Source organism: Finegoldia sp. P2-F-LR (assembly GCF_052932265.1).
Genome location: NZ_JBRFJF010000011.1, coordinates 1 through 56458 on the forward strand (window position 1 = coordinate 1; position 56458 = coordinate 56458).

Below are 56458 nucleotides of genomic sequence, written 5' to 3' on the forward strand. Positions count from 1 at the left end.
CACTCTCATTAGTAATCTTCCACCGAGGCTTCTGTTTACTAAATCCCGTTCGACTTGCATGTGTTAAGCACGCCGCCAGCGTTCGTCCTGAGCCAGGATCAAACTCTCAATTTAATGTTTGTTTGAATCTAGCTTTTCAGCTGACTTTTGCTTTTTTTATTCTCACCGAATTATTGTTTGGTTTGTACTTCTCTCAAAGTATTTACTTTATTTAATTTATTAAGGTTCTATACTCACGAAATATATTTTAAAACGTGATTTTCAAAGTTTATTTGAAGTTCGCGTTTTGTGAGCTAACTATTACATTATACTCTTGTATTTCTTTCTTGTCAAGTGTTTTTTTAATTTTTATTTAATTAAAAAATTCACCGAACAATTGAGTGCTTATATATATTATCAAGTTTGCACTATAATGTCAAGTGAATTTTAAAAATTTTTTACTTTTATTTTACTTTAATAAACTATTACTGCTATGTTTTCTCCTACATCATAATATATGCTTTCTAATAGGTTGGGATTTACTTGTATGTCAGAGTTTTGTTCTGTAGATATTGTGTGTCTGTAAAATCCCAGCGTGTAGTTTTTGGAGTAGCCTTTTATTTTGTTATCTATGTTGTAGATTCCTTTTGGGATTGGTTGTGTGATTTTTATTGGTATACTTTTGTTGATTTTGTAGTTGTTGATGTAGTAGAGTGTTTTGTTTTGTTGGTCGATTTCAATGTATTCGTCTTGAATGTCGTTTTTGAGTCTTGACTTCGCTTTTTTTGAATACACTGGTTCTATTGTTTTATCTTCTGCATCATCTAGTGTGAATTTTATGAGTTCGACTGTTTTGTGTTTGTCGATTTCCCAGCCGTAGTCTGTTGCGTTGAGTGTGAGTGTTTTGTTTTCTGCTGTTTTTATTGTGTGTGGTTTGTTGTAAGTGTCTGTTTCTTTTTTCAAATCGTCTACGTAGCGTTCGATTTCACTGTCTTTATATACGAATCCTTGCTTTTCATCAAAGTCCATCATGTCGCGAAGTTGTGCGCCTTTTAGTTTATGGATTGTGTCGTTGAAATCAAAGCTTATTTCGATGTCTTTGAGTTTGTTGAGTTTGTTTTTGGCACGTATGATGTTCCAGTCGTTTGCGTAGACTTTTGGTTTGATGTATTCGTTTTTGAGTGTGATGTCTTCTTTTTGTTCTAGTAATGATTTTTTTATCGTGTCTTTGAGTTTGTCGGTGTTTATTTCGTTTCCGATTTCTTCTGGTATTATTGTGTATTCATCATCCAAGTAACTGATGTATGCGTTATACGATTTTTTGGCGTTCTTATTGAGTTCGGCTTGGTAGATTTTTTTATTTAGTTTGTCTTCGTCAATTGTATAGTCGAAATTGATGTTGTATTTTTTGGTGTCGAAGAACGACAACGGCCATGAGAATGGATTTTGTTCGAATTTGAAATCTTCTGGTATTTTTAGGTTGAAATCCACTTCTTTTGCATCTATTACGAGTTTGCGGTTGTTTGATGCGTTGATTATGAGTGTCCTTATCTCTGCATTTCTGTCCACTATTTTGGATTTTTCAACAAAGCTCATGTTGTAGCCGTTGACGTATGTGTTGGGTAGTGCGTAGAATGTAAAGAATGTCGTCCCACTAAAATACACGAAAAACAAGAATAGTATTGTGGTTATGAGTATTCGTTTTTTCATCTGATTTTCCTTTTTTGTTTATTATTAATATTATTGTACTTTTAATTTGAGTATATATCAATGATTGCAATAAAAAAAGCGAGTGTAATCACTCGCCTTTTGATTATCTTGAGTACAACTCAACTATTAATGAGTCTGTAATTTCGATTGGAATTTCTTGTCTTTCAGGAAGTCTTGTCAATGTTACTTTGAAGTTTTCTTCCTTGTCAATGTAAGGTAATGATTGTGCAAAGTTTGTTTCGTAGTTTTCTTTGAACAATTCATTTGATCTTGATTTTTCTTTCAATTCGATTACAGATCCTTCAGCTACTTGGTAAGAAGGGATATCTACTTTTTTACCGTTTACTCTGATTAAACCGTGAGATACCATTTGTCTTGCTTGTCTGATTGATGATGCAAATGAAGCTCTTAGAACTAGGTTGTCTAATCTAGTTTCTAATTGTCTTACCATTACATCCCCAGTTGTAAGACCTTCTTTGTTGTTAAGGGCTTTTTCGAAGTATTTGTGCATTTGTTTTTCGTTTACTCCGTAATATGCTCTTAATCTTTGTTTTTCAAGAAGTTGCATACCATATTCAGTTAACTTCTTGTCGTTTCTTCCAAGTCCTTTACCCATTCTTTTGTTAGCTTTTGGGTGACCGCATACGTTTAGACCTAATCTTCTAGATTGTTTAAATCTAGGTCCCATCATTCTTGCCATTAATATTCATCTCCATTAAAAAATTATTTGCCGCGATAATTTTTTAAGCCAACGCTATTATATCACCTACTGGTTTGTTTTTCAACAATTTTTGCTTATTTTTGTTGTAAATTTTCGATGAATTTAATGTATTGTTTTGCAAGGTCGTTGTCTTTGTTAAGTGTAGCACCTTTTTCAAGGATTGCATCGTCTATTACGACCTTATCTTTTTCGATATTTACCGATACTGCTACCTTTGTTCTTCCATTAGCTCCTACTAATGTGAAGTAGTTGTCAAATATGCTCTTTAATCTTTGATCTTTTACATATTTTTCGTGTTCGTTCATTAATTTTGCCAATTCGTTAGCTTCTGCATTAGTAAGTTCTCTTGTAACTTTCTTTCCGTCTTTTTTGTATGTGAATGTTACAGTTGTTGCAACGTTTGGGTTGGTTTTGGCTAATTCTTGTTGAATTTGTTTGGATACTGTCTTTTCTCCACCTATTATAGCTACTTGAATGATTTTTGATTTTCCAAGGTATTCTAATGTTTTTTGTGGTAGTTTATCTTTTGGTGTAAGAATCAATGGTACATCAAATCTTGCAGCGATTGGGTTTATTGCCAAGCTATCTGCGAATACTTCTCCACTTGCGAGGTATGCTCCTTGTGCGTTTTTGTAGAATTTGTCAGCTATTTTAAGTGATGTTTCGTATCTGTCATTGCCAGCTATTCTTTCGATTACTTTTGGTAGTTCTTTTTCTAATGATTTGGATACAGAGTTTTCTCCACCGACGATGTAGCATTTTTTGATTTTGGAATCTTTTAGTGCTTGTTTTGTTACGTCGTTGATTTTATCTTTTTGTACTAATACGATTGGATATCCGTTTTTTGTTGCAAATGCGCCAATACTTAACGAGTCTGCAAAATTTTCACCGCTTGCTATGATACAAGTGTCTGCGTCTTTGAATTCTTTGATGATTTCGGCATTTGTAGCGTATCTGTCAGCACCTTTGAATGATCTTACTTTGCTTTTTTCTGGTAATAATTGTTTTGCTACTTCGTTGCTGATGGATTTTTCGCCGCCAATTTTTACAAAGTATTTTGTTTGTAATCTTTTGATTTCTTGGATTAAACTTTTGTCGGCTTTTATCGCATCAGTCAATAAGATTGGCGCGTTGTATTTCTTGGATAGAACTGTTGCACTTAGTGAATCTGGGAAGTTGTTTTGATTTGCAAGGATAGCAAATTCTGATGTTTTGATGTAGCTTTTAGCTATTTGGATTGATGTGTCAATTCTGTCTTTTCCATAAATTCTGGATACTACGTAAGGTTTTGTACTCTGTGTGCTGTCGTCTGTTTTAAGCTTATCCGCTCCTAACAATTCTTTTGTATTGGCATCTACGTATACTTTTGTTCCTTCGTATTCGAATACGTAAGAAACTGCCAAACCTTTGTTTTGTGTGAATTTAGTTGCCAACTTATCGATATCCACAACAGTAGTTTCTGATTTTACTTTTGTTTCATCAAAATCTTTGATACCTTTTAATTTTTCTATCGCAACTTTCTTTGCATCTTCAATCTTTATTGTAGGTTTTTTTGTAACTTCAAAGTCTTCGATTCTGTTGAATGTTTTAAGTTCATTTGTTTTCTTGTCAAATGATACTGTTATTATGTTGTACGGATTTTTTACATTAAAAGAATTTTCTTTTTCAAATACAACTTTGTATCCGTTATCAAGTATATCTTGTTTGTCTACTAATTTGTATTCTTTAGGAATGTATCCGTCTTTTTGAAGCTTAGATATTGTACTGTTTAAGTAATCTTCGAATTTGTCGTCTGATTTTCCTGAGAATAGCTTTTCTGTACTAGAAAGTGCATCAATTCCAATAAGTTTTCCTTCTTTGTCAAATTTCAAAGTGATTCCATTTTGTAATTTGATTTCATCTTTTAAATTTGATTTGTCGATTGATTGATCAATTTTTAGACCAAGTTTTTTGATTGCATCTAACTTTTGGGTTTCATTTGCAGCAAATGAGTTTGTCGATAACAACAATGCTGATAAAGTCAGTGCAGCTACTATTTTTTTATTCATAGGTTCCTCCCAATAAATTTTTAGAATATTTTATTATTTGTTAACAAATTATTCTTAATTTTATTATATACCTATGGTTTTGTTTTCGCAATTGGGCACAAAAAAATAACTAAGCAAATGCTTAGTTATTTTCTATTTGTCAGCTTTCACTGTTTCTTTTTCGTTTGAGGATTCTTTTTTAGTGTAGTCTACTAATTCAAGTATACACATTTCAGAACCGTCTCCTCTACGAGGTCCTAATTTTAAGATTCTAGTGTATCCACCTTGTCTGTCAGCGTAAACTGGTGCGATTTCTTCAAACAATGTGTATACAACGTCTTTTTTGTATATATATTTAAGAGCTTCTCTTCTAGAGCTCAAATCACCTTTTTTACCAAGTGTAATCATCTTTTCAGCTTCTCTTCTAACTTCTTTAGCACGAGTAACTGTTGTTTCGATTTTTCCATTTTCGAACAATGATTGAACTAGGTTTCTTAACATTGCTGTTCTGTGATCAGTTCTTCTACCTAATTTTCTTAAGTTAGCCAATGTCTATCCTCCTTTATTCGTCTTTTATTTCTTGTTTAAATGCAAGGCCCATTTCTTGAAGTTTTTCTTCAACTTCGTCTAAGGATTTTTTACCAAAGTTCTTTATTTTCATCATATCTGCTTTTGTATGAGATACAATATCTCCTACAGTATTGATATTCGCTCTTTTCAAACAGTTGAATGATCTTAATGAGAAATCTAGTTCTTCGATATTGATGCCCATTTGAGTTTCTTTATCTTTTTGATTGTCTTCGTCGTCACTGTTTGTATTACACTCGTAGTTAGGTAATTCACTGAATAATTCCAGGCAATTGATTAGGATGTTACTTCCTTCGCTTAAGGCATCTTGTGGTCTAATTGTTCCATTAGTCCACACTTCTATAGTAAGCTTATCGTAATCAATTACTTGGCCAACTCTGGCATTATCTACTGTGAAATTAACCTTTTTCACAGGGCTAAACAGTGAGTCAATGGCGATATCTCCTATAATATCTTCATCTGTTTTGTTAAATTCAGATATTTTGTAGCCTTTTCCGTTGATAACTGTGATTTGCATTTCTAATGAAGCGTCTTCATTTAGTGTTGCAATGTAGTGATCTGGGTTTTTAACTTCCAAATCAGTATCAACTAAAATATCCTTAGCTGTTAGAACACATGGACCTTTTATGTCTACATTTAATGATATAGGTTCTTCATTGTATTTCTTTACAGCGATACCTTTTAAATTCAAAATTATTTCAGGTACGTCTTCTTTGACACCTTTAATCGTAGACATTTCATGAGCTACACCTTGGATATTTATCTTTGATATAGCAGCTCCTGGTAATGATGATAATAAAACTCTTCTGAGAGAGTTTCCTAGAGTAGTTCCATATCCTCTTTCCAGTGGCATTATGACAAATTTACCGTAATTATTTTGTTCATCTAATTCAACGATTTTTATTTTAGTATCTAATTGTTCAGTCATAAATACAGCCTCCTTCGACAAGTCCCATCAGGAAATCCTGAATTAAGCCTATGTGTTATACTCTTCTCTTCTTTGGTGGTCTACAACCGTTGTGAGGGATTGGAGTTACATCTTTAATAGAGCTAACTTCAAGTCCAGAAGCTTGCAAACTTCTAATTGCAGATTCTCTTCCTGAACCTGGTCCTTTTACATAAACTTCAACAGTTTTTAATCCGTGTTCCATTGCTTTTTTAGCAGCTTCTTCAGCAGCTTGTTGTGCAGCGTATGGAGTTGATTTTCTAGATCCTCTGAATCCTAATTGTCCAGCAGAAGCCCAGCTTAATACGTTACCGTTAAGGTCAGTTAAACATACCATAGTGTTGTTGAATGTAGAAGAAATGTGTGCTTGACCTTTTTCAATATTCTTTTTTACTCTTTTTTTACCGCGAACGTTACGTTTTGCGCCTTTAGTTTTTAGTGCCAATTAATTTCCCCCTCTCTATGCTTGTTTTCTAGGACCCTTACGAGTTCTTGCGTTGTTCTTTGTATGTTGTCCTCTAACTGGAAGGCCTTTTTTGTGTCTTGATCCTCTGTAGCAGTTGATTTCTTTTAATCTTTTGATATTCATTGCTACATCACGACGTAAATCCCCTTCAGTAAGATAATTGTCTAATTCATTTCTGATATCAGATAATTCAGATTCTGTTAAATCTTTTACTCTTGTGTCAGGATTGATTCCTAATTTAGCTAAGATTTTATTTGATGATTGTCTACCTATTCCATAAATTGCAGTTAGTCCAATTTCTACACGTTTGTCATTTGGTAAGTCGACACCTTGAATTCTTGCCATTTATACCTCCTACTAACCTTGTCTTTGTTTGTGTTTAGGGTTATCGCAAATAACCATAACACGACCTTTTCTTTTTATAATCTTGCACTTTTCGCACATTTTTTTAACTGATGGTCTTACTTTCATTGCTTAACCTCCGTTTATTTCTTTCTCCATGTTATTCTTCCACGATTCAAATCGTATGGTGATAATTCAACCGTTACCTTGTCTCCTGGAAGAATTCTTATATAATTCATTCTTAATTTGCCTGAAATATGAGCTGTTATTACATGGCCATTTTGAAGTTCTACCTTAAATACCGTATTAGGAAGAGCATCTACTACTGTTCCTTCTAATTCAATAACTTCTTTGGACATCCTTGTCTTGATCCTCCTTTTTTAAATTGTTTAACATATATCTTAGTTTCTTATCTGTTAAATTCTCTAATTGCAACTTTTTGTTGTATTTTTGAAGATGTTTTATCTTCTTTTTCTTTGGTTTTTCGATTTTACGTTGTTTTCCATCTACTACCAATACATAAGAATCGTCAAGAATTTCCAAAACCATTTGTAGTTTGCCCATATCACGACCACAAGTACTTAAAACAACTTGTCCTGTTTCAAGTTTGTTGTATTGGCTCATTAATTCTAACCTTTTTTTAATTCTGTTACTAACTTATTAGTGATTTCATCTATTGGAAGAGTTCCGTCAACTGTGAATACTAAATCTTGTTTGTTGTAGAAGTCTACTAAAGGTTTAGTTTGTGAATCGTAAACTTTGATTCTGTCTAGTACAGTTTGTTCTTTGTCATCTTCCCTTTGGATTACTGGAGTTTGGCATACATCACAAATTCCTTCAACTTTTGGAGGGTTGTTATCAATGTGATAGCTTGCACCACAGTTTGGACATACACGTCTTCCTGAAAGTCTTTTTACAAGAGAATCTTTGTCAACGTCTATGTTTAATACGCGGTCTAGTTTCAATCCTCTTTTAGCTAGTCCTTCATCAAGGGCTTCGGCTTGAGGGATTGTTCTTGGGAACCCGTCAAGTAAGAAGCCATTTTTGCAATCTTCTTGATCTAATCTATCCCAAACTATTTCTATTGTTAATTCATCAGGTACAAGTTTTCCTTCTGCAAGTAAGCCTTCAACTTTTTGACCTAGTTCTGTCTTTTCTTTGATATTTTTTCTGAAAATATCTCCTGTTGAAATATGAGGAATATCAAATTCTTCAATTACTCTTTTAGCTTGAGTGCCTTTACCTGCTCCCGGAGGTCCTAATAATATTAATCTCATTATAAACTCCTTATTTCAAAAATCCTTTATAGTGTTTCATAGTTAGCATACTTTCCATTTGTTTTACAGTATCTAATACTACCCCTACTACGATGATGATTGATGTACCACCGAATAGGATTTGTATTCCTATAGCTTTTGATATTAGCATTGGTGCTGATGCAACTATCGCTAATATGATTGCGCCTATAAATGTTACTCTATCAGAAATTTTCTTTAGATACATACCTGTTGGTTTACCAGGTCTAATTCCCATAATGAATCCGCCATATTGTTGCAAGTTTTTAGCGTATTCAACAGTGTTGAATTGAATTGCTGAGTAGAAGAATGCGAATATTATAATCAATAACATATTTACTATTGAGAAGATTACTAACCCTGATGTTGTTTGTACTGTGAATATGTGGGCTAACCATCCTGGCATGTCTTTGCCGAATAATAATGCTATTGTTTGTGGTAATTGTAATATTGCTGATGCAAAGATTACTGGCATTACACCACCCATATTAACTTTAATTGGAATATGAGTTGATTGACCACCATACATTTTTCTTCCTACTACTCTTTTAGCGTATTGTACAGGAATTCTTCTTTCACCTTGGTTAATTAATACCACTACTACTAATATTATAATCGCTATTAGTACGAAAAGTAATATTTTCCACCAAGATAACATTCCTTGTCTAGATTGATAAATCATTGTACCGATTTGTCTTGGCATATTTGAAATGATACCTAAGAAAACCAAGATTGAAATTCCGTTACCGATACCTCTTTCAGTAATCATTTCTCCTAGCCATACTAGAAACATTGATCCTGCTACCAAGCTTATTAATATAACAAATCCTGTTAAAAAGCTTTTGTCTACGATTGCTCTGTTAAATAAACCATTAACTGTAGCATATCCTTGAATGAATGCCAAAATTATACTACAGATTTTAGTGTATTTACCCATTCTCTTCTTTCCTTCTTCACCTTCACGAGTAAGCTCTCCTAATCTAGGAAATGCTACTGTTAAAAGTTGAAGAATGATTGAAGCGGTAATGTAAGGGTATATTGAAAGAGCAAATATGCTCATTTGTCTCAATGATCCCCCACTCAATAGGTTCAATAAAGAAACTATTCCGCCTTCTTGACCGCTCATTATTTGTTTGATAATGGCCTTATCCATAAAAGGAACCGGTATTGCATTACCTAATCTAAAAACTACAATCATTAGTAGAGTAAAGCCGATTCTTTTACGAATGTCTAAAACCTTCCATGCGTCTTTTAAGGTTTTAAGCATCTTAAATCACCTCTACCTTTCCTCCGGCTTTTGTAATTTTTTCTTCAGCTGATTTAGTAAATTTATTAGCTTTTATAGTTAATTTCTTAGTTAATTCTCCGTCACCTAAAATCTTAACGCCGTCTTTTGCCTTAACTGGCTTAAAGAATCCTGCGTTTGCTAGGATTTCTGGTGTTATTTCGTCTCCATCTTCAAAACAATTTAAGTCTCTGATGTTGATTTCAGCGTATTGTTTTGCGAAGTGGTTTTTGAAGCCTCTCTTAGGAAGTCTTCTGAATAAAGGCATTTGACCCCCTTCAAATCCTGGTCTTACGCCTCCGCCTGATCTTGAGTTTTGTCCGTCTCTACCACGTCCAGCATTGTGTCCTAATCCTGAACCGTAACCTCTACCAACTCTTTTTCTTGCTTTTACTTCTCCACCTTTAGCAGGTCTTAAGTTGTGTAATTTCACTATAACACCTCCTACTTAACTTCTTCTACGTCAACCATGAATGCAATGTGTCTAATCATTCCACGTATTGCATCATTGTCTTCTTTGATTACTGATTGTCCGATTTTATGAAGTCCAAGGGCTTCACAAGTTCTAATGTGTTTTTCAATTCTACCGATTTTGCTCTTTTTAAGAGTGATCTTTAATTTACTCACTTAAAAGCCCTCCTTATTTTAAAATTTCTTCTACAGACTTTCCTCTTAATTTAGCTACTTGTTCAGCTGTCTTAAGCGATTTAAGTCCTTCTACAGTTGCATTAACAATGTTTTGAGGGTTTGATGTTCCCAATGATTTAGAACGAACGTCTTTGATACCAGCTAATTCACATACCGCACGAACTGGTCCTCCGGCGATAACTCCAGTACCTTCTCCAGCTGGTTTTAATAATACTCTACCAGCTCCAAATATTCCTGTTACTTGGTGAGGAATAGTTGTGTTTACGATAGGAACTGTGAAGATGTGTTTTTTAGCATCTTGGCTAGCCTTTCTAATAGCTTCTGGTACTTCTTGTGCTTTACCAATACCAACACCAACGTGTCCGTTTTTATCTCCAACTACTACAAGGGCTGCGAATCTAAAGTTTCTACCACCCTTAACAACCTTAGCTACACGGTTAATATTTACAACTCTTTCTTCTAATTCTAAACCTTCTATTTCTTTATTTAAAAGTTCCAATACTAAATACCTCCCTTGCACTAAAATTTAAGTCCGGCGCTTCTAGCACCTTCAGCTAATTCTTTAACTTTTCCGTGATATAAATATCCAGATCTGTCAAATACGCATTGTTCAATGCCTTTGTCGATAGCTCTCTTACCAATTAATTCACCAACAAGTTTTGCAGCTTCCATGTTAGATTTTGATTCGCCTTTGTAATCTTTATCTAATGTAGATGCAGCTACTAATGTGTTGTGGTTAACATCATCGATTAATTGTGCATAGATGTTAGTATTAGACTTGAATACGCATAATCTTGGTTTTTCAGAAGTTCCTGTAAGGTTCTTACGAATACGTAGATGTCTTTTAACTCTATTTGCGTTTTTATCAATTTTCTTAAACATACCTTACTCCTTTCCTACTTACCTGTTTTACCGACTTTACGTCTAATATGTTCATCTTCATATCTGATACCTTTACCTTTGTATGGTTCAGGTCCTCTTAAGTCTCTGATTTTTGCAGCGTAGTTACCAACTTGTTGTTTGTTGATACCACTGATAACTAATGTGTGTTGTTCTGGAACTTCAACTGATATTCCTTCTGGATCTTCTTTTTCAATTGTGTGTGAATATCCCAAGTTTAACACTAATTTTTTACCTTGTTTTGCTGCTCTATAACCAGTACCTTCTATAATTAAAGTTTTCTTATATCCTTCAGTAACACCTTCAATCATGTTAAAAACAAGAGTTCTTGTTAAACCATGAAGTGATTTGTGTCTTTTAATGTCTGAAGGTCTTGAAACTGTGATTGTATTATCTTCTACTTTGATAATCATTTCCTTTGGCATTTGTTCAACTAATTCACCTTTTGGTCCTTTTACAGTACACAAATTGTCTTCAGTTATTTTTACTTCAACGCCATTAGGAATTTCAATTGGTTTTAATCCAATTCTTGACATGGTCAAACCTCCTTATAATGTTTGTGTTACCATACGTAACAAATTACTTCTCCACCAATACCTTCTTTTCTAGCAACTTTATCAGTTACAAGGCCTTTTGATGTAGAGACAATAGCAATACCAAGTCCGCCTAAAACCTTAGGAACTTCATTTGCTCTGGCATAGACACGAAGTCCAGGTTTAGATATTCTCTTGATACCTGAAATTACTTTTTCTTCGTTAGGACCATATTTTAAATCTATTGTAATGATTCCTTGTTTACCGTCATCAGTAACATTGAAACCATCGATAAATCCTTCATCTAATAAAATTTGTGCTATTGATTTTTTGATATTAGATGCAGGAACTTCAACAACTTTATGTTTCGCATTAACTGCGTTTCTTATTCTTGTTAGCATATCTGCTATAGGATCAGTCATCATAAAAGCTTCCTCCTTCCTTTCTTACCAGCTTGCTTTTCTTACGCCAGGGATTTCGCCTTTATAAGCCAATTCTCTAAAGCATATACGGCAGATGCCATATTTCTTTAAATATCCGTGAGGTCTACCACAAATTTTGCATCTGTTATATTCTCTTGTGCTAAACTTTGCAGGTCTTTTTTGTTTTGCGATCATTGATTTTTTAGCCACTAAAACTCCTCCTTATTTCTTAAATGGCATTCCCATTTTGTCTAATAATTCCTTAGCTTCTTCGTCAGTGTTTGCAGTAGTAACGACCACAATATCCATACCTCTAATTTGATCTACCATATCGTATTCAATTTCAGGGAATATTAATTGTTCTTTGATACCTACAGCATAGTTTCCTCTACCATCGAATGATTTAGAAGAAATACCTCTAAAGTCTCTTACACGTGGAAGAGAAATGTTCATAAATTTATCTAAGAAATCATACATTTTTTCACCACGTAATGTAACTTTAACACCAACATTCATTCCTTCTCTAAGTTTGAAGTTAGCGATAGATTTTCTTGCTTTTGTTACAATTGGGTGTTGTCCTGTAATTGTTTCTAATTCTTTAACTGCGCTTTCGATAGCCTTAGGATTTTCTTTTGAAGAACCTAAACCCATGTTAAGCACGATTTTTTCCAATCTTGGAACTTGCATGATGTTTTCATATTTGAAACGTTCAACCAAGAAAGGAACAACTTCATTTGTATATTTTTCTTTTAATCTGGAAGTCAAGTTTATACCCTCCTTATGTTACTTAATAGTTTCGTTGTTAGATTTCATAAATCTAACTTTCTTACCGTCTTCAAACTTGTAACCTAATCTTGTGCCTTTCTTGTTTTTAGCATCATAATACATTACGTTTGAAACATCAATCGGAGCTTCTTTTTTGATTAGTCCGCTTTCAACACCACGTCCGTTAGCTTTTTGGTGTTTAGTAACTATGTTAACTCCTTCTACTACTACTCTATTTTGTTTGGCTAATACTTCAATAACATTTCCAGTCTTTCCTTTGTCTTTACCAGAAATAACTATTACAGTATCTCCATTTTTAATCTTCATATCTCTTTACACCTCCAATTATAACACTTCAGGTGCCAATGAGATTATTTTCATGAAGTTATTGGCTCTCAATTCACGAGTTACTGAACCAAAAATTCTTGTTCCCACTGGATTTTTATCATCTTTTATAATTACAGCTGCGTTATCGTCAAATCTGATGTAACTTCCATCAGCTCTTCCCAATGGTTTAGTTGTTCTTACGATAACAGCTTTTACTACATCACCTTTTTTAACCATACCGCCCGGTTGTGCAGATTTAACTGAGCAAACTACGATGTCTCCGATAGCTGCGTACTTTCTTTTAGTACCACCTAAAACTCTTATTACTAGTAGTTCTTTTGCACCAGAGTTATCTGCAACTCTCAAACGACTTTCTTGTTGAATCATAAAATTCTCCTTTCGTAATAAGAATTACTTAGCTTTTTCTATAACTTCTACAAGTCTCCAGTTCTTTGTTTTAGAAAGAGGTCTTGTTTCCATTATTTTAACTTTATCGCCGATACCAGCAATGTTTTCTTCATCGTGTGCTTTAAATTTAGTTGTTTTTCTTAATTGTTTACCGTATTTAGGATCTTTGACAAGTGTCTTAACTTCTACAACAATTGACTTATCCATCTTATCTGAAACAACTATACCAACTATGGTTTTTCTCATATTTCTTTCCATAATTGTTAAGCCTCCTTACCAATGTTTAGCTCACGTTCTCTAATAATAGTCTTAATGCGAGCTATATCTTTTTTTACAAGTCCTATCATCATAGGGTTTTCTAATTGCCCAGTAGCTAATTGAAAACGTAGATTAAACAATTCACTTTTAGATTGTTCTAATTGTTTTTGTAAATCTTGATCTGATAGATTACGAATTTCTTTAGTTTTCATCAGCTTCACCGTCCTTTTCTCCGAACTCTTCACGAGTTATAAATTTAGTTTTGATAGGTAGTTTGTGTTGAGCAAGTCTCATAGCTTCACGTGCTACATCTTTAGGAACACCTGCCATTTCAAATAATACTCTACCTGGTTTAATTACTGCTACCCAATATTCTGGAGCTCCTTTACCTGAACCCATACGAATACCGATAGGCTTCTTTGACACTGGCTTATCTGGGAAAACTTTAATCCAGATGTTACCGCCTCTTTTTATATATCTTGTCATAGCACGACGTGCTGCTTCTATTTGATTAGCTGTTAACCAACAAGAACCTAACGCTTGTATACCATAATCACCGTAAGTTAAAGTATTGCCTTTTAATGCTTTACCTTTCATTCTGCCTCTATGAACTCTACGGTATTTTACTCTTTTAGGCATTAACATAGAATATTTCCTCCTCTCGAATTAGTTTTTAGCTGCTTGGGATTTACCTTTTCTGTTATTATTTCTTCTTTTTTTGTTTTTGTCGTTTTTTTTGTTTTTGTAAACAGGTAAATCTTCTTCTGTCATACCAGGTAACATTTCACCTTTGTATAACCAAACTTTAACACCAAGCTTACCATAAGTTGTGTCCGCTTCTGCAAATCCATAGTCGATTGCAGCTCTTAGAGTTTGAAGAGGAATAGTTCCTTCGCTGTATCCTTCGCTTCTTGCCATATCAGCTCCACCAAGTCTACCAGAAACCATAGTCTTAATACCCAAAGCTCCTGCTCTCATGCTTCTTTGCATTGTTTGTTTCATTGCACGTCTGAAAGAAATACGTCTTTCTAATTGACTTGCGATGTTTTCTGCAACTAATTGTGCATCTAAGTCTTGGAACTTAATTTCTTCTACATTTATGATTAATTTCTTACCTGTTAATTTTTCTAATTTATTTTTTAATTCTTCAACGCCAGCACCTTGACGGCCAATAACCATACCAGGTTTAGCTGTGTTGATAGTTACTTTAATTTTGTTTGATGCTCTTTCGATGGCTATACTGCTAATACCAGCGCTGAAAGATTCTTTCTTGATTAGTTCACGAATTTTGTGATCTTCTACTAAATAATCACTAAAATCTTTTTTATCTGCAAACCATCTTGAATCCCAGTCTTTGATAACACCAACTCTTAATCCTTTAGGATTAACTTTTTGACCCATCAGACTCCTCCTTATAATTCTCTTTCTTCTACAACTACGCCAACATGACTTGATCTTTTAAGGATTGGATAAGCCATTCCTTTAGCTTTTGGTCTCCATCTTTTCATTACTGGAGCATTATTAGCGTATGCTTGTGATACAAAAAGATCTTCTCTGTTTAATCCAAAATTGTGTTCTGCGTTTGCAATTGCTGAATTTAGCACTTTTTCTAAAATTCTAGCACCTTTTTTAGGAGTGAATTTCAATATAGCAAGGGCTTCATCAACTTGTTTACCTCTAATTTCTTTGCATATAAAGTTAACTTTTAGAGGAGAAATACGTACATATTTCGCTATAGCTTTAGCTTGCATTGTCATACCTCCTTATATTAATTACGAACCTTACTCGTTTTTTCGTTTTTAATGTGACCTTTGTATGTTCTTGTAGGAACAAATTCTCCTAATTTATGACCAACCATATCGTCAGTAATATAAACAGGTACATGCTTTCTTCCATCGTGAACTGCAATTGTGTGACCTACGAAGTTAGGGAATATTGTAGAACGACGAGACCAAGTTTTAATAATCTTCTTTTCATCGTTTTTGTTAAGTTCTTCCACTTTCTTCATTAAGTGTTCATCGCAGAAAGGTCCTTTTTTAAGTGATCTACTCATTCTATCCCTCCGTTATTTCTTTCTTCTTCTTACAATGTACTTATTAGACTTTTTGTTTTTCTTACGAGTCTTAAGTCCAAGTGCTGGTTTACCCCATGGAGTTGAAGGAGCTGGTCTACCGATTGGTGCTCTACCTTCACCACCACCGTGAGGGTGATCTACTGGGTTCATTGCTGAACCTCTAACGTAAGGTCTCTTACCTAAGTGTCTGTTACGTCCAGCCTTACCGATTGTAACCAATTCGTGAGAGATATTTCCAACTTGACCTACAGTAGCTTTACAGTCAAGGTGAATTAATCTGAATTCTCCTGATGGTAATCTTAATTGAGCAAATTTACCTTCTTTAGCCATAAGTTGTGCTTCAGCACCAGCTGTTCTAACTAATTGAGCTCCTTTGCCAACTTTCATTTCAATGTTGTGAACTGTAGTACCTACTGGAATGTTTCTCAATGGAAGAGCATTACCAGGAATGATATCTACATCCGCACCACTTTCAACTACATCTCCAACTTTTAAACCTTGTGGTTGAATGATGTATCTTTTTTCACCATCTTCGTATTGTAACAAAGCGATGTTTGCTGTTCTGTTTGGATCGTATTCGATTGATTTAACAACAGCTTTAATACCATCTTTGTTTCTTTTAAAATCTATAATTCTATATTTTCTCTTAGCTCCGCCGCCTCTGTGACGAATAGTTACTCTACCATAAGAGTTTCTTCCGCCAGATTTGTTTAAGCTAACAGTTAATGATTTTTCAGGAGTAGTTTTTGTGATTTCATCAAATGATAAAACACTCATACCACGTACACCGGCAGAAGTCGGTTTATATTTTTTTATTGCCATGTTTTTACCCCCTTAATTACATTCCTTCGAAAAATTCAATTTCTTTTGAATCTTCTGTTAATGCAACTATAGCTTTCTTCCAATCAGATCTCTTACCACTGTGAGCGCCCATTCTCTTAACTTTTCCTTTAACGTTCATAGTGTTAACAGATTTTACTTTAACATCAAAAATCTTTTCGATAGCGTTTCTGATTTCTATTTTATTCGCATTTTTATCTACTTTGAATACATATTTCTTTTCTTCCATTTTTCCCATAGAATCTTCAGAAATAATTGGTTTCAAAATAATATCATATGGTGATTTCATTATTGAAACACCTCCTCAAGAATTTTAACAGCATCAGTTGTAATAACTAATGAGTTGTATTTCAAACAATCATATACATTGATTAATCTAGCTTCACAAATAGCTACATTTTCAATGTTTCTAAATGATCTGTAAAGTGTATCATCATTTTTATCAACAACTACTAAAGCTTTCTTGTCTGCTTTAATATTCTTTAATACTTCAACAGCTTTTTTAGTGCTAATAGCATCTAAGCTTAATTTATCTAAAACGATCATTTCATTGTCATTAACTTTGTCAGTTAATACTGATTTGATTGCAAGTCTTCTAACTTTCTTAGGAACAGCGTAGCTATAATCTCTAGGCTTTGGAGCGAATACTACCCCACCACCTCTCCATTGTGGAGATCTGATAGATCCTTGTCTTGCTCTATCTGTACCTTTTTGTCTCCAAGGCTTCTTTCCTCCACCTCTTACCTCACTACGAGTTTTAGCAGATTGTGTGCCTTGTCTTTTATTAGCAAGTTGATTTCTAACTACTTCGTAAACAACGTGCTCATTAACATCAACGCCGAAAATGGCTTCATTTAATTCTAATTCTCCAACATTTTCTCCTTGTTGGTTTAAAATTTGAACTTTAGGCATGTTTCATCCTCCTTCCTATTTTGACTTAATAGCTTCTCTAACAGTAACTACTCCACCTTTGTTTCCTGGAACAGCTCCCTTAATAAGAAGTAAGTTTCTTTCATTGTCAACTTTAACAATTTTCAAGTTTTGAACAGTTACACGGTCGTGACCCATCTTTCCAGAACCTTTACGTCCTTTGAAAACTCTTGCTGGATAAGATCCGGCACTTCTTGCACCTGCAACTCTGTGTGATTTAGAGCCGTGTCCCATAGGTCCTCTTGAATAGTTGTGTCTAACTATTGCACCTTGAGTTCCCTTACCTTTTGAAATACCGATAACATCCACAACGTCTCCGTCTTGGAAAATATCTAATTTGATTTCATCGCCAAGGTTGAATTGTTCGTCATCATTAATTTTGAATTCTTGTAAGTGTTTCTTGAATGAAACGCCTGCTTTGCCAAAATGACCTCTCATTGGTTGGTTTACATGTTTTTCTTTCTTTTCAATGTAACCAACTTGAATTGCGTTATATCCTTCTTTTTCTTTAGTTTTGATTTGTGTAACAACCATTGGACCCGCTTCAATGACAGTTACTGGAACAACACTACCGTCTTCGTTGAAGATTTGAGTCATTCCGATTTTTTTACCTAAAATACTCTTCATTGAGTACACCTCCTATAGTGTGATATCCACATTAAAATTTACTTACAGCGGATTGCTTTACAATCATACTAAGATTAAAGTTTAATTTCGATATCTACGCCGGCAGGAAGGTTAAGCTTTTTAAGCGCTTCCAATGTCTTTGCGTTAGGATTAATGATATCGATTAATCTCTTATGTGTTCTTTGTTCGAACTGTTCTCTTGAGTCTTTGTATTTGTGAACAGCTCTTAAGATTGTAATAACTTCTTTTTCTGTTGGCAACGGAATAGGACCTGATACTTTAACGTCAGTTCTCTTAGCTGCCTCAACGATTTTTTGAGCTGATTGATCGATTAGTTCGTGATCATAAGCTCTTAGTCTGATTCTGATTTTTTGATTTGCCATTTAGGCACCTCCTCTATATTTTTGAAGAAGCGTCTTGCTGGGTTATGTTCATACACCCTCCCGGGTGTACAGTGACCTAAAATTTAAAAAACTTTTTTAAAAAGTTTAACCCATCGCCCTAATCGTGTAGGACTTCTCGGTGAAAATTACCTCGGAAGATTAATCACGTTTCCCGAGCAACCTTCCACTTCTACGCTTACTAACTTTAGGCACAACTGGTATTATACATTGTCTATACAACAATGTCAACACCTTTTTGAAGTTTTTTTGTAAAATTTCAATATTTTTACGAAAAATTTGTTTCCTTCCTTATTATATAATAAAAAGGGCGGGGAGTAAAAGTTATATTCTTGCTGAACGCATTTCAAAAAACAAAAATAATTTAGCACGAATATCTGTCTCCAAAAATAAACAAATTCAAAGCTTGTGAACCTAAAATCTCAAGTGCGAGCTTCGCTCTGGCACGAGTGAGATTTTTTCACGGTTCACTTCGCTAGAATTTGTGATTATTTTTTACGAATGATATTCTTAGCAAAAACTATTTTTGTTTTTATTGCTAAGAAGTGTCGTCAGTAATTTTCGGTAACATTTTTCGTTTTAACTTGCGACAAATTTTCATCCAACAATTTTCGTTTTAACTTTCAACAAAGTGTTGTTAATAATTTTTTTAATATTTAGTGAATAATATTCTTTAAATCTGGGTATATAAAGTATATCAACAATTTAAGGAGGTGTTAGTATGGTAGAAGAAAAGAAATCAGTTGATTGGATGTCTCTTATTACAGGTATTTGTTTTATTATAGTTTCATTCATAGCTTTTAAAAATCCATATGCCAGCTTAGTGAGTCTGGTGATTTATTTTGGAATAATTGCAATTGTTAAAGGCGTAGGCGGAGTTTTAATTTATAAAAATATAAAAGATTTTACAAGTCTGAACATAAAATTATTCTTTTGGATAAGCATAATAGATATAATACTTGGCCTCATTCTTGTTTTTAATGTCAAATCTGCTGTATTGATCATTCCGTATGTGTTCTCGATTTGGTTTATTATCGATTCAATCAACGATATTAGTTTCGGAAGATATCTAAGGTTTGTTCCAGGTGGACTTTACCATCTTAATATCATAATTAATATTATTACTTTAATTCTTGGAATTATGATGTTGTACAATCCTTTAAGAGCATCTTTTACGGTTGTATTTTTAATTGGAATGTATTTGACAATATCTGGCGTTAAATATATTGCATATGCTTTCAAACATGAGTATTAAAAAAATCGTCTCAAAATGATGTGTGCCATCTTTACCGGGTCATCCAGTAAGGATGGTACATATCAAAACGAGACGATTTTTTATATTTTAATGTTAACCCATTTACCTTGTCTAAATCTGATTGAATTGAACATGTATCTAGAGAATTGGTCGGAGAAGATTCCTAGCCATATTCCCACGATTCCCATTTCAAACACAGATACAAGGATGTATGTTACTACTGTCCTTATGATTGTTACACTTATGATTGAAGAGATTAATGTGTATTTTACATCACCTGCTGATCTCAAACATCCTCCGTAGATGATTTGTGAGATTTGTAGAAGGACTATTACTGTGATGAATCTTGCGATGATTTCTCCTGTTTCTATGATGGAGAGTTTGTCGAAGAACAAATGGAATATTCCTTTTCCAAATAACAACAATATCAAAGATAGTACAAGAGATATCATAAGTCCTATTCGTTGGCAGACTTTGCCGTAAATCTTGGCGTTTTCTTTCTTGCCAGCGCCAAGGCTCGATCCTGTTAGAACGACTGCTGCAACTTGCATCCCATCTGCGAACGAAAAACAAATACTTAGAAGATTCATTCCTACGTTGTGTGCTGCAAATGTGTCTGTTCCAAGTCCTGCTGCCATCAACGCCGTTGTCAAGAACCCTATTCTCATGGCTATATTTTCTACGAACAAATTGGTTCCAAGTTTTACGATACTTGTGAATACTTTAATTGTTGGCTTGATTTTCTTCTTGAAAATGTATTTGATTTGTACGAAACCATCTTTTCTGTAAAGCGATCTGATGCACATAATGCTACTTACGACTGTTCCAAGCACTGTCGCAAGTGCCGCTCCAGAAACTTCCATTTTCGGAAAACCAAAATTACCACCTATCAAGCAGTAATTAAAAAATATATTGACAATACTTGACACCAAGTTAGTTGTAAATGCAATTCTAGTGTTGCCCGATCCTCTTTGTGCTGCATTTATCGTCATACTCACCACGGAGAAAATCATTCCTCCCATGATTATTCTGAAATAATTCAGCGCATCAGTATGCGTGTCCGAGTTACTTCCTGCAAGTCTCAGAATACTATCCGAAAAATACACCATCACAGTGCTTATAACAACCGTTAGCACAAGTCCCATGATAATCGCTGTGACAAGTATTCTGTTTGCTCCTTCTTTGTCCTCTTCTCCAAGACGTCTGGCAACAAGTGCAGATGTTGCGATGTTTATGGAGAAGAATATCGCTAGTGCTATGAATTTGGGTTGGGTTGTAAGACCTACCGCTGCAACAGCAGAACTTCCAATCGAAGATACCATATAAGTGTCGATAATTCCCGCAAGTGCTATGAAAAAACTCTCCAACACCGACGGCCATGCGACCTCTATCGCTCTTCTGTAAAAATTCTTATTCTTCATCTAATCATCCATTCTAAAATTCAATCTAAATAAAATTATCTATTACATCATACTACTAGCAAAAAATTAATACAAGTTAGCAAGGATGATTCTTACAGTTGAATACTCTTCATTAGTATATACGACCTCAAATCCTAAGCTCAAAAATAAATTCAACGAAGGATTGCTGGTACCAATATTATCGTATAGTTCATCTATATCTAATTTTTTTGCCAAATCAATCAAAAACATCAACGCTCTTTTCCCGTAGCCATTGTTTCTGTATTCATCTTTTACAATTAGACTGCAAATCCACCTATCATCTTCCTTATATATACAACATTCTCCGACAGGCTTGTTATGACCCATAATGTAATAGTAAAATCTGTCGTCAGAGTTTATCCATTTGTCATACCAGCTTTTCCATTTTTCTTCTGAGAAATCAATAGCTCCACCGTATTTTTGATTGAAACTCATCGTCTTTTCATCCGCCAACAGTTCTTTTCTGAAATTCATCTCATCGTATTCCGGAATCACAAAATCACATTCGTAGTCTTCATCAATCATAGAATACATACAAGAATCTACAACACCTTGGTTGTTTGTGGCTGATTTTCTAAGACATCCTTCGTATTTCATATTTGCGTTCATCATTACTTTTCCACTTGCAGAGTTTCTCACATCGTGTGTGGCTTCAACTCTTACAGCGTGTTTTTCTTCAAACAAATATTTTAACATTAGTTTCAAAGACTCGGTCATTATTCCCTGTGACCAATAATCGCATGCCAAGCAGTAGCCAATAGCGTAAGTCTTCGGATTTTCTTTGATTAAACTAGCAGATATACAACCAATGTTTTCATTATTAGTGTTACAAATCGCAAAGTACACATTCTTGTCATCATTTATCCATTGTTTTATGATTTTTTCTGATTCTTTTAGTGATGTGTGAGGCTTCCATGTCAAAAACTTCGTAACTCTGCTGTCACTTGCCCAATTTTCATACATTTCGTCTGCATTATTTATTGTAAATTTTCTTAAAATCATTTTGTCAGTTTTCATAATTGCACTTCCTTTTTTATATAATACCATATTATTTTCTTTGCACTAACCACTTTTAAGATAGAAAGTTATCAATTTCGTTGACTAGTTATATTTTATAATTTATAATTAAATCACGATAATGTTTATCGTTAAATAATTTCTGGAGGTGAACTAATGAGTTCAGAAGATAACAGTTGTTGCTGCGAAGTTGTAACAAAAGAAAGCCTCATACACGGTTGTGTCGGTGAAATAATCGGAACGTTTTTGATGTGTTTTTTAGGTATTGGTTCTGTGTGCACCGCTACTTTATACCAAGCTCACACCGGTCCATTCCAAGTTGGTGTCGTATGGGGAGTCGCAATCGCTTTGGGAATTTACGCTACAAGAAATTTATCTTGTGCGCATTTTAATCCCGCGGTTACTTTTGCTATGTGTATTTCAAAAAGATGTTCTTGGAAAAATTTCCCTGTATACGTATTGGGTCAATTCATTGGAGCTATTCTAGCTGCAAGTGCGCTTTGGATATTTTTCGCTGATTCCGTGAGAGAAAATTTAGCTGCAGCTAATTTAACAATGGATGTTGCAACTCCTGCATCTAGTATTTGGTGCGAAGTGTTCCCTAACACAGCAAACGGCGTAATCAGTATGCCTGTCGCAGCTTTTTCGGAAGCGCTTGGAGTTTTCATTTTGGTTATGATTATTTTTTCAATGACTGAAGGTTGTAACGTAGGTAGACCAAGTGATGACTTGTTTCCATTATTCATTGGTCTAACGGTTACAGTATTGATTTGTACGATTGGCCCTATGACTGATGCCGGACTAAATCCAGCAAGAGATTTGGGTCCTAGAGTTGTTGGGTGGTTTGTCGGTTGGAAAAACATCGCTTTTTCTACAGACGCATTCATCGTCTATACTATTGCTCCATTAATCGGAGCTGGACTTGCAGCCATTTTCTTTACAAGGGTAATTGAGCCAATGCAAAACTCTAGAAATAATTGTTGTTAATGTTATAATAATATTAGAATAACATTAGGAGGTATTTATGGAAGATATTAGAAAACAAGTTTCAGAATATTACAGCAATATAACTACAGAAAAAGAAGGCAAAATGCAAACTCAAATCTGTAGTTGTTCGGATAGTATGCCACTTCACATCAAAAAAATAAGAGGAATGGTTCACCCAGAACTTTTGAAGAGATTTTACGGTTGTGGCTCTCCAATTCCATCAGCACTTGAAGGATGTACTGTGTTGGATTTGGGATGTGGAACAGGTGTGGATGTGTATGTCGCTTCTAAATTAGTCGGTGAAAATGGAAAAGTAATCGGCGTCGACATGACAGATGACCAATTGGATTTTGCCAGAAAATATCAAGATCAAATGGCCGAAAAATTTGGCTACAAGAAATCAAACGTAGAATTCAAAAAAGGTTACATTGAAGATTTGAAATCATTGGGTATTGAAGATGAATCTGTTGATGTTGTAATCAGTAACTGCGTTATCAACCTTTCTCCATTCAAGGAAGAAGTTTTCAAAGAAGTGTGGAGAGTTTTGAAAAAAGGTGGAGAATTATACTTCTCAGATATTTTCGCTGACAGAAGGGTTTCTGATGAAATTTACCAAAACCCTGTATTACGTGGTGAATGTTTAGCCGGTGCAATGTATGTAGAAGATTTCAGAAGATTATTGCATAAAATCGGCTGGGAAGATTTCAGATATACTAAAATCGCTAAGGCACCAATCGAAAACAGAAAAATCGAAGAATTAGTTGGAAATGTGAACTTCACATCAAGAACTGTAAGAGCTGTGAAATTACCAGGAATTATCGAAGATAGATGCGAACAATACGGACAATTCGTAACTTATCGTGGAGGTATTTTAGGTAGTGAACACTACTTCGACCTTGACGATCACCACAGATTCTTTAAAGATTTGCCAATGGCAGTGTGTGGAAACAGCTGTGCAATGATCGAAGAAACTAGATTTAAAAAATACTTCGATGTCGTTGGAGATAGAACAAATCACTTTGGTCTGTTCGATGGTTGTGACGGCCCAGGAAGTGAATGTGATTGTGATGGAGACAGCGGTTCTTGCTGTTGCTAATAAAAACAAAAGCTGTGAGAAAACTCACAGCTTTTTTGATTTTACGCCAGTATCACGCTTTAATATATTTAGTTGCTCTTCCACTACCGATTTGTTTGATTAAATGTGTGTCTTTTAATTCTTTCAAGGCTCTTTCAATAGTTCTTTGAGAAATATCTGGACAAAGCATAACAATATCAGACTTTGACAATGGTTTTAACGTTTTTTCGAAAACTTTCATAATTCTCTCAGCAGATGTCAAAGATTTTTCTCCGATAAGTCTGAATCTCTCATCACACTCAACATATGCTTTGTAAATAACTGATAACATATATTTTATAAATGGCAACTCGTTATTTTCTCCAGAATGCCAATTCTCGCTTGATGCTTGTAATTGTTCATAGTACATATCCTTAGTATCTTCAATTATCATTTCCAAGGAAATATATTTCCCCACAAAGAAACCATTTTTGTATAAAAGTAAAAGCGTCAACAGCCTAGACATTCTACCATTTCCGTCATAAAAAGGGTGAATACACAAAAAATCATGCACCACAGATGAAATTAATAACAATGGTGGTACTTTTAATTTTACGGCTTCATCATAAGCACTTATCATTTTATCGATATAATTTTCCGTTTCAAATGCAGACACTGGCTGAAACCTTATCTTTTTCTCTCCAAATGCATTTGTTTCCACAATGCTATTATCGATAGTTTTGAATTTCCCTTTATGACTTTCAGAAGAGTAATAATACAACCTACTATGAAGAGTCAAGATATTATTTTTCGTAAAGTCAATATTTGAATAATTTTCGTGGATAATATCCAACACTTCCCTATATCCATATATTTCTTCTTCATTTCTATTTCTAGGTTCACTTTTTTTCTTCATTAACTCTTCTAATCTACTATCATTTGTAGAAATTCCTTCGATTGCATTAGAAGATTTTGTTGACTGAATCTTCGCAACCTCCACCATCTTTTCAAGTACATCAGAAAAATTTGCTACATAAAGTTCCTGTTTGCCTTTATATTCGTAAATTTTTGATATCAAATCGTACATATTTGCAGGAATATTCAGATTTAATAATTTTGAATAATCAAACTCTCTCATACATTCTCACCATCTTTCTCGCCATTATACCATAAATGGCGTAGATAAATCAATATTGGCGAGATTAATCTCGCCATTCTTATTAATTTGGCGTAGATAAATTAAATGTGGCGATAAAAAAACTACGAGCCTTATCACTCGTAGTTCTCGTTTTAAATTATCTGTACAATCCACCAACTGATTTTAAGTTAGCGTTGATGATTTCCATTACTTTTTCGTAAGCTTCTGTTGATGACATTTCTACATTTTCAAGTGTTTTTCTTTCAGAAAATTCTACTATGTCCTCAGCTGCTTTCTTTCCTACAGTTATTCTTAGCGGAATTCCTATTAGGTCACGGTCGTTAAATTTTACTCCTACTCTTTCTTTTCTGTCATCAAGTAGAACTTCTACTCCTTGAAGAAGTAGCTTTTCGTAAAGTTTTTCTGCAAGTGTATTTTGTTCTTCATTTTTTGTGTTAACAACTGTGATGATTACGTGATATGGTGCTACAACTAATGGCCAAATCATTCCCTTGTCATCGTGGTTTTGTTCTACAATTGCGCTGACACTTCTTGTTACGCCAATTCCGTATGATCCCATCCAGAAGAATTGTTCTTTTCCATTTTCATCTAAGAATGTTGCATTCATACTCTTGGAATATTTTTGTCCCAATTGGAAGATATTTCCGACTTCGATTCCTCTTTTGAATTTCAATGGAGATTTTGTTTCAGGATCGATATCTCCATCTTGTACCATCAACAAATCTTCTACGATTTCTCCTTCGAAATCATCCCCGTAGTTTACGTTTTTGATGTGGTAGTTTTCTTCATTCGCTCCAACGACGAAGTTTTTCATTTGTGTAACTCTTGAGTCAATTATGATTCTTGAATCTAGTCCGATTGGTCCAGTAAATCCTGGTGAACTGTTCAAAGCTAGGATGTCTTTTTCTTCCATCATTTCGATTTCGTGTTCTGGACATTTCAAATAACTTACAAGTTTGGACATGTTAAGTTCACGATCTCCTGGTATGAACACTATTACAGGTTTTCCTTCTACCATCAAATCCACAGCCTTCAAGCAATGTGCTGCGTCAACGTTCAAGAAATCACTTACTTCTTCAATTGTTTTGCAGTTTGGTGTGAGGACTTTTTCTGATGGAAGTTTTTCTACATTTTCATCGTTTACTTGATAGTATACGTATGCTTTTTCATCTGTTGCTGCGAAATCACTGTCATCGCTGTAGCAAATCACACCTTCACCTACATCGCTTAATGCGATAAATTCGTGCGAACTGTTACCACCCATTGCACCACTGTCTCCTGCTACGATTTTGTATTCCAAACCAAGTCTATTGAATACAACTTCATACGCTCTCCACATATTCATGTAAGCTTCACGCATCGCTTTTTCATCTACATCAAATGTGTAAGAGTCTTCCATCAAAAATTCTCTGGAACGGTTGATTCCAAATCTTGGTCTTTTTTCATCACGGTATTTTGTTTGGATTTGGTAAATATTAAGTGGAAGTTGCTTGTAGCTTTTGATTTCACCTTTTACTAGATCTGTAAAATATTCTTCGGCTGTTGGTCCAAGGCAGAATTCACGATTGTTTCTGTCTTTAAGCTTGAACATTTCCGGTCCAAATGTCTTCCATCTTCCAGATTCTTCCCAGATTTCACGAGGTTGAGTTACTGGCATGTGGATTTCTTGTGAACCGTAGTTGTCCATTTCTTCACGAACGATGTTTTCTACTTTTCTTACAATTCGATAGCCCAATGGCAAATAACTGTACAATCCTGCTGCTGTTTTTCTAATCATGCCAGCTCTTAATAGAAGCTTATGGCTTGCTATTTCTGCATCTTGTGGATCCTCTCTTAAAGTTGGCATATAAAATTTATTCATTCTCATAATTTACATGTTCCTTTCTTTGTGTATGTATATGTATCTAAAAAAAGATCCTCCGTCACGAAGACGAAGGATCGCTATACCACTTCTAGTTTGTTAGTTATAAGGTGACAACCCTATGATTTTGACATAATCTCCGAGTTAGGTTCATTCTATCGTAAATGAAAGTTTCCACCTTACACTTTCTCTCTGAAAAATCGTATAGAACTAATATTCTCTTCATCGATACATTAGATTGTATCAGAATAGAATGTTTTTGTAAAGATTACTATTTTATTTTTTCAACAATTCTTGATTTTGTTTCAAAATTATTGTCTGTTCCTGTGAATGAAGAATCTTTTACTGCCAAATCACTCATAGCGTCAATAATATCTTTGAATTTGTTCAAATCTTTTGTCTTGTTGGATAATTCATCAATTCCTTTTTCTTTGTATTCTTTTAGTTTGGAGCTGAATTCTTTTTGTCCAGAAGCAAGCTTGTCGCTACCTGATTTTAATTGTCCAGTTGATGAATCTAATTTTCCAAGTCCATCATTTAACATATTGATTGCATTACTCATTGGAATGATTGCTTTTTCATTGATTTGTGACAATGAAGATAAAAGAGCTGATTGTTTGTTGAATTCTTGTAATCCACCAGATAATTTTGATGAGCCTTCAACTAACGCACTTGAATTCTTGTCCAATTCTTCCATTCCATTCAAAAGCATTGCCATTGCTTTTTCGTTTTGCAATGTTCCTTCTTTTAATGTTTGTGATCCACCTTTGATTTGACCTGTTGCATCGTCAAGTTTGTCGATGGAATCTTTCAATGTTGATAATCCGTCTGCGCCATTCAATGCGCCACCCATTTGTCCCAATCCTTGAGATAATTGGTTAGAAGAATCTACTAGTTTTGCTTTTGATTGATTCATAGCAGCTGATGTTCTCATAAGTGCATTGGATAAATCAGCGTTTCCTTGTGATAATGCAGTTGAGCTTTGTGCTAGTTGTGCCAATGCTGCTTGTAGTTTTTGTTGCCCAGCATTTTGTGAACCAGCATTTCTGATGGATTCTGCTTGAACGTACATTACATTTTTTTGTGCTTGAAGATATGCAATTGTATCGTTTAGTTGTCCTTCTTCGTTGTTTGCTTGTAATTGTTGGATTGCATTGTTCAATCCTTCTGCTGAGCTTTCAAGTCCACGTGCAATTTTTTCTGTGCTTGCACTTCCATCAGCACCACCTGCAAGTTGTGCAACTTGTTGTAATTTTTCGTTGAATTGTGCGCTTGAATCTTTTAATTGTTGAGATTTTCCTGAAATTTGTTCAACTGTATCTGCTAATTGACCATAACTTCCTGCCAAGCCATTCAATCCGTTTGATAATTGTGATGATTTTTCAAGTAGTTGGTCTTTTTGTGCAGTCATTTCTTTCATATTTTCAGTTCCAGCTCTTAATTGTGAAGTCGCATCTTTTAATTTGCCAACTCCATTGTCCAAATCAGTTGCACCTTTGGCTAATTTTTCGGAGCCTTCTTTGATTTTAGCTGTGTTTTCTTTGATTTTTCCAACTGCAGCTGTGTAGTCAGAAATTCCGTTGTACAATTTCAAGCTACCGTCATTCATTTGAGCTACATATCCTTGGATAGGACCTACTTTTGATTGTATTCCTGAGAATTTGCCTTGCATTTGTTGTGTAGATGATGCAAGTTTTTGTGAACCTGAGTGAAGTTTTGTAACTCCTGTTTGCATTTGTGAAATTCCTGAGTTTAGTTTGTCTTGTCCTTCAGATAATTTAACTGATGCATCTACAAGTTTTTGTGAATTATCTTGTAATTCTTTAACACCGTTTTGAAGTTTATCCAATGAGTCGATGTTTTTCTTTTCTTGGAAGAATTCGTTAGTGATTACAGAATAGATTTCTACTGGTTTGTAATCCTTGATGTCCATTTCAACTGAAACTTCGTCCTTGAATTTGTCCAAATTTTTGTCTTCTACAATCCCTCTCAAGTTTTGTTTCATACCTGGTGTCATAACTGTAGTTACTATTTCGTTCTTGCCGTCTTTTACAACTTTGATATCATCTGATGTGACGTTTTCTACTTTTTCATCATCAAATGTCATCGCTGCTACAACGACATATGGTGAATATACATTTCTTGATTGTCCGTCAATTGTTTTGGCTTCGTATCTGTTATTTTTAGAAGTGATTACAATCTTCAAATGACCAGACTTACCTTCCAATTCAGAAGCTTTCATTTCTTTTCCATCTAAGAAGTATTTTACAGATACATCCACTGGAAGTTTTTTGTCAGTGTCACCTTTGTAGTAGATGTCTTTTTTGTTTTCATCTAATTTCAAATATCCGTTTTCAGATTTTAGTTCTTTGTCTGTTTTCAAATCTTTTACATTTGTCAAATTAGATTTGTCGTTCGCTTTTATATTTTTATCTGAATTTAACCACACAGAAACTGATTTGTCTTTGATTTCGTTGCCTTCTACTGTTACATAAACTGTTTCTGATTTTTTGATTAAATCTTGTTGTTCTGCAAATGATAGGTTAGCAAATGTCATTGAAGATACTAATGACAAGGCTAAGATTTTTTCAATTTTTTTCTTCATAGTCTTCTCCTTTACGCTAAATTTTTAGTTGTTTTCTTGATAAATGGGAATGTAACACTCAATATTGCTGGAAGTAATATTATAATTACAAGCATACTGATAATTGCTCCCCTAGCAAGTAACGTACATATTGTGGATACTATTTCCATTTTTGAATAAATTCCTACACCAACTGTTGCTGCCATGAATGATAAGGCACTTGTAACAATTGATTTGGATGTTTCTCTTACCGATGTTTTCAACGAACCATTTACATCTTTAGTCTTTCGATATTCGTACAAGAATCTGTCTGTCATCAATATAGAATAATCTATCGTAGATCCCAATTGAATTACGCCGATTACTATCGATGTGATAAACGGAATTGTTTGATTGAAGTAGAATGGGATTGCCATGTTGATTTGAATTGCAAGTTCTATTGCAGCTATCAAAACAACTGGAATTCCAAATGATTTGAATGATATTGCGATGATTATGAATACTGCAATCAATGATGCTATATTAACCATCTTGAAGTCTTGGTCAGAAATATCTGTCAAATCGTCTGTAAGAACAGCTTCACCTGTCAAATATCCGTCCTTGTCGTGTTTTGCTATTACATCACGCATTTGTGTGATTTGTTTGTCTACTTCGTCAGATGCTGTTTGGTATTCTGAATTAACCATAAGCATTTCGTAGCCGTTTTTTACGAAGTTATCTCTGAGTTTGTCTGGCAAGAATGTCGCAGGAATTGTAACACCTGTGATTGAATTCGTTCCGACAACTGAATTGATACCGTCGATGTGTTCTATTTCATCAATCATAGAATCCATAGCAGTGTTAGATAAATTATCTTTTACAACGATAAAATGAGTACTTGCCATGTTATAGTCTTTCTTCATTTTATTAAGAGATACTATGGAGTCCAAATCTTGTGGCAATGATCTATCCAAGTTGTAGTATAATTTTGTGTTTACAGATCCATAAATTGCTGGAATAAATAACACTACAAATACAATTGCCAACACTTTTCTCTTATCTACGACGAAGTTTGGTAATTTGGTAAATTCTGGAAGCAATACCTTGTGATTGTATTTGTCCACAGCTTTTTCTGTAAGAAGTAGCATTGGTGGAAGAACAACCAAAGTAGATAAAAGTCCTATGAATACACCCTTACTCATTACAAGACCGATATCTTTACCTAATGATAATCTCATCAATATCAAAACTAAGAATCCTGCAAAAGTTGTAAGTGAAGATGAGAATAACGATGAGAATGTCGCCTCAATAGCTTTTGCCATTGCCTTCTTATGTGTGTCTCTCTTTTTCTTTTCCGCTGCATATCTGTGATACAAGAAAATCGAATAGTCCATCGTTACGGCAAGTTGCAACACCGCTGCAATCGCCTTAGTAATGTAGGATATTTGTCCTAAGAATATATTAGTCCCAAAGTTATAAATAACAGCATATCCTATATTCAACATAAATACGAATGGAATTACAGTCGATTCATTCGTCAAGCTCAACACCACAAGTCCAAGTGCTACAGCAAGCATTACATAAATCGGTGTTTCCTTATCTATCAAATCCTTCGTGTCTTTTACAAGAGCACTAATACCACTCAAGTATTTTTCTTTGGATTCGATTTGTTTGATTTGATCTATAGCCTTCATAGTTCTCATTGAAGATGACGATTCACTAAACTTAACCATCATTAAAGTACTATCTTTTGCATAGAACACATCTCTAATATCATCTGGCAAAAATTCGTTAGGAACAGTTGGTCCCAAAATCGAAGTCTTGGATATAACATCCTCAACCCCGTCGATTTTTTGCACTTCTTCTCTTAATTTCTCGGCATCATTATCGGTGCCTTTTAAAATCAACATCCCAGTAGCTGCATTTTTGAAATCTTTGTCCAAAATAGTTTGGCCTTGAGTTGATTTCAAATCAGTTGGCAAATAAGACAAAATATCGTAGTTAATATTAGTCGCCTTATAACCAATTATTGATGGAATCAACAACAAAGTCATAACCAAAAGCACTAGCTTGGGATGATTAGCTATAAATTCTGAAAATTTCTTCATGTAAATCACCCTTATCTATTTAAAATTTGTTTAATCACCTCAACCAAAACAGACTTCATTTCATCAATCGATAAAATAGAATCCTTTCTGATTGCAAGCTTACAAGTTGAAATCACAGTTTCGATAGTCAAAGACAGAATATACAATTTTTGTGAATCAGAATATTCTTTTGAGAACAACTGTGAATACTTGTTCAAAATATATTTCAGAGCAGTGTCTGTTTCAGAAAATCTCTTATCATTTTCTACCTTAGCATACAACGCCCAGTTCAAATTACTCGCAACAAGTTCAAACTCAAAAGGATTAGCAATATAATAATCAATAATATAATCCAAAAAACTAATAAACCTTTCAACATGATCTTCTTGTGTGCACTTCTTCTCTGTTTCCACAACCAAATCTGTAAGCTTCTTCAGGACGATTTGTTCCTTCAAATCTTCCTTATCCTTAAAATAAGAATAAAAAGTTCCCAATCCCAAATCAGTGTTGCTCATAATATCTCTGATAGTTGTCTTTTCGACACCTTTTTTCTCAAATATCTTAACCGCAGACTGAATTATTTGTAATTTATTATCTTTTTTCTTTTCGTCCAAATGCGACACAACTAACCTCCTTTCATCTATTGAACACCGTTCATTTCTTTTGACGTTTTATATTGTAACACTTTTTTGAACTACGTTCAACATTTTTCCTAATTTTTTTATTTTTATTTTTATAATTTAAAACGTTGAAAATCCAGCATTTGTTTTGCAAATTTCGTTTTTATTTGATATTTTTCAATTTCATAAAACAAAATTTTTGAAATTTTGTAACATTTTTTTATAAATTTTCAGGAGTTGGAGTCTGATGTAAATTCAGGCAAAAAAAAACCGTGGATCTAGTCCACGGTATAATTTGCAATATTTTATTTTATATTCATGATAAAATCTCTCTTTTCCATAATTTCTTCTGTTTTTGGACCATAAGAAACGTAAGAGATTTCTGTGTCTAACTCTTTTTCGATAAATGTCATGTATTTCAAGAAGTTTACTTCAAACACATCATTCCAACCGTCAAATTCTTTGTAGATTGGTTTTGCTTTTTTGAAATCATTTGAAATGAATGGCATTTTTTGTTCAACGCCGTCAATTTCATATCCAACGCATACTTTTACTTTGTCGTAGCCGTTTAATACGTCTGCTTTTGTCATGACGATTGAGTTGATTTTGCTCTTTTTGATTGCATAACGAAGTTGTGCAAGGTCAATCCAGCCTACACGTCTGTTTCTTCCAGTTGTAGCTCCGAATTCATTACCCAATTTTCTAAGCTTGTCTGCTTCTTCATCAAATAATTCTGTTGGGAATTCCCCTTCTCCGACTCTGGATGTGTATGCTTTTACAACTCCCATGATTGTGTCATCATCAGTCAATGTAACATCTGCTGCTGATGCGCTGTAAGCAGTTGTTGTGCTTGATGTAACGTATGGGTATGTTCCTGAGTCTAAGTCAAGCATGATTCCTTGAGCACCTTCGAAAAGAACTTTTTTGTTTTTGATCTCTTCTTCGATTTCAGATGCTGATGTGAATGTAACGCCCAATTTTAATAATTGGTCGAACTTGTCAAGCAAATAATTTACTGTTTCATCGACATCGATGTGCATTTTACCTTCGTAAATGTTGTTTTTCAAATAAACTATTTCTTCAACACGTTCTCTTAACAATTCATCGTCAAACAAATCAATAATTCTAACGTTTTGTCTAGCAGCTTTGTCTTGATAAGCAGGTCCTATACCTCTTTTTGTAGTTCCGATAGGATTTTTTCTCATAGATTCCAATAATCCATCTTCTTCTTTGTGGTAAGGTAGAACGATAAATGTTTCTACATCGACCATAAATCTCTTGGAAATTCCTGGGAAATCAGCTTCCAAAACTTTCAACTCTTCAATCATTTGTTCTAATTCGATTACCATTCCTTTTGCCAAGAATCCCTTAGAATCTGTGTCAAAAGTTATTGATGGTAGTAAATGATGTACGTACTTTTTGTCTTTAAAATAAATAGTATGTCCTGCGTTGGCACCACCTGAAGATCTTACAATAATATCATTAAATTGAGAAAAATAATTTACAACCTTTCCCTTACCTTCGTCTCCCCATTGTGCACCAATTATCGCTAATTTATTCATAACAACTTCCTTTCAAATTATTAGATTCATTTAACTGTTAAGTTAACTACAAATCACAACTACTAATTATACCATATTCCCACATTTAAAAATAGTGTAAAACAGGTAATTTGACTGATTTGTTATTTTGAATTATTCTTTCATTTATATTATACACCAAGTTATATCTAATTCTGATACCAACAAAAAAGTCCTCACAAAATCTCCACCAAAATCCAATGAGAACTTCGCTATGTTACGACAAGAATATTTCAATTTTCTATTAAATCATATTAAAATTAAGAAAATTACGTAAAAAATTACCAAAGACAAAATTATGCCAATTTTTAACTTTTTTGATATTTCCGATAAAAATATATTTGCGGCAAAGCTAAACATATTTATTCCCACTAAAAGAATCAATGTGATTTTTGGTAATTGAATATTTCTCTTGTTAACTATAAATATTAAAATTACTGTTATTAAATAAATTAATTTGCATATTCCAGATAAGTACTTGCTTTTCATTCTTCTCATTCTTCTCCCTCTTGATAGTGAATATTCTTATCACTTATATGATAAATTTTCATTTACCATTTGTCAATAAAAAAACTAGCTATTTCTAGCTAGATTTTTCTAATATTCTCTTTTAATAATATTCACGATTTCTTTCTTGTAATCGTCTGTGTTTGGATAGCCCACGATGAAATATCCCTTGTCTTTAACTTGGCCGACTATCATTTGGTTTCTGTATAATTTGTTCTCTCCAGTTCCCAAATACCTCATATCTGTGACAAATCCGATGATAATTCTTTTCTTGTCAGTTAATTTGTATTCTTCTTCATAATCTTTCATCACAGAAAAAGCCATAATTTCTCCTGCAACACCATCGTCAATCGACAATCCATCAAGACAAGCTATTAAAACATCTGCTTCTTTTAACTTCGCCATGTCATTTCTTGCGATGTCGATGTCAGTGATTGTAGCATCATTGTCTTTTTTGTTGTTTATCGAATCATTTCGTTGTGGCACATACAAATCAATGTCCACTTCTTTCTCTATAAATCTCGCCAAATCTTCAGTCCAACGAAACATAGCGTCGTTGAAGAAATGTGATGCAAAATATCCTTTCATTTTTCACCTCAATTAATTTTATCATAATAATTTACCTAAATTATATACCAAATGCACTTTAAATCCACACCCGCATTTTATTATATAGATAACAAGGAGGAGCTTATGATTAAATTAAATAACGTTAAAGTTCAATACAAAGACAATATTGCTATTGATATTAAAGATGAAATCGTCCTAGAAGATGCTCATAAAATAGGAATTATTGGATCAAATGGTGCCGGAAAATCCACGTTAATTAAGGCAATTTTGGGATTAGTTAATTATAGTGGAAGCATTTCAAGTGATATACCCAAAGAAAAAATTGCAGTTCACATGCAGTTTAACAATTATTCAGAAACGGTAAAAACAAAAGATATTATTCAAATGATTACTAATAAAAAAATAGAATCAGATGAAAATTTGATGGATTTAATAAAGTATTTCGATTTCGAAAAATTGCTTCATAAATCATTTAAAAAATTATCTGGTGGAGAAAAACAAAAACTCACTTTAATTTTGGTTATGTGGCAAAATTCTCCAGTCACTATATTTGATGAGGTAACAACAGGGCTAGATTTTGTGAGTCGACAATCATTAATGGAAAAAATAGTAGAATACTACAAAGACAAGTCGACAACAATCCTCATGGTTAGTCATTATTATCAAGAATTAGAGGATATTTGTGATAAGTTGTTGTATTTACATGAAGGAAAAGTTCTTTTCTATGGAAAAAAAAGAGAGATGTTCTTAAAGTACTGTACAAGTTCAGTTATTTTAACCGAAAAAAACAGTATAACAGAATCACTTATACCAAAAGATATAAGATTAGAAGCAATGGAAAACAAAATAGCTGCAGGATTTCATGATTTAAATACAGAGAAAAAATTGATATCATCTCTTGTGGATAATGATCAACAATTCGAACGTTTGAATGATTCTATTGAACTTACAGTTCTTAATGCATTGAAGAAGGAAGGAGCAAAATAATGAACAAATACATTTTTAAGTTTGAAACAAAGTTACTTTTACAAAACTTTACAAGTTTATTTTTCGGAATGGTATTTCCAATATTGATGTCGTTTCTAATAATATCGGGACTCAAAGATGTTCCTGCACCTCTCATTGATGAGGTAAAAAGAAGCATAGTTTTAAGTATTAGTATTATAAGCCCATTTTCTATATTCTTAGTTGGATTATCAGCATTATTTGCTAAAGATTTGGAAGAAGGTGTCTATGATAGGTTAGACTTGTTTTCAATTAATCATTTATCAATGGCAAAATACAAATTTATAGTCTATTATTTATTCTGGACTGTATGTAATATTTTTTATTTTGGGGTTATGAAATACGCTTTAGGTGTTAATATTCCTTTAATATCAATAATAAAACACACAGGATTTGTAACTTTGATTGCTGTTGCTTCTTTTTTTATCGGATATTCTATTTGCATATTCTTTAAAAAATTCTCTATTTCTTTTTCCCTTTCAATGGGAATATACTTTTTTAGTATGATACTTGGAGGAATGATGGGGATTCAAGTAGAGGATATGCCAAAAGGGATCAAGAAGATTGCACAATTAATTCCAATTAGTCACTTTTCTTCTATAGAATATGTGAATGAAGTAGCAAAAGGAGCAAAATTAAACTATTCATTCTTTCAATCTTTAATCGTATTAGTCTTATTATCATTAGTATTATTTACTATATCTATTTACAAAAACAAACGCAAATCGAACTAACAACTACATTTTTTATCAACTTATTATATAATTATTGTAGGATGTGATGGTATGAAAAAAATATTCTTTTTAGAAGACGAATTGCAAATAAGAGAGATTTTAACCGAATACATGAAAATAGCTGGATTTGATGTGTGTCAAAGTTCAAATGGCGATGAAGCGATTAAAATTTTAAGTAGTAATAGTTTTGATGCTATCATCTTAGATATTATGGTCGAAGGAGAAAGCAGCGGAATAGATGTATTAAGGTTTATACGAAATACTCCGTCTATATCAAACTCAAACGTATTGATGCTGACTGCTCTTGACGATTTAAATACTCAAATTAGTGCTTTTGATCTGTATTGTGACGATTATATTGTCAAGCCAGTTCAGCCAATACTATTGATTAAAAAACTAGAAATGATAATGAAAAGAAGAAGTTTTTCACAAAACACTTCACAGGTGGGATTATCGTTAGATGAAGAAGGTTTTCGTGTATTATACAATGGAATGGATTTGAAATTAACAGTTACAGAATTTCAAATTATGTCGTTGTTTCTAAACAATCCAACAAAAGTATTTTCAAGAGAAAATCTCATTAATTCTCTCTACAACACAGATTTTTATGGAAGCAGTAGAACTATAGATTCCCATATAAAAAATTTGAGGAAAAAACTACCCAAAGACTTTATTAAAACAGTTATAGGAGCGGGGTATAAGTTAAATGAAGAAGCCTAAATTAAATATTTCATCAAAAAATTTTCTCTATAATATCATCCTCACTCTCTTGATATGTACTATTATATTTTCCTATATGGCTTTTTATATGCCCAATGTATACTTAGAAAAAAAAATAGAATCAGCAGAGAATATTGCATCATCAGTTCATGATTCATTTATAAAAAACAAAAATTACAATAATCTAAATGAAATCGCAAAAGAGGGTATGTATTCATATTTTATTCCTAAAGGAAAAGATAAAGTTGTGTTTTCAGGTCTGCGATTTAATTTAAGTATGACAATTAAAAATGAAAATATAAAAAATCTTTTACGCTCTCTTGAAACCGATGAGTTCAAAGAGATAAATTCTAAAAATTCTGAAAGATTAATAAACCCTTTAATAAAAGAAGCAAAAAAAGAACTAGAAAAATACGTTATAATTGATAGTTACAGTAAGATCAATAATGTATCAAAAGACACTTTTAGTATTAAAAGAAAGAATAATTCAATACTAATCAAAGCAGAGTCCAAAACAAAAGATTCTATCGCTACTAATCTTATTTTAATATCAAAACATTCTGAAGGAACTTATGTTTCTATATATCCTTATATATTTAACAGCATTTCCGATATAAAATCTACTGTGATTTCTGCATTTCCTGTGATTTTCTTGCTTATAGTAATGATAGTGTTCTTACTAAATAAAATCTACTCAAAATCAATAACACAACCAATTCTAAAGATGAATAATTTCACTAAAGTATCCAAAAACCAAAAAAACGCCAAATATGATTTGGAAATTCATACTAACGATGAGATCGAAGAACTTTCTAATAACTTGAAATTACTGTACGAAACACTAACTGAGAATTATAAAATATTAGAAAAAAACACGAAGAAAAAAGAAATCTTCATCAAATCTACATCTCACGAATTGAAGACACCTCTTCAAACTGCTATTTTATTGAATGATAGTATGATTGAAAAAATAGGAAAATACGAAGATACCGACAAGTACTTGCCAGAACTTAGGAAAAAATTATACCAAATTCAAATTCTAATAGATGATTTATTATTCATGAATAAAATTGATGAAAATCCGATAATGGAAAATTTGAAATTATCAGAGATAATGAAAGAATCCGTTAAAAATCATCATGATTTAATAGCTGAGAAAAATTTGAAAGTAACGATTAAAGGAGAAAAATCCGACATAGTAGATTATGACCATTTCAGAATAATTTTTGATAACTTACTAAAAAACGCAATAGAATACACAGATTTCGGAGGAAACATATGCTGCGATTTTAATGATGTTATTGAGATTTCAAACAATCCTACAACTGTAGATAAAAATCTTTTAAATAAAATCACACACCCTTTCGTATCATCCACAAAAAATAAATCTAAAGGAATTGGAATGTATATCGTCGAAAACTTACTTGAAGATATGAATTATAAAATTAAAATAGTGTATTCAAACGAAACATTCACTGTGAAAATTTTAAAAACCAATTAATCTCGTAATCATTAACGAAAATATTAACTATGAGCTCAAATAATTGAAACAATGTGTTTATATGTGGTATCATAAAAATATATTTTAGGAGGTTCTCAATATGGAAAATTTAGATTTTTTACAAGAAATTTTAATGACTTCTTCTCCATCTGGCGACACTAAAGTCGTTATGGAAAAAGTTAGAAAAAAATTCGAAGAATTAGGAAAAGTTGAAATCAACTTCACTAACAAAGGTGCAATGGTTGTTACTCTTCGTGGTGAAACTGACGAAAAACAATCTACATTTGCAGCTCACGTAGATACATTGGGATTAATGGTTAAAGAAATCAAACCTAACGGAAGATTAAAAACATTCTTAGTTGGTGGATACGCATACAACTCTGTTGAAAATGAATACGTAACTATCTCTACAATGTCTGGCAAAAAATACACTGGTACATGCTTAAACGACAAACAATCAGTTCACGTTTACGGCCCAGAAACTAAAAGCAACGAAAGAAACGCCAAGACTATGGAAATCAGAATCGACGAAAAGATAGAATCAGCTGAAGATGTAAAAAAACTTGGAATTAACGTTGGCGATTTTATATATTTAGATTCAAGAACACAATTAACAGAAAGTGGATTCGTAAAATCAAGACACTTAGATGACAAAGCTTGCGTATACGTATTATATGAAACAGTAAGATATTTTGTAGAAAACAACATCACTCCAAAACACACACTTAACTTCTTCATCTCAAACTACGAAGAAGTTGGCCACGGTGCATGCTACGGAATTCCAGAAGAAACTGACGAATTCATCGTTGTAGACATGGCTGCTCCTGGAGATGGACAAACATCTTCTGAATTTAAAACAACTATCTGTGCAGCAGATTCTTCAGGCCCTTACGATTTGGAATTAAAAGAAAGATTGGTTAGAATTTGTGAAGAAAATAATATTGCCCACGCAGTTGACATCTATCCATTCTACAGTTCAGACGGATCAGCAGCATTAGAAGCAGGATATAATTTGAGAGTAGCTTTGATTGGCCCTGGTGTTGATGCATCACACGCAATGGAAAGAACTCACCAAGAAGGATTACAAGCATCTATCGATTTATGTATAAAATACATCGAAGACAAGAAATAAATCAAACTTAATTAGCCGAATAATTCGGCTAATTTTTTTGTGTAAATAGCTTTATTTCGCTAAATTTCTTTGCAATCACCAATATACATTATCAATTTTCTCAAAAATTTTCCCAAATTTTTAAAATGATATCTGTTTTCTTTCGGGAAAATTACAGGAAAACATTGAGTAACTGGGAAAAATTTATTTTTATTATAAAACTTGAACATATCAACATTTGTTTTCCCGAAAAAATATTTATCGAATAAAAATAAGCCTATTATGAAAACGGTATGCACAAAAATCATTCGTTTTCCTAATTTTTCTTTACAAAAATTTTTCAAAAAACTTTGAAAAAGTGCTTGACATAGCTGTTTTATGGTTATATAATACTTATTGCAATGAGGGATATGAAATGAATTATCATTTGGATATCCAATGAATATTAAACTCGATAATTTCTGTTTGGTGAATAATCAATTATTACCAAATAGAAAATAACATATAAATATTAAATGAGGGGGAACTAAAATGATTAAGAATAACAGAAAATATTTAGATTTTGCAAAGAAAACATCTCTTGGTTTGAACACAAACATGTCATCAATGACATTCGCAAGTGTCGATCATTTTAACGAAAGATTCTCTCCATTGTTTGGATCAAGAAGAATCTTCAAAAACAGAAAAAACGCATAGGGGGTAAAATTTATGAGAAAAAATAATATTAGAAAAAGTTCACAAATTAGTTTTAACACAAGTATGGCGAGCATGAATTTTGCTCAAGCGGATAACTTTTACGAAAGAATGACACCATTATTTGGTTCAAGAAAATTAAAGAAAAACAAAAAACAAGCGTAATAACTAAACAAATTAAACAAATAGTAACATCTTAAAAGAATAATAAACAATTAATAGGGGGAAAATAATATGTTCACAAAAACAACACAAAAACAAATCAGAAATTTCGGTAAAAACTGTACAGTAAGCTTAAGCTCAAACATGGCAAGTATGAATTTTGCACAAATGAATGACTTCTACGAAAGAGTTAATCCTCTTTTCAATACTGAAAGAAAATCAAGAAAGAGCAAAAAACAAGCTTAATTAAATAATTCAATTCCAGATTAAGATAATTGAGAAAATCCAATCTGTTAACGTATCAAATTTATTTGACGTTTAAATACAAAATCCAACTTCATGTAGAAGTTGGATTTTTTTGTTTATAGATTTTTGGATAAAATGTCACAGATTCTTTCAGATGCGTGGCCATCTCCGTAAGGGTTTGTGGCTTCACTCATTTTGTCGTATTCATTTTTGTCAGAAAGAAGTGTGGTCATTTCGTTGTAGATGTCTTCTTCACAAAGCCCAGTTAATTTTAATGTCCCTGCCTCTACCCCTTCAGGTCTTTCTGTTGTGTCTCTCATTACTAAAACGGGCTTTCCAAGTGCTGGGGCTTCTTCTTGAATTCCACCTGAATCTGTCATTACGAAGAATGATTGTTTCATGAAGTTGTGAAAATCAACTACATTCAATGGTTCGATAAGTTTGATTCTAGGATGATTGTCAAATACTTCGTTTGCGATTTCTCGTACTTTTGGATTCAAATGTATCGGATAAATCACATATATATCTTCATTTTCGTTGACAACTCTTTTGATTGCTCTGAAGGAATTTTTCATGGATTCTCCCAAGTTTTCCCTTCTATGCATTGTTAGAAGAATCATCTTTTTACCTTCGATCAAATTTTCGTTAGAATAATTGTCACGTACTGTTGTTTGAAGTGCGTCTATTACTGTGTTTCCCGTTACGAAAACTTTGGATTCATCTTTGTTTTCTCGTAGCAAATTATCCCTTGCAGTTGTAGTTGGTGCGAAGTGGAAATCTGCCAACGATCCTATGGCTTGTCTGTTAAATTCTTCTGGATATGGAGAGTATTTGTTGTAAGTTCTAAGTCCTGCTTCCACATGACCTACTGGTATTCTCAAATAAAATGCAGCAAGTCCTGCAACAAAACTTGTCGAAGTGTCTCCGTGAACCAAGACAATGTCTGGTTTTTCTTCTTCTAATATAGATTTTATTTTGTCTAAAATAGTTGTGGTAACATCGAACAAGCTTTGTTTTTCTTTCATGATATCCAAGTTGTAGTCTTCTTTGATTTCGAAAACATCCAATACTTGGCGTAGCATTTCTTTGTGTTGTCCAGTTACAAGTACACAAACTTCGAATTCGTCTCTTTTTTTGAGTTCTTTCACAAGTGGACACATTTTAATCGCTTCTGGTCTTGTCCCAAAAACCACCATTACTTTTTTCATTTTTTACCTCTTTTGAAAAAAAGGCGCTGCAAATTTAGCGCCCTTTGATTTGTTTTATAATTTGTAGAAATTGTATTTGTTATCAACATCGATGTTTCTTGTATCAAGTACAACTTTGCCTTTTAATACATCCATGTTTTCTCTGATTTCGTCGTGACCAATCATCACGATTACAAAATCAACATCGTCTAAGAATTTGTTCAAATCGTGGTATTGATTTTCCACAACTTCTCTTTTCACCATTGGATCGTAAACTTTCAATCCATCTCCCAAATGTTCTTTTTGGTGTTGTAACAATTGAAGTGTTGGAGATTCTCTGACATCGTCTACGTTTTCTTTGTAAGTCAATCCGTAAATACCAACTCTTGAAAAATCTTTTAAGTTGTTTTCTTGCATAATATTGTAAGCACGTCTAAGAACATATTCTGGCATTGAATCGTTGATTTGACGAGCTTTGTAGATTATTTCAGTAAGAAGTGGATAATCTCCAACTAAAAACCATGGGTCAACTGAAATACAATGTCCACCTACACCAGGTCCTGGTGAAAGAATGTTAACTCTTGGGTGTTTGTTAGAAATTTTGATAACTTCATTGACATCAAGTCCACCTTGGCGACAAATCTTAGCCAATTCGTTTGCGAATGCAATGTTGATATCTCTAAATGTATTTTCAACAACCTTTGTCATTTCAGCAGTTTTGATGTTAGTTAGATTGATTTCACCTTTGCAGAACGTTGAGTACACTTCTTTAACTTTTTCGCCGTATTTTGGATCGTCAGCTCCGATTGTTCTAGCGTTGTGTTCCAATTCATAAACCATGTTACCAGGAATAATTCTTTCTGGAGCGTGAACCAAGTTTAATTTCTTGCCTGATTTTTCCATGTATTCATTAACAACAGGTCTGACATATGTGTCGATTGCTCCCGGTGAAACTGTTGATTCAACAACTATAATCGCATCTTCTTCTGCAGGTTCCAAAACTGATTCTACAGCTTTTACTACATAAGAACAATCCAATTTCTTAGATACAGGATCGTATGGAGTTGGTGCTGTAATAATATAGAAAGAAGTGGACACTGGTTTTAATGAAAAAGTGATGTCTGAATTCAAAGCTTTTTCGAAAAGCTCATCCATTCCTTTTTCTTCAAAAGTTAATTCTTTATGCTTTAATTTTTCAATTACTTCTTCTTTAATATCTGTTCCAACTACCTTGTTGCCTGATGTTGATAGCATCAACGCTGTAGGTAGACCTATGTAACCTAAACCAATTACATTAATCATAATATTCTCTCCTTTAAAATAAATTTTCTATTCTATTTAATAATCTTTCGTTATTTTTTTGTGGATTTAATTCTGATTGCATCTTTCTGCAGTTTTCTTGAAGCGTGTGGTAGAATGATTGGTCATCTCTAAGTTTAAGCAAAACATTTCTCATTTCCTCATCTGATTCGTGATCAACCGCAACTCCCACATTCCATTCGTTCACAACCTCTGACAAATAAGTGTCTCTTGCGACAATTATAGGAAGCTCTGCGTGAATGGATTCGTATAATTTGTTCGGAAGTGCAATCCTAACATTCTTCATCGACGCATCGTACACTGAGAATATGCAATCGCATTTCGAATAAAGCTCTGCAATTTCATCGTCATAGTAAAATTTGCCACGATATTCAATGAAATCTTTCGTTTCAGCAAGTTCTTTGAAGTAAGTTCCACTCTCGAAACCTGCCATCATCAAATTCATTCCCAAACCGTCCATAGCTTTCGTAAGCTTTTTCAATTCGTTCAAATATCTTAGCCCACCGATGTATCCTACAGTGAAAGTATCGTGTTGGTTTTTCACCCTTAACTTATCATAATCTCTGAATAATTCCAAATTTGGTATATTAGGCATGAACACCAAATTATCCTTGCTGTATTTCCCTTCAAAATGTTCCCAGAATTTCATACTAGTAACAATCATCAAATCCACGAATGAAAGCATATTGTTCTCTCTTTTTTTCAAAACAGAAGACACAATATTCATCGGGAAATTCTTCTTGTCATCAGTCAAATATCTGTGAATATCCGGTACTTCGTATATAATCTTAACCTTGTTGTCGTTATTTTTCTTGTATTTTGTAGCTATCTCTAGCATATCATAACTTTGGACGTGAATTAAATCCGGTTTAATTCTCTCCAATATTTTATAAGCTTTCTGTGAGAATTTGTAAGTTGGAATAAGCCTTTTCATAGGGTTACTGTTGTCAGCATCTATGTTAATTATTTCCTTCTTGCAAAAATCACGCTTGAAATCATATTTTTCATCTCCACCTTTGTCCCAACAAATAGCATACAAATCGAACTCATCTTTTACAAGATCCATTCTCTTTATAAGCCTTGGAGGTGGTGTCGTATTAATCAAAAAAGTGTATTTTTTTTGATTTGATTTTTCCATTTTTCATCATCCTATTAATATATTTAACAGTTAAAATTATATCACAACTTCACTAAATTTGCTTATTTTTTCTGTAATCTTTAGAATTTCTTAACGTTTGAAACCAAAAAATACCCACACTACTATTATAAGTGTTTTGCAAATACATTTGTCTTTAATCAATAACAATTTTTATACTAAAATAAATTCACAAAACAATGTAATTTCTATTAAATAATTGGTATAATTAAATTGGAAGAAAACAAATCTTCACTACATAAATTAGGAGCTAAAAATGAAAATGAAAAAATTATTTAAAATGTTGGCTATTGCCCTATTGATTTGCTTGAGTGTGCAAGTAAGTAGCTATGCAATGGACTATCCGGAATACGACGGAGAATTGTATAACGCAGCTTTTGATGGTATGCCTACAGGAATATATAATAAAGACGGAATACTTGTGGATCCATACGATGGTTCAATTATAAAAGAAAGAAACACTTGGATAAAATTTGGTGATAACACTCAAACATATGAAGATATTGCAGGGAATATGGCTAAGCAAGATGATTATGGAAATAACGCGTTAAATTATGTTCGTTGGATAAACAGCGATGGTACCATAAATAAAACAAAAAGATACGACGATGTAAAAAAGAGAACAGAAAGCGGAGTAATCAGGTTCATAATAAGAAAGAATCCTGCAAACAAAAAGAATGTAATAGTTATTTTGAGAAATCTAAATACAGGTGAAACTCGTAAAACAGTTGTCCCTTATGGCAAGAAAAAAGAAAGAGCATTGGACTTTGCAGATTATAAAATCGAAAAAATGTATCAAGAAGGTGTCAATAACGAAGAATTTATTATAACACCAGAAATTAATGAATTTTCATTAAATCAAGACAATGTAATTAACCACGATCACGACATCTACCTCACTGTAGCTGAAAACACAGAATACAAAGAAGAACAAAAAAGAAAACAAGAAGAAGAAAAACGCAAAAAAGAAGAAGAAAAGAAAAAAGCTGAAGAAGAAAAAAAGAAAGCCGAAGAAAAACGCCAAAAAGAAGAACAACTAAAAAAAGAAAATGAAGAAAAACAAAGAAAATACGAAGAAAAACTCGCCCAACAAAAACTTCAACAAGAACAACAAAAAGCCAAACGCAAACGAATCACAATCGCTGTCGTTGTCGCTTCAGTTATTTTAATAGCAGCTGGATTTGTATTGTACAAGAAGAGAAGATAAAGCCTTCAAATTCAAAAATACAATTATACAAAATATCTATAAATCTCCCAGCATTTATTGAATTATTCTATAATTAAGATTTTTTACGTCGTATTTGATAAGATTATATTAACAAGGCAATGTAAATTGTCTAAAAAATAGGAGGTAATTTATGGATAGTAAAGAAGTATTGGCTCAACAATCAAAATTATTTAGAGAAAATTTGCCAGGAGTAACTGAAAATTTCTCAGATTTATGTGGTACTGTTTTTAAAGACGGAAAATTATCTTTGAAGGAAAAAGAATTGATAGCTCTTGCAATTGCTATTACTGTAAAATGCGAAGGATGTGTTGTTCATCACACTACAGGATGCGTAGAAGCAGGTTGTACAATGGAAGAAATTTCAGAAATGATTGGTGTATGTGTTGCTATGGGTGGTGGCCCATCAAAAACTTTCGCTGGAAAAGCATTACAATTAGCTGAAGAATTATTAAAATAATTACGATTGACTAGCTGCAAGCTATTTGCAGCTAGTTTTTTGGTGGAAATTTTTCTAGTTTTGGAATATGATTATGTTAAAAGGGGGAGTTTATGAACGCGGATTATACGAAGAAAATGATAATGGAAAATTTAATCAATCTTCTCAACAGAATACCTCTGAATAAAATTACGGTGGGAAAACTAGCTGAAGAATGCGGAATCAACAGAAACACGATTTACTATCACTTTAAAGATTTGAACGAAATCATCGACACGATTTTTGAAATAAGACTTAAGAGAGTGTTGAATGAATCGGAAAATATTTCTTGGGAGGATAATTTTATCGAAGAGTTTCAGTTTACTATTGATTACAAAACTGCGATTTATCACATTTACAATTCTATTTCTAGAAAAACACTGTCTGATTATTTGTACAATAAATCGGGACAAATTATGAGAAACTACATAGAAAATGTGGACAAGGAAATTCACGCTAAAAAGGATGACAAGGAGATTATTATTAAATTTTTCCAAAGTGCGATTACGGATTTAATTATCAGATGGCTGAATTCTGGAATGGATGAGGATATCGAAGAGAAGATTAAAAGGATAGGATTTTTATTAAAAGATACTGTTAAATCTTCATTAACTAGGAGTAAAATGAATTAATTTATTAGATTTTTTGTCATTTTTGTTAGAATTTTAGGCAAATACACCCTTTTGTCCAAAGACTTTGATTAACGTTTGAGATACAATGAAGTTAAGATATATATCTATTGAACTGATTCTAAAAAATTTTAATATATGAAAAGGTGGTTATATGAAAATTATAGAAGCTGGAAAAAGATATGGATTTGATAAGGTATTCGATTATGTTGCGAAGGATCCTCAAAAACGAGGGGTACAATTAGTCGAATGGGCAGAAAACCTTTCTCACGGAGATTTCTCGCCTCAAATTAAAATTATAAGGGAAGTTTTTAAAGACGAAAATCACCCTTACCATAGTTTTGTGATGAAAATTTTCCAAGAAGTTGACAAAAAACAAATTAAAAAAGTAGCGTATAACTTTTTTATGAATGCGTCTGTTTTGGGATGGCAAACTCAACAAAAATACAGAGAAGAATACAATTGTAATATCCCATGGGCAATTTTGTTGGATCCTACATCTGCATGTAACTTAAAATGTACTGGATGTTGGGCTGCTGAATACGGCTACAAACAAAACTTAAGCTATGATGAGATTGATTCTATCATCACTCAAGGAAAAGAATTGGGAACTTATATGTATATATACACAGGCGGTGAACCTCTTGTGCGTAAAGATGATTTGATTAAATTGTGTGAAAAACACAACGACTGTATATTCTTATCATTTACTAATGCAACTTTAATTGACGAAGATTTCGTAGACGAAATGCAAAGAGTTGGTAATTTCATTCCTGCGATTTCACTTGAAGGTTTTGAAGAAGCAACTGACGGTAGACGTGGAGATGGCGTTTATAAAAAAGTAATCAAAGCAATGAAGATGCTACAAGAACGTCATTTGATTTACGGTATTTCTTGCTGCTACACTTCCCAAAACTTTGATTCAATTACAAGCGAAGAATACTACGATTACTTAATAGAGTTAGGGGCGTATTTCGTGTGGTACTTCCACTATATGCCAGTTGGAAATGCTGCTGTAACTGATTTACTACCTACTCCTGAACAAAGAAAACAAACTATCGAAAGGCTAAGAAAATATAGAGCAGAAAAACCATTATTCGCATTGGATTTCCAAAACGATGCTGAATATGTTGGAGGTTGTATCGCAGGTGGAAGAAGATATCTTCACATTAATGCATCCGGCGATGTGGAACCTTGTGTTTTCATTCACTACAGCGATTCTAATATCAGAGAAAAATCTTTGTTGGATTGTTTGAGAGCTCCCCTATTTACAAAATATCACGACGGTCAACCATTCAACGATAATATGTTGATGCCTTGCCCAATGCTTGAAAATCCAAACGAACTTAGAGAAATGGTTCATAGCACTGATGCAAAATCTACTGATTTGGAATCTAAGCAAACTGTAGATTCACTTTGTGGTAACTGCGATGAATATGCGAAAAACTGGGAAGTTGAAGCAGAAGAAATCTGGGACAAGAGTCCTAAGAAGGAAAGATTTAAAGGTTCATATCACACAATGAATCGCCAAGAAACAATGAAATCAAAATAATTTCAATGAGCAGCTTTTAATAAGCTGCTTTTTGTATGCCAAATTTTCTGTTGAATAAAAAATATTTAACTGGGTATAATTTTGTAAGAGGTGTAATATGAGATTTATTGAAAAAAGTACGATATATTTAGCTGGTGGATGTTTTTGGGGAGTGGAAGCTTATTTCAAAAAATTACAAGGTGTAATAGACACTGACACAGGCTATGCAAATGGCGAAGGAACAGACACTTATTATAGAAGAGTAAAACAAACTCATCACGCAGAGACGGTGAGAATTGTCTATGATAAAAACAGGTTGGATTTGGCTGAAATTTTACTTCATTATTTCAGAATTATCAATCCAATTTCTGTGAATAAGCAAGGAAACGATGTTGGCGAACAATACAGAACTGGAATTTTCTACGAAGATGAAAAAGATTTGGAAATAATCAATTCTGTTGTGAATTACATTCAATCAAAATACGATGAAAAGCTAACTGTTTTGGTTGAAAGATTAGAAAATTTTGTATTAGCAGAAGATTATCACCAAGATTATTTGGACAAAAATCCTGGTGGATATTGTCACATCAATCTGAATGCTTTTGATGAGGATTTGGATACGACTGAATACAAGAAAATGTCCGATGAAGAATTGAAACAAAATCTATCCGATGTGAGTTACAGAGTTACTCAAAACGAAGCGACTGAACGCCCTCACACATCAAGCTTCAATGATTTTGATGAAAGAGGAATCTATGTCGACATCGTAAGTGGTGAGCCGTTATTTTCTTCTAAGGACAAATACGATGCGGGTTGTGGTTGGCCATCATTTACGAAAACTATTACGTCAAGTTCTGTAAATTATTCCGATGATCACAAATTATCCAGAGTTAGAACTGAAGTTAGAAGCAAACACGCTGACAGTCATTTGGGTCATGTGTTCGACGATGGTCCTAGTGAAAAAGGCGGTCTTAGATATTGCATCAACGGTGCAAGTTTGAGATTTGTCCCATTAGAAAAAATGGAAGAAGAAGGATATTCACAATATATTCCGTTCGTATAAATCGGAAAATCACAAGGAGGATTTCGTTCCTCCTTTTTTTGTGTGCAAATTAATTTATTGGGCTTTTTAGGTGTTTACAAATCGCACGAAAACTGGGATAATATATCTGAAATTAAATAAGAGGAGGAAAAAATGGATAAAAAGAAAGCAAATTTACTTGCTAAATTAGCGTTATTAATAGTAGCTATCCTTTGGGGAAGCTCTTTGACTGTAGTTAAGCAATCTTCCAAAACATTCAATCCCAACTTTATCTTGGCAATAAGATTTACGTTGGCAGCTATTTTATTATCAATCATTTTCTGGAAGAGACTTCGCCAAGCAAAATATGACGACATAAAAAACGGACTTTTGATAGGAATATTTTTGTTCATGGCGTATTCATCACAAACATTGGGGGTAAAATTCGCAGATCCTGGTAGAAGCGGATTCTTGTCTGCATCTTATTGCGTAATCGTGCCGTTTTTGGGTTGGATTGTATTCAAACAAAGACCAGACAGATACAATTTGTCGGCGGCGGCTTTGTGTATAACGGGAATATTTTTCATATCGCTTTCGGGATCGAGCGCTCACGTGGATAATCCGTTGGCATGGCTTGGAGATTTACTGGCTTTACTTAGCGGATTGTTGTTCGCATCGCACATCATCGCAGTAAGCGCCCTTGCAAGAGACCGTGACCCTATCGTCATGACGATATTGCAATTTATAATGGCGGCTGTGTTATCTTGGATAACTACAATTGTAGTAGAAGACAATTCAAATCTTGTCGTCACTTCAAGATCTGTGATGGAATTATTGTACTTAGCTATAATGTGTACTGCCGTTGCACTATTACTTCAAAACATCGGACAAAAATACACAAACCCATCCACTGCTGCAATTATTTTGGGATTCGAGTCAATATTTGGAATTTTAATTCCTGTACTTATCGGGATCGAATCATTGACAGTTTTCTCAGTAATCGGATTTGTATTCATATTTGCAGCGATTCTTGTCAGCGAGACAAAACTTTCGTTCTTGAAAAAGGACACAATAACTGCACAATAAATAGTACTTTTTAAGTACCAATTAAAAAACAGATAGCTAATTACAGCTATCTGTCTTTGTTTTGGCGGAGAAAGTGGGATTCGAACCCACGTGGGAAATAATCCCAAACGCATTTCGAGTGCGCCCCGTTATGACCACTTCGATATTTCTCCAAATATAATAATATTATAGCACTTTTGTTGATTTAATCAAAAAATGTATTTTTGTTTTATCTTTGATATAATAATATTGAAATATAATTGGAGGAAATATGAAAATAATAGGACTTACACCACTTTACAATGTGGCAGAAAACAGACTTTTTATGCTTAGAAAATACATTGAACTTATCGAAAAAAACGGAGCTTACGCAGTGATTCTTCCGTTCAATTCCGATAGGAAATTCTTAGAAGAAATCGTCGACAGGTTGGACGGAATCGTGTTTACAGGAGGACTTGATGTGGCTCCATCATATTACAATGAAGACAAGATTTTGGAATGTGGAATTTCATCAAATGTACGCGATGAATTGGAATTTAATCTGATGGATATTTGCTACAAAAAGGACATTCCCACTTTGGGAATTTGTCGTGGATTGCAAATAATGAATGTGTATTTGGGCGGAACTTTGTATCAGGATTTGAAAAAACAAAAGAACATCTCCATCATTCACTCTCAAGACAAACCTTACAATGATTTGGTTCACGAGGTTACAAATTACGGAATGTTCAAAGAAAAATTTGGCGACAGATTTTATGTGAATAGCCTTCATCATCAAGCTATCAAAGATGTTGCAGAAAATCTTGATGTGTTACAAAAATCTTCTGATGATATAGTGGAAGCGGCATACGTTAAGGACAAGAAGTTCTTCTTGGGAGTGCAATACCATCCCGAAATGGCGTTGGATACTTTGGCTCAAGGACACGAAATTGTCAAAATGTTTTTGGATTCAATAAAATAGATTCAATAAATTATGTAAACCTGTGATTGTCACAGGTTTTTTTGTTTTCCTAAAACTTAGGAACAAATCTTATCAGAATTTACGCTTATCGTTGACATAAGCTTGATTGAAAATATTTCTGTCGATGTGAAGGAAATCCAATATTTCGTAGCTTTTTGGATATCTTCCCGAAAGCACAACTTTTCCATCTACAACTGTGATTGGAAGTTTCATCCCGTTATCAATTTTCTGTGCAATCCCTTGTTGTTCGAACATATCGGGATTCTTGTTTAATTTAAACCTGTCGACAACGACATTCTTTGTTTTTAATTTCTCCAAGAAAAATGACAACATCACAGAATTTCTATTATCCATTTCATTTTCGAACAAATTATTCTCGTCTACTTTGTTCTCAAAAATCATCATTTTCATACTATCACCTATTATAATTATATCAGATAATAATGTGCTTTATTTGTGATAAAATAGTTGTAACAAATTCAAGGAGATTATCATGCAACTTTTAACTGAAACCCAAAGGCAAAAATATTTGGATATTTGGCACAGAGACAATGGAATATCAAGTTCTGGGCTGAAAGTAATCGCCTGTATATCCATGCTTATCAGTCACATTGTGCAATGCAATATGCTTCAAAAATTCAACATTTATCCTACGATGACACTCACATCATCTGACTGGAGAGTCACAGTAGGAGCATTAATGCTTTTTATCGGAAGAATTGCGTTTCCGATTTTTGCATTTTTGATCGTAAATGGAATGTTTCTAACCAGAAGCGTAGAAAAATACATAGTAAGGTTGTTTTCGTTTGCGATTATTTCGGAAATTCCTTTTGATTTGGCGATTAGTGGTGAAATGTTTGATTTTTATCACCAAAATGTGTTCTTCACGTTGGCACTTTCTGCGTGTCTTATATTTATCGTTGAAAAAATCGATAAATTTGACCAATCAAATTTCGTGAAGGCGATTTTAAAATTAATTTCCATAGCCATTTTCTGTGTAATTGCCAATTACTACCACACAGATTATTCTATGCTTGGAATTTTAGCGGTGTTTTTGTTGTATTTGGGCTCATCTTCCAGAAGAAACATTTACATAGCGATATTGTTCGGGTATTTTTTCGAAGCGTATATGTATTTGTTCGTGTATCTGTCGATTCCCATCATTCACTTTTACAACGGCAAAAAAGGCAACATCAACAAATGGGCATTCTACATTTTCTATCCAACGCATTTGTTATTGATAAGTTTCGTTCGTGATTTCATTTTATAGTTTGAATTTTAATCTAAAATACATTAGAATTATATATTATACTTTTAATGGAGAATTTTATGGAGAAAACTAAAAAACAAAGTGAAATTTCACTGGAATCTTTTGTGACAATCGCTGTCGTTTTCGGACTTTTTGGCTACATTGCAAAAGTTATGGGTCTTGGCAATATGTTTAATACTTTGATGAAAACGGCGCACGATTTGCTGCTTAACACTGTGTTTTTCATAATGGCAATCGCAGTTTTAACAGGTGCGTTGTCCAAGCTTTTAAGCGAATTTGGAGTTATCGCGCTAATCAACAAGATCATCAGCCCTATTATGAAACCACTTTACAATTTGCCTGGAGCTTCGGCGCTTGGTATATTGACGACTTTTTTATCGGATAATCCGGCAATCATTGGACTTGCAAAGGACAAAGGATTTGCCAAATATTTCAAGAATTATCAGCTTCCTACGTTGTGCAATTTGGGAACTTCATTCGGAATGGGATTTATCGTGTGGACTTTTATGTCTTCGCTTGGAAATGGTACGGAATTTTTCAAGGCGGCATCCCTTGGAGTTTTGGGAGCAGTCGTGGGTTCTGTGGTTTCCGTAAGAATTATGATGCATTTCACGAAAAAATTCTACGCCGATACTGATGAACAAGTGGAATTTGAAGAAGAACAAACGATCAAAGAAAAAGAAGATTTGACTTTGATGGAAAGAATTTTGAATTCAATGCTTGAGGGTGGAAAATCTGGTGTACAAGCTGGGATGGACATTATTCCTGGAGTTGTTGTTATTTGTACGTTGGTTATGATTCTCACATCAACTGGAACTGTTGAAAACGGAACCGTAGTCTATACTGGTGCTGCTTATGAAGGAGTCGGTTTGATTCCAAAACTTGGAGCATTGCTAAATCCCATTTTGAAACCATTGTTTGGGTTCACCTCATCAGAATGCATTGCATTTCCACTTACAGCTTTGGGAAGTGTCGGAGCAGCGCTTGGACTCGTTCCAAAATTATTGGAGAAAAATTTAATCACTGGAAATGATATCGCAGTTTTCACAGCCCTTGGAATGTGCTGGTCAGGATATTTGTCCACACATGTTGGAATGATGGACACATTAAACGCCAGAAAACTCGCACCAAAAGCAATTCTATCTCACACAATCGGAGGAGTAGCAGCTGGAATCAGCGCACATTTCTTGTATTTATTGTTAGGATAAAAAAATCCAACTTTGCTTTTCAGTAAGTAAAGTTGGATTTGTTTTTTTATTTGATTAGTTTCGACAAAGTTCTAAATTCAGGACTTCCCGCCCTTTTCAAAATATCGAAAATCAACGTTTCAGAATTGATTACCAAACAGTCCATCTCTCTAAAATTTTGAATAGCATTCATTTTATTTTCAACACGTCTGCTTGTAACGCAATCTTCAAGCACAATCATTTTATATTCGTCAATCAAATCACGTATCGTTTGGTAGACACAAATGTGAGTTTCCGCTCCGACAATTACGATTTGTTTCCTTCCTGTTTTTTCGATTTCATTCATAACATCATCAAGCTTTGCAGTAAAATCTACCTTGTCGAACACCTTCGTTTCGTATTCTTTCAAACATTCTACAGTATCTCCAAGTCCTTTCGGATATTGGCGTGTTGTAATCACAGGAATATCGTAAATTCTTGCCATCTCCAACACAGCCTTCGTGTGATTAAGCACGTATTCATTGTCGTGAAGAACAGGCACCAATTTTTCTTGCAAATCAATCAACAAAATTATCATATCGTCTTTATTCACATTAAACTTTTCCATATCTCACCTCAAAACTATCATACCATAAAAAAAGCACGCCTCACAGCGCGCTTTGATTTATTTAAAATTTCAATAACTATTTCACCACATTTTTGTAAATCAAAAAGCTTATCAATAGTAGTATCCCTACTCCTGCGACAATTCCAACTACTTTTAGTTTGGAGTTTAGTTGCTCTGCTTTTTGTTCACTGGTGTCGATGATGTCTTCGGGAATGAACTTCTTTGCGACCATCATTAATGATGGAGCGAGGATTAAATCATCCAAGATTCCCAATCCAGCGACGAAATCCGGCACGAAATCCACAGGGCTTACTACATAAAGCACAGACAATGCCAATACTATTTTCGACAATAATGGTATTTGTTTATTAAAAAATGCATACCACAATGTTGGTATTTCGTTCTTCAATCCTAATAATTTTTTAATCATTAACTCACCTCAAATATATTATACCATACATTGCACAATATATCGTATTACATAATAGTTACAATTTATTTTTTGATTTTTCCTATTAATCCTCCAATGACTGCTGGGATTATCCAAATAAAGCTTTTGATTTGCACTGGAAATACTGATTCGATTGTTTTCAACAAACCGAAATCCAATTTGAATCCGTTAAGTAGTACTATAATTGCGTAAATCGACACTCCGATTATGGATCCTAATTTTACGTTTCGTGAAAATGTATTTTGCTTGAACAAATTCAAGAAAATCAAAACTATTGCCACAGGATATATTGCTGTCAAAAATGGCGCGGAAATTTTTAGTATTTTTTCGACGCCAACTACTGCGAAGAACGCACTAAAAACTGTGGAAATTATTATGATTACATCGTATGAAATGACTCCGTTTGTTTTGTCTTTTAGCATATCACTGAAGAATTGTCCGACTGTTGTTGTAAGTCCAATCGCCGTTGTGAGACATGCCAATGCCATTGCAACGCAGATTAATACCTTTCCCAAAATCCCCAAATGTTGGTAGCAAATGTATAGCAACAAATCAACTCTTTCGACATTTCCTAGGTTGAACTTGGATGTGGCAGCTCCGAGGTAAATCAATCCTCCGTATACGAAGCAAAGTCCTATAGCTGCTATGATTGACGCTTTTATTGTGTATTGTTTGATAGTTTTGTCATCTGTAATTCCGTTTCCCATAAATCCTTTGGTAACTACAATTGCAAATACTAATGATGCCAACGCATCCATTGTTTGATATCCTTCTTCAAAGCTTGATTGGAAGACTTGAATTTGATATGTATTCACGGGCGTTGCAACGGGAGATATTATTCCTTTGAAAATAATCACGACAAGAGTTGCAATCAACAACGGCGTCAAAATTTTTCCTAAATTATCTATTATTCTGCTTGGTTTTCTGACGAATAAATACACACAAGCAAAAAATACTACCGTGAGCAAAACAGAATTTGCTCCTTTGAAAAATCCTTTTTGAAT

At 33.6% G+C, this 56458-nt stretch carries 70 protein-coding genes, 1 tRNA gene and 1 rRNA gene (1 of these 72 cut by a window edge); 20 read left to right on the plus strand and 52 right to left on the minus strand.

Annotation, left to right across the window (positions count from 1 at the left end; genetic code table 11):
- The 34 genes from ACU68W_RS07315 to rpsJ form a co-directional block, all read right to left on the minus strand.
- Nucleotides 1–114: ribosomal RNA gene (locus ACU68W_RS07315) — 16S ribosomal RNA — on the minus strand; the annotation flags it as partial.
- Between the two features lie 339 nt (nucleotides 115–453).
- Complete coding sequence (locus tag ACU68W_RS07320; RefSeq protein WP_094208009.1) at nucleotides 454–1689, minus strand: peptidoglycan binding domain-containing protein; 1236 nt, start codon at nucleotides 1687–1689, stop codon at nucleotides 454–456.
- A gap of 103 nt (nucleotides 1690–1792) precedes the next feature.
- Nucleotides 1793–2389 (minus strand): 30S ribosomal protein S4, encoded by a 597-nt coding sequence (rpsD, locus tag ACU68W_RS07325; RefSeq protein WP_002836144.1) that lies wholly within the window; start codon nucleotides 2387–2389, stop codon nucleotides 1793–1795.
- A 95-nt stretch (nucleotides 2390–2484) separates the two neighbouring features.
- Nucleotides 2485–4458 (minus strand): cell wall-binding repeat-containing protein, encoded by a 1974-nt coding sequence (locus ACU68W_RS07330; RefSeq protein ID WP_446756339.1) that lies wholly within the window; start codon nucleotides 4456–4458, stop codon nucleotides 2485–2487.
- 132 nt (nucleotides 4459–4590) lie between these two features.
- Complete coding sequence (gene rplQ, locus ACU68W_RS07335) at nucleotides 4591–4986, minus strand: 50S ribosomal protein L17 (RefSeq protein ID WP_094223069.1); 396 nt, start codon at nucleotides 4984–4986, stop codon at nucleotides 4591–4593.
- A 13-nt stretch (nucleotides 4987–4999) separates the two neighbouring features.
- On the minus strand, nucleotides 5000–5953 hold the full coding sequence (locus ACU68W_RS07340; protein ID WP_094223068.1) for a DNA-directed RNA polymerase subunit alpha: 954 nt from the start codon (nucleotides 5951–5953) through the stop codon (nucleotides 5000–5002).
- 55 nt (nucleotides 5954–6008) lie between these two features.
- Entirely contained in the window at nucleotides 6009–6416 is a 408-nt protein-coding gene (gene rpsK / locus ACU68W_RS07345; RefSeq protein WP_002836140.1) for a 30S ribosomal protein S11, read from the minus strand.
- Nucleotides 6417–6431: 15 nt separating this feature from the next.
- Entirely contained in the window at nucleotides 6432–6782 is a 351-nt protein-coding gene (gene rpsM, locus ACU68W_RS07350) for a 30S ribosomal protein S13 (RefSeq protein ID WP_002841105.1), read from the minus strand.
- A 12-nt stretch (nucleotides 6783–6794) separates the two neighbouring features.
- Nucleotides 6795–6908: a 50S ribosomal protein L36 gene (rpmJ, locus tag ACU68W_RS07355; protein ID WP_002836138.1), complete on the minus strand. Its 114-nt coding sequence runs from the start codon at nucleotides 6906–6908 to the stop codon at nucleotides 6795–6797.
- A gap of 14 nt (nucleotides 6909–6922) precedes the next feature.
- Nucleotides 6923–7138 (minus strand): translation initiation factor IF-1, encoded by a 216-nt coding sequence (infA, locus tag ACU68W_RS07360; RefSeq protein ID WP_094208007.1) that lies wholly within the window; start codon nucleotides 7136–7138, stop codon nucleotides 6923–6925.
- Nucleotides 7119–7403: a KOW domain-containing RNA-binding protein gene (locus ACU68W_RS07365; RefSeq protein WP_002836136.1), complete on the minus strand. Its 285-nt coding sequence runs from the start codon at nucleotides 7401–7403 to the stop codon at nucleotides 7119–7121. The genes infA and ACU68W_RS07365 overlap by 20 nt, the downstream gene beginning before the upstream one ends.
- Before the next feature lie 5 nt (nucleotides 7404–7408).
- Complete coding sequence (locus tag ACU68W_RS07370; RefSeq protein ID WP_002841116.1) at nucleotides 7409–8056, minus strand: adenylate kinase; 648 nt, start codon at nucleotides 8054–8056, stop codon at nucleotides 7409–7411.
- A 10-nt stretch (nucleotides 8057–8066) separates the two neighbouring features.
- Nucleotides 8067–9341 carry a preprotein translocase subunit SecY gene (gene secY / locus ACU68W_RS07375; RefSeq protein WP_308611205.1) on the minus strand — a complete coding sequence of 425 codons (1275 nt, stop codon included), beginning with the start codon at nucleotides 9339–9341 and terminating at the stop codon, nucleotides 8067–8069.
- Between the two features lies 1 nt (nucleotide 9342).
- A complete protein-coding gene (gene rplO / locus ACU68W_RS07380; protein WP_002836133.1) occupies nucleotides 9343–9792 on the minus strand; it encodes a 50S ribosomal protein L15 in 450 nt (149 codons plus the stop codon).
- Nucleotides 9793–9803: 11 nt separating this feature from the next.
- Nucleotides 9804–9986, minus strand: a complete 183-nt coding sequence (gene rpmD / locus ACU68W_RS07385; RefSeq protein ID WP_002836132.1) for a 50S ribosomal protein L30 — start codon at nucleotides 9984–9986, stop codon at nucleotides 9804–9806.
- Between the two features lie 13 nt (nucleotides 9987–9999).
- Nucleotides 10000–10506: a 30S ribosomal protein S5 gene (gene rpsE / locus ACU68W_RS07390; protein WP_002837356.1), complete on the minus strand. Its 507-nt coding sequence runs from the start codon at nucleotides 10504–10506 to the stop codon at nucleotides 10000–10002.
- A gap of 20 nt (nucleotides 10507–10526) precedes the next feature.
- The gene (gene rplR / locus ACU68W_RS07395) at nucleotides 10527–10889 is read right to left on the minus strand and encodes a 50S ribosomal protein L18 (protein WP_094208005.1); all 363 of its coding nucleotides are present in this window, start codon (nucleotides 10887–10889) and stop codon (nucleotides 10527–10529) included.
- A gap of 14 nt (nucleotides 10890–10903) precedes the next feature.
- Nucleotides 10904–11443 (minus strand): 50S ribosomal protein L6, encoded by a 540-nt coding sequence (rplF, locus tag ACU68W_RS07400; RefSeq protein WP_094208004.1) that lies wholly within the window; start codon nucleotides 11441–11443, stop codon nucleotides 10904–10906.
- Between the two features lie 26 nt (nucleotides 11444–11469).
- Nucleotides 11470–11865 (minus strand): 30S ribosomal protein S8, encoded by a 396-nt coding sequence (gene rpsH / locus ACU68W_RS07405; RefSeq protein WP_002836125.1) that lies wholly within the window; start codon nucleotides 11863–11865, stop codon nucleotides 11470–11472.
- A gap of 21 nt (nucleotides 11866–11886) precedes the next feature.
- Nucleotides 11887–12072: a type Z 30S ribosomal protein S14 gene (locus ACU68W_RS07410; protein WP_002836123.1), complete on the minus strand. Its 186-nt coding sequence runs from the start codon at nucleotides 12070–12072 to the stop codon at nucleotides 11887–11889.
- Nucleotides 12073–12084: 12 nt separating this feature from the next.
- Nucleotides 12085–12627 (minus strand): 50S ribosomal protein L5, encoded by a 543-nt coding sequence (gene rplE, locus ACU68W_RS07415; protein ID WP_002836122.1) that lies wholly within the window; start codon nucleotides 12625–12627, stop codon nucleotides 12085–12087.
- Nucleotides 12628–12645: 18 nt separating this feature from the next.
- Entirely contained in the window at nucleotides 12646–12954 is a 309-nt protein-coding gene (gene rplX, locus ACU68W_RS07420; RefSeq protein WP_002836121.1) for a 50S ribosomal protein L24, read from the minus strand.
- A gap of 18 nt (nucleotides 12955–12972) precedes the next feature.
- Complete coding sequence (gene rplN / locus ACU68W_RS07425; RefSeq protein ID WP_002836120.1) at nucleotides 12973–13341, minus strand: 50S ribosomal protein L14; 369 nt, start codon at nucleotides 13339–13341, stop codon at nucleotides 12973–12975.
- A 24-nt stretch (nucleotides 13342–13365) separates the two neighbouring features.
- Complete coding sequence (gene rpsQ / locus ACU68W_RS07430) at nucleotides 13366–13620, minus strand: 30S ribosomal protein S17 (RefSeq protein WP_002836119.1); 255 nt, start codon at nucleotides 13618–13620, stop codon at nucleotides 13366–13368.
- Between the two features lie 5 nt (nucleotides 13621–13625).
- The gene (gene rpmC, locus ACU68W_RS07435; protein WP_002836118.1) at nucleotides 13626–13832 is read right to left on the minus strand and encodes a 50S ribosomal protein L29; all 207 of its coding nucleotides are present in this window, start codon (nucleotides 13830–13832) and stop codon (nucleotides 13626–13628) included.
- Nucleotides 13822–14265: a 50S ribosomal protein L16 gene (rplP, locus tag ACU68W_RS07440; protein ID WP_094203271.1), complete on the minus strand. Its 444-nt coding sequence runs from the start codon at nucleotides 14263–14265 to the stop codon at nucleotides 13822–13824. Before rplP ends, rpmC begins: the two co-directional genes overlap by 11 nt.
- 21 nt (nucleotides 14266–14286) lie before the next feature.
- Entirely contained in the window at nucleotides 14287–15021 is a 735-nt protein-coding gene (gene rpsC / locus ACU68W_RS07445; protein ID WP_002836115.1) for a 30S ribosomal protein S3, read from the minus strand.
- Between the two features lie 11 nt (nucleotides 15022–15032).
- The gene (gene rplV / locus ACU68W_RS07450) at nucleotides 15033–15371 is read right to left on the minus strand and encodes a 50S ribosomal protein L22 (RefSeq protein ID WP_002836114.1); all 339 of its coding nucleotides are present in this window, start codon (nucleotides 15369–15371) and stop codon (nucleotides 15033–15035) included.
- Nucleotides 15372–15388: 17 nt separating this feature from the next.
- The gene (rpsS, locus tag ACU68W_RS07455) at nucleotides 15389–15673 is read right to left on the minus strand and encodes a 30S ribosomal protein S19 (RefSeq protein ID WP_002836113.1); all 285 of its coding nucleotides are present in this window, start codon (nucleotides 15671–15673) and stop codon (nucleotides 15389–15391) included.
- 12 nt (nucleotides 15674–15685) lie between these two features.
- Entirely contained in the window at nucleotides 15686–16516 is an 831-nt protein-coding gene (gene rplB / locus ACU68W_RS07460) for a 50S ribosomal protein L2 (protein WP_094223064.1), read from the minus strand.
- Between the two features lie 16 nt (nucleotides 16517–16532).
- Nucleotides 16533–16823 carry a 50S ribosomal protein L23 gene (gene rplW / locus ACU68W_RS07465; protein ID WP_094223063.1) on the minus strand — a complete coding sequence of 97 codons (291 nt, stop codon included), beginning with the start codon at nucleotides 16821–16823 and terminating at the stop codon, nucleotides 16533–16535.
- Nucleotides 16823–17446 (minus strand): 50S ribosomal protein L4, encoded by a 624-nt coding sequence (gene rplD / locus ACU68W_RS07470; RefSeq protein ID WP_440275521.1) that lies wholly within the window; start codon nucleotides 17444–17446, stop codon nucleotides 16823–16825. Before rplD ends, rplW begins: the two co-directional genes overlap by 1 nt.
- Nucleotides 17447–17461: 15 nt before the next feature.
- Nucleotides 17462–18091, minus strand: a complete 630-nt coding sequence (gene rplC / locus ACU68W_RS07475) for a 50S ribosomal protein L3 (protein WP_278735367.1) — start codon at nucleotides 18089–18091, stop codon at nucleotides 17462–17464.
- A 74-nt stretch (nucleotides 18092–18165) separates the two neighbouring features.
- Nucleotides 18166–18474: a 30S ribosomal protein S10 gene (gene rpsJ / locus ACU68W_RS07480; RefSeq protein WP_002836107.1), complete on the minus strand. Its 309-nt coding sequence runs from the start codon at nucleotides 18472–18474 to the stop codon at nucleotides 18166–18168.
- Nucleotides 18475–19213: 739 nt separating this feature from the next.
- Between rpsJ and ACU68W_RS07485 the strand changes: the two genes are divergently transcribed.
- Nucleotides 19214–19747, plus strand: a complete 534-nt coding sequence (locus tag ACU68W_RS07485; RefSeq protein WP_094223061.1) for an HdeD family acid-resistance protein — start codon at nucleotides 19214–19216, stop codon at nucleotides 19745–19747.
- An 80-nt stretch (nucleotides 19748–19827) separates the two neighbouring features.
- Here ACU68W_RS07485 and ACU68W_RS07490 read toward each other — a convergent pair whose 3' ends face one another.
- Entirely contained in the window at nucleotides 19828–21168 is a 1341-nt protein-coding gene (locus ACU68W_RS07490) for an MATE family efflux transporter (RefSeq protein ID WP_446756340.1), read from the minus strand.
- Between the two features lie 66 nt (nucleotides 21169–21234).
- On the minus strand, nucleotides 21235–22206 hold the full coding sequence (locus tag ACU68W_RS07495; RefSeq protein WP_446756341.1) for a GNAT family N-acetyltransferase: 972 nt from the start codon (nucleotides 22204–22206) through the stop codon (nucleotides 21235–21237).
- Nucleotides 22207–22362: 156 nt separating this feature from the next.
- Here ACU68W_RS07495 and ACU68W_RS07500 point away from each other — a divergent pair, with 156 nt between their 5' ends.
- Nucleotides 22363–23193, plus strand: coding sequence for an MIP/aquaporin family protein (locus ACU68W_RS07500; RefSeq protein ID WP_446756342.1), 831 nt, complete (start codon nucleotides 22363–22365; stop codon nucleotides 23191–23193).
- Nucleotides 23194–23230: 37 nt separating this feature from the next.
- Nucleotides 23231–24289 carry a methyltransferase domain-containing protein gene (locus ACU68W_RS07505; protein WP_446756343.1) on the plus strand — a complete coding sequence of 353 codons (1059 nt, stop codon included), beginning with the start codon at nucleotides 23231–23233 and terminating at the stop codon, nucleotides 24287–24289.
- Between the two features lie 52 nt (nucleotides 24290–24341).
- Here the strand turns inward: ACU68W_RS07505 and ACU68W_RS07510 are convergent, their stop codons facing one another.
- The 8 genes from ACU68W_RS07510 to ACU68W_RS07545 all read right to left on the minus strand — a co-directional run bounded on the left by ACU68W_RS07510 (nucleotide 24342) and on the right by ACU68W_RS07545 (nucleotide 35212).
- Entirely contained in the window at nucleotides 24342–25385 is a 1044-nt protein-coding gene (locus ACU68W_RS07510) for a Fic family protein (protein ID WP_446756344.1), read from the minus strand.
- Between the two features lie 157 nt (nucleotides 25386–25542).
- Complete coding sequence (locus ACU68W_RS07515) at nucleotides 25543–27273, minus strand: proline--tRNA ligase (protein WP_446756345.1); 1731 nt, start codon at nucleotides 27271–27273, stop codon at nucleotides 25543–25545.
- Between the two features lie 265 nt (nucleotides 27274–27538).
- A complete protein-coding gene (locus ACU68W_RS07520; RefSeq protein WP_446756346.1) occupies nucleotides 27539–29872 on the minus strand; it encodes a hypothetical protein in 2334 nt (777 codons plus the stop codon).
- 11 nt (nucleotides 29873–29883) lie between these two features.
- Nucleotides 29884–31938, minus strand: coding sequence for an efflux RND transporter permease subunit (locus ACU68W_RS07525; protein ID WP_446756347.1), 2055 nt, complete (start codon nucleotides 31936–31938; stop codon nucleotides 29884–29886).
- Between the two features lie 11 nt (nucleotides 31939–31949).
- A complete protein-coding gene (locus ACU68W_RS07530; protein ID WP_446756348.1) occupies nucleotides 31950–32540 on the minus strand; it encodes a TetR/AcrR family transcriptional regulator in 591 nt (196 codons plus the stop codon).
- 302 nt (nucleotides 32541–32842) lie between these two features.
- The gene (locus ACU68W_RS07535; protein WP_154254998.1) at nucleotides 32843–34099 is read right to left on the minus strand and encodes an adenylosuccinate synthase; all 1257 of its coding nucleotides are present in this window, start codon (nucleotides 34097–34099) and stop codon (nucleotides 32843–32845) included.
- Nucleotides 34100–34366: 267 nt separating this feature from the next.
- Entirely contained in the window at nucleotides 34367–34615 is a 249-nt protein-coding gene (locus ACU68W_RS07540) for a hypothetical protein (protein ID WP_094205151.1), read from the minus strand.
- 99 nt (nucleotides 34616–34714) lie between these two features.
- Nucleotides 34715–35212, minus strand: coding sequence for a nucleoside 2-deoxyribosyltransferase (locus ACU68W_RS07545; protein ID WP_035112387.1), 498 nt, complete (start codon nucleotides 35210–35212; stop codon nucleotides 34715–34717).
- Between the two features lie 105 nt (nucleotides 35213–35317).
- Here ACU68W_RS07545 and ACU68W_RS07550 point away from each other — a divergent pair, with 105 nt between their 5' ends.
- From ACU68W_RS07550 to ACU68W_RS07585, 8 genes are all read left to right on the plus strand, one after another.
- Entirely contained in the window at nucleotides 35318–36181 is an 864-nt protein-coding gene (locus tag ACU68W_RS07550) for an ATP-binding cassette domain-containing protein (protein ID WP_446756349.1), read from the plus strand.
- Nucleotides 36181–36933, plus strand: a complete 753-nt coding sequence (locus tag ACU68W_RS07555) for an ABC transporter permease (RefSeq protein WP_278735396.1) — start codon at nucleotides 36181–36183, stop codon at nucleotides 36931–36933. Before ACU68W_RS07550 ends, ACU68W_RS07555 begins: the two co-directional genes overlap by 1 nt.
- Before the next feature lie 51 nt (nucleotides 36934–36984).
- Complete coding sequence (locus ACU68W_RS07560) at nucleotides 36985–37653, plus strand: response regulator transcription factor (protein WP_002837361.1); 669 nt, start codon at nucleotides 36985–36987, stop codon at nucleotides 37651–37653.
- A gap of 88 nt (nucleotides 37654–37741) precedes the next feature.
- Complete coding sequence (locus tag ACU68W_RS07565; protein ID WP_446756350.1) at nucleotides 37742–39154, plus strand: sensor histidine kinase; 1413 nt, start codon at nucleotides 37742–37744, stop codon at nucleotides 39152–39154.
- A gap of 100 nt (nucleotides 39155–39254) precedes the next feature.
- Nucleotides 39255–40286 carry a M42 family metallopeptidase gene (locus ACU68W_RS07570; RefSeq protein WP_446756351.1) on the plus strand — a complete coding sequence of 344 codons (1032 nt, stop codon included), beginning with the start codon at nucleotides 39255–39257 and terminating at the stop codon, nucleotides 40284–40286.
- A 510-nt stretch (nucleotides 40287–40796) separates the two neighbouring features.
- Nucleotides 40797–40961, plus strand: coding sequence for a hypothetical protein (locus ACU68W_RS07575; protein ID WP_002835797.1), 165 nt, complete (start codon nucleotides 40797–40799; stop codon nucleotides 40959–40961).
- 12 nt (nucleotides 40962–40973) lie between these two features.
- A complete protein-coding gene (locus ACU68W_RS07580) occupies nucleotides 40974–41123 on the plus strand; it encodes a hypothetical protein (protein WP_002835798.1) in 150 nt (49 codons plus the stop codon).
- Nucleotides 41124–41192: 69 nt separating this feature from the next.
- Nucleotides 41193–41366, plus strand: a complete 174-nt coding sequence (locus tag ACU68W_RS07585) for a hypothetical protein (protein WP_002835799.1) — start codon at nucleotides 41193–41195, stop codon at nucleotides 41364–41366.
- 116 nt (nucleotides 41367–41482) lie between these two features.
- Here the strand turns inward: ACU68W_RS07585 and wecB are convergent, their stop codons facing one another.
- The 3 genes from wecB to ACU68W_RS07600 are packed head-to-tail and all read right to left on the minus strand — an operon-like array spanning nucleotide 41483 to nucleotide 45011.
- The gene (gene wecB / locus ACU68W_RS07590) at nucleotides 41483–42574 is read right to left on the minus strand and encodes a non-hydrolyzing UDP-N-acetylglucosamine 2-epimerase (RefSeq protein WP_094207986.1); all 1092 of its coding nucleotides are present in this window, start codon (nucleotides 42572–42574) and stop codon (nucleotides 41483–41485) included.
- Between the two features lie 54 nt (nucleotides 42575–42628).
- Entirely contained in the window at nucleotides 42629–43855 is a 1227-nt protein-coding gene (locus ACU68W_RS07595; protein ID WP_446756352.1) for a nucleotide sugar dehydrogenase, read from the minus strand.
- Nucleotides 43856–43868: 13 nt separating this feature from the next.
- Nucleotides 43869–45011 carry a glycosyltransferase gene (locus ACU68W_RS07600; protein WP_094207984.1) on the minus strand — a complete coding sequence of 381 codons (1143 nt, stop codon included), beginning with the start codon at nucleotides 45009–45011 and terminating at the stop codon, nucleotides 43869–43871.
- Nucleotides 45012–45285: 274 nt separating this feature from the next.
- On the opposite strand from ACU68W_RS07600, the gene ACU68W_RS07605 reads away from it, so the two are divergent.
- From ACU68W_RS07605 to ACU68W_RS07630, 6 genes are all read left to right on the plus strand, one after another.
- Complete coding sequence (locus tag ACU68W_RS07605; RefSeq protein WP_446756353.1) at nucleotides 45286–46236, plus strand: hypothetical protein; 951 nt, start codon at nucleotides 45286–45288, stop codon at nucleotides 46234–46236.
- A 151-nt stretch (nucleotides 46237–46387) separates the two neighbouring features.
- Nucleotides 46388–46714 (plus strand): carboxymuconolactone decarboxylase family protein, encoded by a 327-nt coding sequence (locus tag ACU68W_RS07610; RefSeq protein WP_304115030.1) that lies wholly within the window; start codon nucleotides 46388–46390, stop codon nucleotides 46712–46714.
- Nucleotides 46715–46806: 92 nt separating this feature from the next.
- Nucleotides 46807–47364 (plus strand): TetR/AcrR family transcriptional regulator, encoded by a 558-nt coding sequence (locus tag ACU68W_RS07615; protein WP_446756354.1) that lies wholly within the window; start codon nucleotides 46807–46809, stop codon nucleotides 47362–47364.
- 151 nt (nucleotides 47365–47515) lie between these two features.
- The gene (locus ACU68W_RS07620; protein WP_446756355.1) at nucleotides 47516–48913 is read left to right on the plus strand and encodes a radical SAM protein; all 1398 of its coding nucleotides are present in this window, start codon (nucleotides 47516–47518) and stop codon (nucleotides 48911–48913) included.
- 97 nt (nucleotides 48914–49010) lie between these two features.
- Nucleotides 49011–49955: a peptide-methionine (R)-S-oxide reductase MsrB gene (gene msrB, locus ACU68W_RS07625; RefSeq protein WP_446756356.1), complete on the plus strand. Its 945-nt coding sequence runs from the start codon at nucleotides 49011–49013 to the stop codon at nucleotides 49953–49955.
- A gap of 132 nt (nucleotides 49956–50087) precedes the next feature.
- Nucleotides 50088–50999: a DMT family transporter gene (locus ACU68W_RS07630; RefSeq protein ID WP_446756357.1), complete on the plus strand. Its 912-nt coding sequence runs from the start codon at nucleotides 50088–50090 to the stop codon at nucleotides 50997–50999.
- A 62-nt stretch (nucleotides 51000–51061) separates the two neighbouring features.
- On the opposite strand, the gene ACU68W_RS07635 is transcribed toward ACU68W_RS07630, so the two are convergent.
- Nucleotides 51062–51151: transfer RNA gene (locus tag ACU68W_RS07635), tRNA-Ser, on the minus strand.
- Nucleotides 51152–51249: 98 nt separating this feature from the next.
- Between ACU68W_RS07635 and ACU68W_RS07640 the strand changes: the two genes are divergently transcribed.
- Complete coding sequence (locus ACU68W_RS07640; protein WP_446756358.1) at nucleotides 51250–51939, plus strand: gamma-glutamyl-gamma-aminobutyrate hydrolase family protein; 690 nt, start codon at nucleotides 51250–51252, stop codon at nucleotides 51937–51939.
- Nucleotides 51940–52011: 72 nt separating this feature from the next.
- Here ACU68W_RS07640 and ACU68W_RS07645 read toward each other — a convergent pair whose 3' ends face one another.
- On the minus strand, nucleotides 52012–52350 hold the full coding sequence (locus ACU68W_RS07645; RefSeq protein ID WP_446756359.1) for an arsenic metallochaperone ArsD family protein: 339 nt from the start codon (nucleotides 52348–52350) through the stop codon (nucleotides 52012–52014).
- An 82-nt stretch (nucleotides 52351–52432) separates the two neighbouring features.
- Between ACU68W_RS07645 and ACU68W_RS07650 the strand changes: the two genes are divergently transcribed.
- Complete coding sequence (locus ACU68W_RS07650) at nucleotides 52433–53209, plus strand: TraX family protein (protein ID WP_446756360.1); 777 nt, start codon at nucleotides 52433–52435, stop codon at nucleotides 53207–53209.
- 59 nt (nucleotides 53210–53268) lie between these two features.
- Nucleotides 53269–54417, plus strand: a complete 1149-nt coding sequence (locus ACU68W_RS07655) for a CD0519/CD1768 family membrane protein (protein WP_094207969.1) — start codon at nucleotides 53269–53271, stop codon at nucleotides 54415–54417.
- A gap of 46 nt (nucleotides 54418–54463) precedes the next feature.
- Here ACU68W_RS07655 and ACU68W_RS07660 read toward each other — a convergent pair whose 3' ends face one another.
- From ACU68W_RS07660 to brnQ, 3 genes are all read right to left on the minus strand, one after another.
- Nucleotides 54464–55003 carry an isochorismatase family protein gene (locus tag ACU68W_RS07660; protein ID WP_446756361.1) on the minus strand — a complete coding sequence of 180 codons (540 nt, stop codon included), beginning with the start codon at nucleotides 55001–55003 and terminating at the stop codon, nucleotides 54464–54466.
- 76 nt (nucleotides 55004–55079) lie between these two features.
- Nucleotides 55080–55433 (minus strand): YkvA family protein, encoded by a 354-nt coding sequence (locus tag ACU68W_RS07665; protein WP_094223031.1) that lies wholly within the window; start codon nucleotides 55431–55433, stop codon nucleotides 55080–55082.
- 65 nt (nucleotides 55434–55498) lie between these two features.
- Nucleotides 55499–56458 carry the 3' portion of a branched-chain amino acid transport system II carrier protein gene (gene brnQ / locus ACU68W_RS07670; protein WP_446756362.1) on the minus strand. The gene runs 318 nt beyond the window's last position, so the window shows 960 of its 1278 coding nt (coding positions 319–1278); its start codon lies beyond the right edge, outside the window — the gene reads right to left on this strand; it ends in the stop codon at nucleotides 55499–55501.

Bases quoted from the DNA above. Each gene is read 5' to 3' on its own strand.
- ACU68W_RS07320 (WP_094208009.1), bottom strand. From the start codon at position 1,689: ATGAAAAAACGAATACTCATAACCACAATACTATTCTTGTTTTTCGTG.
- rpsD (WP_002836144.1), bottom strand. From the start codon at position 2,389: ATGGCAAGAATGATGGGACCTAGATTTAAACAATCTAGAAGATTAGGT.
- ACU68W_RS07330 (WP_446756339.1), bottom strand. From the start codon at position 4,458: ATGAATAAAAAAATAGTAGCTGCACTGACTTTATCAGCATTGTTGTTA.
- ACU68W_RS07340 (WP_094223068.1), bottom strand. From the start codon at position 5,953: ATGACTGAACAATTAGATACTAAAATAAAAATCGTTGAATTAGATGAA.
- rpsM (WP_002841105.1), bottom strand. From the start codon at position 6,782: ATGGCAAGAATTCAAGGTGTCGACTTACCAAATGACAAACGTGTAGAA.
- rpmJ (WP_002836138.1), bottom strand. From the start codon at position 6,908: ATGAAAGTAAGACCATCAGTTAAAAAAATGTGCGAAAAGTGCAAGATT.
- infA (WP_094208007.1), bottom strand. From the start codon at position 7,138: ATGTCCAAAGAAGTTATTGAATTAGAAGGAACAGTAGTAGATGCTCTT.
- ACU68W_RS07365 (WP_002836136.1), bottom strand. From the start codon at position 7,403: ATGAGCCAATACAACAAACTTGAAACAGGACAAGTTGTTTTAAGTACT.
- ACU68W_RS07370 (WP_002841116.1), bottom strand. From the start codon at position 8,056: ATGAGATTAATATTATTAGGACCTCCGGGAGCAGGTAAAGGCACTCAA.
- secY (WP_308611205.1), bottom strand. From the start codon at position 9,341: ATGCTTAAAACCTTAAAAGACGCATGGAAGGTTTTAGACATTCGTAAA.
- rplR (WP_094208005.1), bottom strand. From the start codon at position 10,889: ATGTTTAAGAAAATTGATAAAAACGCAAATAGAGTTAAAAGACATCTA.
- rplF (WP_094208004.1), bottom strand. From the start codon at position 11,443: ATGTCAAGAATTGGATTAAAACCAATTGAAATTCCTAATGGCGTTGAA.
- rpsH (WP_002836125.1), bottom strand. From the start codon at position 11,865: ATGATGACTGATCCTATAGCAGATATGCTAACAAGAATAAGAAACGCA.
- rplX (WP_002836121.1), bottom strand. From the start codon at position 12,954: ATGAAGATTAAAAATGGAGATACTGTAATAGTTATTTCTGGTAAAGAC.
- rplN (WP_002836120.1), bottom strand. From the start codon at position 13,341: ATGATTCAACAAGAAAGTCGTTTGAGAGTTGCAGATAACTCTGGTGCA.
- rpsQ (WP_002836119.1), bottom strand. From the start codon at position 13,620: ATGGAAAGAAATATGAGAAAAACCATAGTTGGTATAGTTGTTTCAGAT.
- rpmC (WP_002836118.1), bottom strand. From the start codon at position 13,832: ATGAAAACTAAAGAAATTCGTAATCTATCAGATCAAGATTTACAAAAA.
- rplP (WP_094203271.1), bottom strand. From the start codon at position 14,265: ATGTTAATGCCTAAAAGAGTAAAATACCGTAGAGTTCATAGAGGCAGA.
- rpsC (WP_002836115.1), bottom strand. From the start codon at position 15,021: ATGGGTCAAAAAGTTAATCCTAAAGGATTAAGAGTTGGTGTTATCAAA.
- rplV (WP_002836114.1), bottom strand. From the start codon at position 15,371: ATGCAAGCTAAAGCTATAGCGAAATATGTACGTATTTCTCCTCTAAAA.
- rpsS (WP_002836113.1), bottom strand. From the start codon at position 15,673: ATGAGTAGATCACTTAAAAAAGGACCTTTCTGCGATGAACACTTAATG.
- rplB (WP_094223064.1), bottom strand. From the start codon at position 16,516: ATGGCAATAAAAAAATATAAACCGACTTCTGCCGGTGTACGTGGTATG.
- rplW (WP_094223063.1), bottom strand. From the start codon at position 16,823: ATGAAATCACCATATGATATTATTTTGAAACCAATTATTTCTGAAGAT.
- rplD (WP_440275521.1), bottom strand. From the start codon at position 17,446: ATGCCTAAAGTTCAAATTTTAAACCAACAAGGAGAAAATGTTGGAGAA.
- rplC (WP_278735367.1), bottom strand. From the start codon at position 18,091: ATGAAGAGTATTTTAGGTAAAAAAATCGGAATGACTCAAATCTTCAAC.
- rpsJ (WP_002836107.1), bottom strand. From the start codon at position 18,474: ATGGCAAATCAAAAAATCAGAATCAGACTAAGAGCTTATGATCACGAA.
- ACU68W_RS07485 (WP_094223061.1), top strand. From the start codon at position 19,214: ATGGTAGAAGAAAAGAAATCAGTTGATTGGATGTCTCTTATTACAGGT.
- ACU68W_RS07490 (WP_446756340.1), bottom strand. From the start codon at position 21,168: ATGAAGAATAAGAATTTTTACAGAAGAGCGATAGAGGTCGCATGGCCG.
- ACU68W_RS07495 (WP_446756341.1), bottom strand. From the start codon at position 22,206: ATGAAAACTGACAAAATGATTTTAAGAAAATTTACAATAAATAATGCA.
- ACU68W_RS07500 (WP_446756342.1), top strand. From the start codon at position 22,363: ATGAGTTCAGAAGATAACAGTTGTTGCTGCGAAGTTGTAACAAAAGAA.
- ACU68W_RS07505 (WP_446756343.1), top strand. From the start codon at position 23,231: ATGGAAGATATTAGAAAACAAGTTTCAGAATATTACAGCAATATAACT.
- ACU68W_RS07510 (WP_446756344.1), bottom strand. From the start codon at position 25,385: ATGAGAGAGTTTGATTATTCAAAATTATTAAATCTGAATATTCCTGCA.
- ACU68W_RS07515 (WP_446756345.1), bottom strand. From the start codon at position 27,273: ATGAGAATGAATAAATTTTATATGCCAACTTTAAGAGAGGATCCACAA.
- ACU68W_RS07520 (WP_446756346.1), bottom strand. From the start codon at position 29,872: ATGAAGAAAAAAATTGAAAAAATCTTAGCCTTGTCATTAGTATCTTCA.
- ACU68W_RS07525 (WP_446756347.1), bottom strand. From the start codon at position 31,938: ATGAAGAAATTTTCAGAATTTATAGCTAATCATCCCAAGCTAGTGCTT.
- ACU68W_RS07535 (WP_154254998.1), bottom strand. From the start codon at position 34,099: ATGAATAAATTAGCGATAATTGGTGCACAATGGGGAGACGAAGGTAAG.
- ACU68W_RS07540 (WP_094205151.1), bottom strand. From the start codon at position 34,615: ATGAGAAGAATGAAAAGCAAGTACTTATCTGGAATATGCAAATTAATT.
- ACU68W_RS07545 (WP_035112387.1), bottom strand. From the start codon at position 35,212: ATGAAAGGATATTTTGCATCACATTTCTTCAACGACGCTATGTTTCGT.
- ACU68W_RS07550 (WP_446756349.1), top strand. From the start codon at position 35,318: ATGATTAAATTAAATAACGTTAAAGTTCAATACAAAGACAATATTGCT.
- ACU68W_RS07555 (WP_278735396.1), top strand. From the start codon at position 36,181: ATGAACAAATACATTTTTAAGTTTGAAACAAAGTTACTTTTACAAAAC.
- ACU68W_RS07560 (WP_002837361.1), top strand. From the start codon at position 36,985: ATGAAAAAAATATTCTTTTTAGAAGACGAATTGCAAATAAGAGAGATT.
- ACU68W_RS07565 (WP_446756350.1), top strand. From the start codon at position 37,742: ATGCCCAATGTATACTTAGAAAAAAAAATAGAATCAGCAGAGAATATT.
- ACU68W_RS07570 (WP_446756351.1), top strand. From the start codon at position 39,255: ATGGAAAATTTAGATTTTTTACAAGAAATTTTAATGACTTCTTCTCCA.
- ACU68W_RS07575 (WP_002835797.1), top strand. From the start codon at position 40,797: ATGATTAAGAATAACAGAAAATATTTAGATTTTGCAAAGAAAACATCT.
- ACU68W_RS07580 (WP_002835798.1), top strand. From the start codon at position 40,974: ATGAGAAAAAATAATATTAGAAAAAGTTCACAAATTAGTTTTAACACA.
- ACU68W_RS07585 (WP_002835799.1), top strand. From the start codon at position 41,193: ATGTTCACAAAAACAACACAAAAACAAATCAGAAATTTCGGTAAAAAC.
- wecB (WP_094207986.1), bottom strand. From the start codon at position 42,574: ATGAAAAAAGTAATGGTGGTTTTTGGGACAAGACCAGAAGCGATTAAA.
- ACU68W_RS07595 (WP_446756352.1), bottom strand. From the start codon at position 43,855: ATGATTAATGTAATTGGTTTAGGTTACATAGGTCTACCTACAGCGTTG.
- ACU68W_RS07600 (WP_094207984.1), bottom strand. From the start codon at position 45,011: ATGGAAAAATCAAATCAAAAAAAATACACTTTTTTGATTAATACGACA.
- ACU68W_RS07605 (WP_446756353.1), top strand. From the start codon at position 45,286: ATGAAAATGAAAAAATTATTTAAAATGTTGGCTATTGCCCTATTGATT.
- ACU68W_RS07610 (WP_304115030.1), top strand. From the start codon at position 46,388: ATGGATAGTAAAGAAGTATTGGCTCAACAATCAAAATTATTTAGAGAA.
- ACU68W_RS07615 (WP_446756354.1), top strand. From the start codon at position 46,807: ATGAACGCGGATTATACGAAGAAAATGATAATGGAAAATTTAATCAAT.
- ACU68W_RS07620 (WP_446756355.1), top strand. From the start codon at position 47,516: ATGAAAATTATAGAAGCTGGAAAAAGATATGGATTTGATAAGGTATTC.
- msrB (WP_446756356.1), top strand. From the start codon at position 49,011: ATGAGATTTATTGAAAAAAGTACGATATATTTAGCTGGTGGATGTTTT.
- ACU68W_RS07630 (WP_446756357.1), top strand. From the start codon at position 50,088: ATGGATAAAAAGAAAGCAAATTTACTTGCTAAATTAGCGTTATTAATA.
- ACU68W_RS07640 (WP_446756358.1), top strand. From the start codon at position 51,250: ATGAAAATAATAGGACTTACACCACTTTACAATGTGGCAGAAAACAGA.
- ACU68W_RS07645 (WP_446756359.1), bottom strand. From the start codon at position 52,350: ATGAAAATGATGATTTTTGAGAACAAAGTAGACGAGAATAATTTGTTC.
- ACU68W_RS07650 (WP_446756360.1), top strand. From the start codon at position 52,433: ATGCAACTTTTAACTGAAACCCAAAGGCAAAAATATTTGGATATTTGG.
- ACU68W_RS07655 (WP_094207969.1), top strand. From the start codon at position 53,269: ATGGAGAAAACTAAAAAACAAAGTGAAATTTCACTGGAATCTTTTGTG.
- ACU68W_RS07660 (WP_446756361.1), bottom strand. From the start codon at position 55,003: ATGGAAAAGTTTAATGTGAATAAAGACGATATGATAATTTTGTTGATT.
- ACU68W_RS07665 (WP_094223031.1), bottom strand. From the start codon at position 55,433: ATGATTAAAAAATTATTAGGATTGAAGAACGAAATACCAACATTGTGG.